Origin of the sequence: Pseudomonas sp. ANT_H4 (assembly GCF_008369295.1) — a bacterium.
Classification (GTDB): Bacteria; Pseudomonadota; Gammaproteobacteria; order Pseudomonadales; family Pseudomonadaceae; genus Aquipseudomonas.
Genome location: NZ_VOBG01000005.1, coordinates 1 through 57671, shown reverse-complemented (window position 1 = coordinate 57671; position 57671 = coordinate 1). Strand labels below are relative to the sequence as shown.

General features: G+C 61.6%; 26 protein-coding genes, 2 rRNA genes and 4 pseudogenes (1 of these 32 running past the window's edge). 20 read left to right on the top strand and 12 right to left on the bottom strand.

Annotation, left to right across the window (positions count from 1 at the left end):
• Positions 1 to 80, top strand: partial view of a TonB-dependent receptor gene (locus FQ182_RS08180; protein WP_256666311.1) — the final stretch only. 2347 nt of this gene lie to the left of the window's left edge; the window shows 80 of its 2427 coding nt (coding positions 2348-2427); the start codon falls outside the window, past its left edge; the stop codon is at positions 78 to 80.
• A 102-nt stretch (positions 81 to 182) separates the two neighbouring features.
• Here the strand turns inward: FQ182_RS08180 and FQ182_RS08175 are convergent, their stop codons facing one another.
• The 3 genes from FQ182_RS08175 to FQ182_RS08165 are packed head-to-tail and all read right to left on the bottom strand — an operon-like array spanning position 183 to position 33036.
• A complete protein-coding gene (locus FQ182_RS08175; protein WP_149413670.1) occupies positions 183 to 1148 on the bottom strand; it encodes an alpha/beta hydrolase in 966 nt (321 codons plus the stop codon).
• Between the two features lie 59 nt (positions 1149 to 1207).
• The gene (locus tag FQ182_RS08170; protein WP_149413671.1) at positions 1208 to 21988 is read right to left on the bottom strand and encodes a non-ribosomal peptide synthase/polyketide synthase; all 20781 of its coding nucleotides are present in this window, start codon (positions 21986 to 21988) and stop codon (positions 1208 to 1210) included.
• Positions 21989 to 22002: 14 nt separating this feature from the next.
• Complete coding sequence (locus tag FQ182_RS08165; protein WP_149413672.1) at positions 22003 to 33036, bottom strand: non-ribosomal peptide synthase/polyketide synthase; 11034 nt, start codon at positions 33034 to 33036, stop codon at positions 22003 to 22005.
• Positions 33037 to 33254: 218 nt separating this feature from the next.
• On the opposite strand from FQ182_RS08165, the gene FQ182_RS08160 reads away from it, so the two are divergent.
• Together FQ182_RS08160 and FQ182_RS08155 are read left to right on the top strand one after the other, a co-directional pair.
• Entirely contained in the window at positions 33255 to 33506 is a 252-nt protein-coding gene (locus FQ182_RS08160) for a type II toxin-antitoxin system HicA family toxin (protein WP_149413673.1), read from the top strand.
• Entirely contained in the window at positions 33503 to 33850 is a 348-nt protein-coding gene (locus FQ182_RS08155; RefSeq protein WP_149413674.1) for a type II toxin-antitoxin system HicB family antitoxin, read from the top strand. The genes FQ182_RS08160 and FQ182_RS08155 overlap by 4 nt, the downstream gene beginning before the upstream one ends.
• A gap of 11 nt (positions 33851 to 33861) precedes the next feature.
• On the opposite strand, the gene FQ182_RS08150 is transcribed toward FQ182_RS08155, so the two are convergent.
• Positions 33862 to 35034, bottom strand: a complete 1173-nt coding sequence (locus FQ182_RS08150; protein ID WP_149413675.1) for an MFS transporter — start codon at positions 35032 to 35034, stop codon at positions 33862 to 33864.
• 182 nt (positions 35035 to 35216) lie between these two features.
• Between FQ182_RS08150 and FQ182_RS08145 the strand changes: the two genes are divergently transcribed.
• The 7 genes and pseudogenes from FQ182_RS08145 (at position 35217) to FQ182_RS08115 (ending at position 40846) form a co-directional block, all read left to right on the top strand.
• Positions 35217 to 36017 (top strand): glucose 1-dehydrogenase, encoded by an 801-nt coding sequence (locus FQ182_RS08145; protein ID WP_149413676.1) that lies wholly within the window; start codon positions 35217 to 35219, stop codon positions 36015 to 36017.
• A complete protein-coding gene (locus FQ182_RS08140) occupies positions 36010 to 37836 on the top strand; it encodes a glycoside hydrolase family 15 protein (RefSeq protein WP_149413677.1) in 1827 nt (608 codons plus the stop codon). Before FQ182_RS08145 ends, FQ182_RS08140 begins: the two co-directional genes overlap by 8 nt.
• A gap of 103 nt (positions 37837 to 37939) precedes the next feature.
• A pseudogene (locus tag FQ182_RS08135) lies at positions 37940 to 38329 on the top strand (hypothetical protein).
• A gap of 13 nt (positions 38330 to 38342) precedes the next feature.
• A complete protein-coding gene (locus tag FQ182_RS08130; RefSeq protein WP_149413678.1) occupies positions 38343 to 38975 on the top strand; it encodes a BRCT domain-containing protein in 633 nt (210 codons plus the stop codon).
• Positions 38975 to 39334, top strand: coding sequence for a VOC family protein (locus FQ182_RS08125; RefSeq protein WP_149413679.1), 360 nt, complete (start codon positions 38975 to 38977; stop codon positions 39332 to 39334). The genes FQ182_RS08130 and FQ182_RS08125 overlap by 1 nt, the downstream gene beginning before the upstream one ends.
• Positions 39331 to 39894, top strand: coding sequence for a GNAT family N-acetyltransferase (locus FQ182_RS08120; protein WP_149413680.1), 564 nt, complete (start codon positions 39331 to 39333; stop codon positions 39892 to 39894). The genes FQ182_RS08125 and FQ182_RS08120 overlap by 4 nt, the downstream gene beginning before the upstream one ends.
• Positions 39895 to 39931: 37 nt before the next feature.
• Entirely contained in the window at positions 39932 to 40846 is a 915-nt protein-coding gene (locus FQ182_RS08115) for an alpha/beta fold hydrolase (protein ID WP_149413681.1), read from the top strand.
• Positions 40847 to 40856: 10 nt separating this feature from the next.
• On the opposite strand, the gene FQ182_RS08110 is transcribed toward FQ182_RS08115, so the two are convergent.
• Positions 40857 to 41840, bottom strand: coding sequence for a GlxA family transcriptional regulator (locus tag FQ182_RS08110; RefSeq protein WP_149413682.1), 984 nt, complete (start codon positions 41838 to 41840; stop codon positions 40857 to 40859).
• Between the two features lie 118 nt (positions 41841 to 41958).
• Here FQ182_RS08110 and inhA point away from each other — a divergent pair, with 118 nt between their 5' ends.
• From inhA to FQ182_RS08095, 3 genes and pseudogenes are all read left to right on the top strand, one after another.
• On the top strand, positions 41959 to 42639 hold the full coding sequence (gene inhA, locus FQ182_RS08105) for an isonitrile hydratase (protein ID WP_149413683.1): 681 nt from the start codon (positions 41959 to 41961) through the stop codon (positions 42637 to 42639).
• 139 nt (positions 42640 to 42778) lie between these two features.
• A pseudogene (locus FQ182_RS08100) lies at positions 42779 to 42985 on the top strand (sugar transferase); the annotation flags it as partial.
• On the top strand, positions 42985 to 44487 hold the full coding sequence (locus tag FQ182_RS08095) for a mannose-1-phosphate guanylyltransferase/mannose-6-phosphate isomerase (RefSeq protein WP_149413684.1): 1503 nt from the start codon (positions 42985 to 42987) through the stop codon (positions 44485 to 44487). The pseudogene FQ182_RS08100 and the gene FQ182_RS08095, both read left to right, overlap by 1 nt.
• Positions 44488 to 44565: 78 nt before the next feature.
• On the opposite strand, the gene FQ182_RS08090 is transcribed toward FQ182_RS08095, so the two are convergent.
• Together FQ182_RS08090 and FQ182_RS08085 are read right to left on the bottom strand one after the other, a co-directional pair.
• Positions 44566 to 45126 carry a DUF4174 domain-containing protein gene (locus tag FQ182_RS08090; RefSeq protein WP_149413685.1) on the bottom strand — a complete coding sequence of 187 codons (561 nt, stop codon included), beginning with the start codon at positions 45124 to 45126 and terminating at the stop codon, positions 44566 to 44568.
• Between the two features lie 161 nt (positions 45127 to 45287).
• A complete protein-coding gene (locus FQ182_RS08085) occupies positions 45288 to 45923 on the bottom strand; it encodes a glutathione S-transferase N-terminal domain-containing protein (RefSeq protein WP_149413686.1) in 636 nt (211 codons plus the stop codon).
• Positions 45924 to 45980: 57 nt separating this feature from the next.
• Here FQ182_RS08085 and FQ182_RS08080 point away from each other — a divergent pair, with 57 nt between their 5' ends.
• A complete protein-coding gene (locus FQ182_RS08080) occupies positions 45981 to 46211 on the top strand; it encodes an AbrB/MazE/SpoVT family DNA-binding domain-containing protein (RefSeq protein WP_149413687.1) in 231 nt (76 codons plus the stop codon).
• Here FQ182_RS08080 and FQ182_RS08075 read toward each other — a convergent pair.
• A complete protein-coding gene (locus FQ182_RS08075; protein ID WP_149413688.1) occupies positions 46208 to 48565 on the bottom strand; it encodes a DNA polymerase II in 2358 nt (785 codons plus the stop codon). The genes FQ182_RS08080 and FQ182_RS08075 overlap by 4 nt on opposite strands.
• Positions 48566 to 48794: 229 nt before the next feature.
• Here FQ182_RS08075 and FQ182_RS08070 point away from each other — a divergent pair, with 229 nt between their 5' ends.
• The 5 genes and pseudogenes from FQ182_RS08070 to FQ182_RS08050 all read left to right on the top strand — a co-directional run bounded on the left by FQ182_RS08070 (position 48795) and on the right by FQ182_RS08050 (position 54173).
• Positions 48795 to 49682 carry a LysR family transcriptional regulator gene (locus FQ182_RS08070; RefSeq protein WP_149413689.1) on the top strand — a complete coding sequence of 296 codons (888 nt, stop codon included), beginning with the start codon at positions 48795 to 48797 and terminating at the stop codon, positions 49680 to 49682.
• Positions 49683 to 49816: 134 nt separating this feature from the next.
• A pseudogene (locus FQ182_RS08065) lies at positions 49817 to 50922 on the top strand (tartrate dehydrogenase).
• Positions 50898 to 52373, top strand: a pseudogene (locus FQ182_RS08060) (aldehyde dehydrogenase family protein). Before FQ182_RS08065 ends, FQ182_RS08060 begins: the two co-directional pseudogenes overlap by 25 nt.
• Positions 52374 to 52405: 32 nt before the next feature.
• Complete coding sequence (locus FQ182_RS08055) at positions 52406 to 53164, top strand: SDR family oxidoreductase (RefSeq protein WP_149413690.1); 759 nt, start codon at positions 52406 to 52408, stop codon at positions 53162 to 53164.
• A gap of 28 nt (positions 53165 to 53192) precedes the next feature.
• Complete coding sequence (locus FQ182_RS08050; RefSeq protein WP_149413691.1) at positions 53193 to 54173, top strand: cyclase family protein; 981 nt, start codon at positions 53193 to 53195, stop codon at positions 54171 to 54173.
• A 1-nt stretch (position 54174) separates the two neighbouring features.
• Here FQ182_RS08050 and FQ182_RS08045 read toward each other — a convergent pair whose 3' ends face one another.
• Complete coding sequence (locus tag FQ182_RS08045) at positions 54175 to 54309, bottom strand: hypothetical protein (protein WP_371923862.1); 135 nt, start codon at positions 54307 to 54309, stop codon at positions 54175 to 54177.
• A 337-nt stretch (positions 54310 to 54646) separates the two neighbouring features.
• Between FQ182_RS08045 and FQ182_RS08040 the strand changes: the two genes are divergently transcribed.
• Positions 54647 to 55057: a GFA family protein gene (locus tag FQ182_RS08040; protein WP_149413692.1), complete on the top strand. Its 411-nt coding sequence runs from the start codon at positions 54647 to 54649 to the stop codon at positions 55055 to 55057.
• A 28-nt stretch (positions 55058 to 55085) separates the two neighbouring features.
• Here the strand turns inward: FQ182_RS08040 and mrdA are convergent, their stop codons facing one another.
• The 3 genes from mrdA to FQ182_RS08025 all read right to left on the bottom strand — a co-directional run.
• Entirely contained in the window at positions 55086 to 56978 is a 1893-nt protein-coding gene (mrdA, locus tag FQ182_RS08035; RefSeq protein ID WP_149413693.1) for a penicillin-binding protein 2, read from the bottom strand.
• 321 nt (positions 56979 to 57299) lie between these two features.
• Positions 57300 to 57415 (bottom strand): 5S ribosomal RNA (gene rrf / locus FQ182_RS08030).
• 152 nt (positions 57416 to 57567) lie between these two features.
• Positions 57568 to 57671: ribosomal RNA gene (locus tag FQ182_RS08025) — 23S ribosomal RNA — on the bottom strand; the annotation flags it as partial.

Sequence of the window (57671 nt, the reverse complement as noted above, 5' to 3'; positions counted from 1 at the left end):
AAGAGTATTCCACTACCACCACCGGTGGCGTGTGGGGCGCTCCGCGCAACTTCATGACATCGTTCAAGTACACCTACTGATCCATCCTCGGGCCTCGTTCCTTGTGGAACGAGCGCCCATGAAAAAAGCGCATCAGCCCGGCTGATGCGCTTTTTTCGTTTGTGCTAAACGGCCGCCAAAAATCAACCCAAACCAAACACCTGGCGCAAAGCACCTCCAATCTCCTGCTGCGCTTCTTCAGCCTCATCAATAATCGCGCCCATGCGCAAAAAGTCATGGGTCATGCCGGGGTAAACCGTTACGTTCACCGTCGTCCCCGCCTCACGCAAATGCACCACATACGCCAAACACTCGTCATGCAAGGGATCGCATTCGCCAAGGATCATCAAGGTCGGCGCCAGCCCCTCGGGCACCGCGCCCAACAGCGGCGAAAAACGAGGGTCCTGACGGTCAGCCAGCTCCCGCTGATACAACCCGTAGAACCATTCCAACGTGTCCTTCTCCAGCAAATACCCGGAGGCATACCGCTTCAGGGAAGCAGTGCTGCGGCTGGCATCCGTCACCGGATAGATCAGCACCTGCAAACGCGGCTGAACCGGCGCACTATTACGGGCCAGTTGCGCCGCCAACACTGCCACCAGACTGCCGCCCACGCTGTCGCCAGCCAGCGCCAATCGCTGCGTATCGATACCCAGCCCGGTGCCCTCTTCCACCAGCCAGTGCCAGGCATCTTCGGCGTCCTCGGCCGACGTGGGAAAACGCCACTGCGGCGCCAGTCGATACGCCACCGACAACACCGCGCAGCCGGCACTTTCGGCCAAGGCCCGGCACAACGAATCATGGGAGTTGAGGCTGCCCACCACATAGCCGCCGCCATGCAAGTACAACAACGCCGGGGCCGGCGCGGCAAGATCAAGGCGGCTGGCGCTGTACAGACGGGCCGGCAGTGGCTGGCCGTCGCGGCTCAGGATATCGAGGCTGTCCACCTGCTCCAGGTCGGCGGCGCCGGCGTCCATCATTTGCGACGACAGGTCAAATTGTTCGCGGGCCTGCTGCGGCGACAGTTGATGCATGGCCAGGTTTTTCCCCGTGGCCCGGCCGCTGCCCACCAGTTCAAGAAAAGCAGCAATATCAGGATTCAATGACATACAAGGCACTCTGTAGTACCGGGCAGACCTGAGGTCTCGCCCGGTGTGTATTCAGGGTTTCAAAGGACCGCAACCGGTTCCGCCAGGACGTCCACCAGCCACGCCAACAATTGTTCGGAGCGCGGCACTTCAAAGTGACCACAATCGAGCAGATAACCGGCGGTGGGCTGCTCAAGCTGCCCGGCCAAGCGTATCGCCTCTTCGCCGCGACCTGCCGTCCACCAACACTGGGGACGAACCTTGAGCGGCTCGCACGCCGCCAGTTGCAGCGAGCGCTGCTTGAGGTGTCGTGCCACGGTAAACACCTGGGCCAACTCGTCGGCGCCGAAGCCTGGCCGGGTCGCATCGCTACCCTCCCGCGCCAGGGCGTCGGCCAACAGCTGGCGCAGGTTTTGCGCAGTCTCAGCGCCAGACAGCTTCAGGTGTCGGGAAAGGTCGAAGCGAGTCACTTCGATGAACTCGCGCAGATCCGCCTGCCAGTCATCCACCGGCACCGATGGCTCGCCAGGCACATACGCATCCAGCAAACCCAGCAGTTCCACTGTCTGGCCCTGGCGTTGCAACTCTGCGCTCATCAGCGACGCCAGCGTACCGCCCAGTGACCAGCCGATCAGGTGGTAAGGCCCCTCGGCTTGCTGCTGACGCAGATAAGCGACGTAGTCGCGAGCCATGCTGTGCAGCGACGCGTCCTGCCAGAGCGGATCAAGCAGCATCCGCGACTGAATGGCGATCACCTGTCGCTGGCCGGACAGTGCCCGTGCCAGCGGCTCGTAATCGAACACCGTGCCAAAGCCCGCATGCACACAGAACAGCGGCGAGCGCCCGGCCACCGCAGGGCTGAGGACCAGCAGCGGTGAACGTTGCACAGCGGCCGAAGCATCGGCGGTCAACTCGCCAATGGTCGGTTTCTGCATCAGGTCCCGCAGCTTGAGGCTGAACCCCTGGTTTTTCAGCACACGGGAGCGGGCCACCAGTTGCAGGCTGAGAATCGAGTCGCCGCCCAGTTCGAAGAAGTTGTCATCCAAGCCGACACGCTCCACCTTGAGCAAGGTCTGCCACAGTTGCGCCAGGGCCTTTTGCACCTCGGTCACCGGCGCGACGTAGCCGCCGGTGGCGAGATTGGCGGACGGCTCCGGCAAGGCCTTGCGATCCAGCTTGCCGTTCGGTGTCAGTGGCAACTGCTCCAGGCGGATCAAGTGGGTCGGCACCATGTAGTCGGGAAGCGTCTGCTGCAACTGCTCCCGCAGGCGCTGGACGAGGCCTTGATCGACCGCGCTGTCGGCGGCAATCACATAACCCAGCAATTGTTTGCCACTACCGGCATCACGGGCAATGACCACCGCTTCGCGCACCTCGGCGCTGTCTTTGAGGCATGCCTCGACTTCGCCCAGTTCGATACGGAAACCACGGATCTTTACTTGCTGGTCAATACGCCCCAGGTAATCGGTCGTACCGTCTGCCCGCTGGCGAACCAGGTCGCCGGAACGGTACAGGCGTGCGCCGTCGAGGCTGTAAGGATCGGGAACAAAGCGCTCGGCGGTCATCGCCGGCCGGTTCAGATACCCTCGGGCCAGCCCCTCGCCGCCCAGATACAACTCACCGGCAAGACCGCTCGGCAACAGGTTGAGATCCATGTCCAGCACATGGGCGCTGCGATTGCCGATACGGCTGCCAATCGGCGCATAGGCGGCGCCGCAAACGTCCTGTGGCCCGGCTTTCCAGATCAACGGTGTCACCACCGTCTCTGTCGGGCCATAGCCATTGATGATGAACCGCGGGCGCAAGGCGCGCTGGGCCAGGTCGAAACTGGCCTGGGGCACCGCATCGCCACCGAAGCAGTAGATGCGCACTGGCGGCGGGTTGCCATCGCGCTCGGCCTGTTCGGCCAGCTGTTGCAGGTACACCGGCGGGAACGCCGCCACCGTCACGCCATGCTCATGCATGGCCGCGTAGGTCTGCTCCGGGGTCCACAGGCTGTCATCGCGAATCAACAGCCGGCCACCATGGGTCAAGGTGGTCAGCCAGCGCTCGTGAGCACCGTCGAAGGCGAACGACATAAAGTGCAACTCACAGTCATTCGGGCTCATCTCATAGCGCTCGCCGATGGCCTGGCAGTGCATGGCCAGCGGACCGTGACTGACCGCCACGCCCTTGGGCTGCCCGGTGGAACCGGAGGTGTAGATCACGTACGCGAGATTTTCCCCGTGCACCGTCACCGCAGGCGCAGTGTCCGGTAAACCATCGAGCGTCAGTTGGTCGAGTTCCAGTACATGAACGTTGGCCGGAATCGGCAACTGCCCACGTAACAAGCTGTCGGTCAACAGCAGCGCAATACCCGAGTCCTGCATCATGTAGGCCAGGCGTTCGCGTGGATAACTGGCATCCAGCGGCACATACGCGCCACCGGCCTTGAGCACCGCCAACAGCGCGACGATCATGGTTTCGCTGCGCGGCAAGGCCACGCCGACCCGCACATCCGGGCCCACGCCCTCGGCGATCAGGGCCCGGGCCAAACGGTTTGCGCGGGTATGCAGCGCGGCAAATGACAGGCGCCGCTCGGCAAACAGCACCGCCGGAGCATCGCCCTGGGCCGCCGCCAACTGGCTGATCTGTTCATGCACCCAGCCCGACTCACGCACCGCTGCCGCAGCCTGCACCGCTGACGGTGTGGCAGGCAGACCGATGGCGCCCAGGCGTTGCCCGGCGTCGCTGGCCAGGCGCTGGATCAGTCCTTCCATATTGGCGCGAATGCCTTCCACCACGGCATCACTGAAGTGTTCCTGCAGGTACATGTATTCGATCACCAGACCGTCTTCGAGGGTGACCATCAAGTCCATCGGGAAGTCCGTCAACCCGGCACTGGCGCTGTCGCCGAACGCCAGGCTGTCGTCCTGCCATTGGCGCAGGGCCTGGTCGATCGGCTGGTTCTCGAAGACGATAATACTGTCGAACAACGCCTGCCCGGCCTTGCCGGCCCAACGCTGGATATCGGCCAGCGGGGTGTATTCGCGCTCGCGCATGTCCAGGTTGTAGGCCTGCAACTGGCGCAGCCAATCACCAACGCAGTGGTGCGGGGTGATTTCCTGGATCACGGGCAAGGTATTGATGAACAGCCCCAAAATTCGCTCGGAACCCGGCAGGCTGGCCGCCCGTCCCGATACCGTGGCACCGAATGCCACGCTGCGCTGACCACTGTAACGGCTCAACAGCAACAACCAGGCCGCCTGCACCAGGGTGTTCAACGTCACTTTCTGGCTTTGGGCAAAGCCCTTGAAGCCTTCGGTGGTGGCGCTGTCGAAACGGCTGTAAAGCGCCTTATGGCCCTTGCCCTGACGAACCGCCGCAACCGTATCGGCCAGGTAGGTCGGCTGATCCAGCACCGCCAACTGTTGGCGCCAGAACTGCTCGCCCGCCTGGGCATCCTGGCGTTGCAGCCAGCTGATGTAGTTTTCGTACGGCAATGCCGGCGCCAATGCCTGCCCGGAATACTCGGCCAGCACTTCACCGATCAACTGGGAGATGCTCCAGCCATCGATGAGGATGTGATGATAGGTCCAGATCAACTGATGGCGCTGGTCGTCCAGGCGCACCAGGATAATCCGTTGCAGCGGTGGCTGATTGAGGTCAAAACCCTGGACTCGTTCACTCGCCGCCAATGCCTGCACACGTCGTTCAGGTTCAACTTCGTCGCGCCAGTCGAGCTCGCGCAGCGGCACCTCCAGATGATCCATGACAAATTGCAGCGGCTGCTCAAGGTCTTGCCAGACGAAGCCGGTGCGCAGGATTGGATGGCGGGCGAACGCCACTTCCCAGGCCCGCTTGAAGCGCTCCACCTGCAAGCCCTTGACCGGCAGGCTTAGTTGGTTGACGTACAGCTCGGCATCCGGAGCATTGAGGCCCAGGAACAGCATGCCCTGCTGCATCGGCGACAGCGGGTAAAGGCTTTGCACCTGTGCCATCGGGATCGGCAACGCCTGCACCTGCTCGGGGCTGAGGCTGTGCAGTACCTGATCCGCTACATGCTCGGGCTCAGGCTCGGCGCCGTCCAGGTTCACCACTCGCAGGGCCAAAGCTCGAATATTCGGGTGCTGGAACAAATCCTTCGGGCTCAAGCCCAGACCCGCTTCCCGGGCGCGGCTGACCACCTGAATCGACACAATCGAATCACCGCCCAGTGCGAAGAAGTTATCGGTGACCCCCACCTGCTCCCGGCCCAGCACCCCTTGCCAGATAGCCACCAGCGCCTGCTCGGCGGCGGTACTCGGTGCTACATAGGCCTCCTGGACCTGATCCGGTGCCGGCAAGGCCTTGCGATCCAGCTTGCCATTGGCCGACAGCGGCAGATGCTCCAGCGCTACCCATTGGCTCGGCACCATGTAATCCGGCAGGCAGGCGTGCAGATGCTCGGTGAGGATGTGACGCCAATCAGCGTCAACCGAAGGTTCCAGTACCACATAACCCACCAGTTGCTTGCCGTCGCGGGCCAGCACCACGGCCTCGCGCACCGCCTCGTGTTCCAGCAGCCGCGCTTCGATTTCACCCAGTTCGATACGCAGGCCGCGGATCTTCACTTGATGGTCGATACGCCCGGCGTATTCGATCACGCCATCGGCGCGGTAGCGGGCCAGGTCGCCGGTGCGATACAGCCGTTCACCGGCCACGAATGGGCAGGCGATAAAACGTTCGGCGGTCAGGCTTGGGCGACGGTGGTAACCCCGCGCCAGGCCGATGCCGCCCAGGTAAAGCTCACCCACTACGCCGACTGGCAGCGGTTCAAGGCTGCTGTCGAGGATGTAGGTGGCCAGGTTGGCAATCGGCTGACCAATCGGCACGCTGTCGCGGCCTTCGTCGGTGCAAGTCCAGTAGGTCACGTCGATAGCCGCTTCGGTCGGGCCGTACAGGTTGTACAGGCCGGCATTCGGCAGCTTGGCAAACACTTGTTGCTGGATATCCACCGCCAGCGCTTCACCACTGCAGACGATGCGTTTGAGGCTGGTGCAACTGTGGACGGATTCGTCCTGCAAGAACGCCTGCAACATCGACGGTACAAAGTGCAAGGTGCTGATCTGCTCGCGGTTGATCAACGCCACCAGCTTGGCGGGGTCGCGGTGATCACCCGGTGCGGCAACCACCAGCCGAGCACCGGTCATCAGCGGCCAGAAAAACTCCCACACCGAGACGTCGAAGCTGAACGGGGTTTTCTGCACCACGGTGTCGCTGGCGGCCAGGCCATAGGCCTGTTGCATCCAGCACAGACGATTGGTCAGGGCGACGTGGCGGTTGCCGGCGCCTTTGGGTTTACCGGTGGAACCGGAGGTGTAGATCACATAGGCGAGGTTTTCGCCGGTCACGCCCACCGATGGGTTGGTGGTGCTGTAGCCCGCCAGCCAGTCGCCCGGTTGATCCAGGGCCACGGTGTGCATTGCGTCAGTCAAGGGCAGGCGTTGCAGCAACGCGGTTTGCGTCAGCAGCAGGTTCACGCCGCTGTCTTCAAACATGTAGCTCAGGCGATCCTGAGGGTAATCCGGGTCCAGCGGCACATAGGCACCGCCAGCCTTGAGGATTGCCACCAGCGCCAGCACCATTTCGGTAGAGCGCTCGGCCGCCACGCCCACCAACACATCCCGGCCAACGCCCTGTTCAATCAGGTAGTGAGCGAGCTGGTTGGCGCGGTCGTTGAGCTGGCGATAGCTCAAGCGTTCTTCACCAAACGCCAACGCCGGGGCATCTGGGGTTTTCTCGACCTGGGTTTCGATCAGTTGTTGCACCGTTTGCTGCAACGGGTATTCGGTGGTGGTGGTGGTGTTCCAGCCCTCGATCAACCGTTGGCGCTCAGCCACCGGCAACAGGTCGATATCACCCAGCAACGTATCAGCCTCCAGACAACCCAGCAGGTGGATCATCCCCGTCGCAATCTGCTCGATAGCGCCTTCGCTGAAACTGCCCAGATCAAAACTAAAATGCAGCGACAAGCGTTCGCCCATATTCACCAACACCGTCAACGGGTAGTTGGTCTGTTCATGGTTGGCCACCGTGCCAAAGCGCAGGCCACCGGTTGCGCCCTGCTCCAAAGCCTCGGACACCGGGTAGTTCTCGAACACCAGAATGTTATCGAACAGCGCTTCACCGCCCTGCCCGGCCCAGCGCTGAATGTCGAACAGCGGCGTGTGCTCCTGCTCACGCAGGGCGAAATTCTGTGCCTGCAATTGCTCCAGCCATTCACCCAAACGCTGCTCGGGCCGTGGGCTGGCGACCACAGGCAAGGTGTTGATAAACAGGCCGATCTGCTGCTCGACACCCGGCAATTCTGCCGGACGCCCAGACACCGTGGCACCAAAGGCCACCGCGTCCTGACCGGTATAGCGTTGCAACAGCAGCAGCCAGGCCCCTTGCACCAATGTGTTGAGGGTGACTTTCTGCTGGCGGGCAAACTCGCCCAGCTGTTGGGTAAAGCTGCGGTCCAGTACACGGACCTGCTCGGCATGACCACTGCCCAGGCTTTCGACACCATGACTGACACTGTGGGCCAGCCGCGTCGGCTCATTGAGTTGCGCCAATTGCTGCTTCCAGAACGCCTCACTCACCGCTCGATCCTGGCGTTGCAGCCAGGCGATGTAGTCGTGGTAGCGTCCGGCAAATGGCGCCACCGCCTCTCCGGTATAGCGCTGCAACACCTCGCCGAACAACTGCGCGTTGCTCCAGCCGTCGAGCAGGATGTGATGGTTGCTGTAGATCAGGTGATAGCGGTCTTCGCCTGTGCGCACCAGCGTCAGGCGCAACAGCCCCGGCTGCTGCAAATCGAAAGGCTGTTCGCGCTCGCCCAGGGCCAGGGCATCCAGGGCCTGGTCAAGATCGGTACGGGACTGCCAGTCGAGCACGCTCAACGGCACGCTCACGTGTTTGTGTACCACCTGCACCGGCCGCTCGAACGAGCCCTGCCAGAGGAAGCCGCTGCGCAGGATGTCATGCTCGTCCAGCGCCGCCTGCCAGGCCGCGCGGAAGGTCTCAACCTGCAAGCCGTCGACATCGACCCGCAACTGGTTGATGTAGGCGCCGCTCGCCTGCTCGTACAGGCTGTGGAACAGCATGCCGTGTTGCATCGGCGACAGTGGGTAAATGTCGGCAACCGCGCTGGCTGGCAACGGCAGGCTGTCCAACTGCTCCTGGCTCAAGCCAGCCAGGGGGAAGTCGGACGGCGTGACCGCACCGTGCACGCCATCGCAGCAATGGGCGATCAGTGCGCTCAGTTCCTGGGCATAGTCGTCCGCCAGAGCCTGGATGGTTTGGCTGTCGAACATCTTCTGGCTGAAGGTCCAGCTCAGGCTCAATTCGCCGCCATAGACCTGGCTGTTGAGGGTCAGCCAATTGGCCAGGTTGGCGGCGGCGCTTTGCTCGGCGCCGGCCGACTCACTGGCAGGCACGAACAAGGCAGCGTCATCAAACTGGCTGTCGAACTGCCCCAGGTAGTTGAAGGTAATACGTGGCATCGCCAGGGCACTCAAGGCGGCCTTGCTCGCCTCATCCCCCAGGTAACGCAGCGCACCAAAACCAATACCTTTGTGTGGGATTGCCCGCAGTTGCTCCTTGATCGCCTTGATTGATGCGCCAAGGTCATCCTGAGTGTGCAAACGCACCGGGAACAGGCTGGTGAACCAACCCACGGTACGGGTCAGGTCGAGGTCTTCGAACAGATCCTCACGGCCATGACCTTCCAGGGCAATGCTGCTGGCCGACTGGCCGGTCCAGCGGCTGATCACCCGCGCCAGCGCGGTCAACAGCAGATCGTTGACCTGGGTGCGGTAGGCCGCAGGGGCCTGTTGCAACAGCTGGCGCGTGAGGGTGGCATCCAGTTGCGTCTGGATCGTCACGGCGTGGCGATTTTCCAGGCTCGCGTCGCTATGGTCGCAAGGCAACTCGCTGCCCGCTTGCAACTGGGCCTGCCAGAACGGCAACTCTTGTTGCACCACCTCGCTACGGGCATACGCCTGCAAGTGCTCTGCCCAGTGTTTGATAGCACTGCTCTTGGCCGGCAAGCGCACAGGCTGGCCCGTTTGCGCTTGCTGATAGGCCACTTGCAGGTCTTCCAACAGGATGCGCCAGGAAACGCCATCCACCACCAGGTGGTGGATGATCAACAGTAGACGCTGGCTGCCATCGGCCAAAGTCGCCAGCAGTGCGCGCAGCAACTGGCCGTCTTGCAGGTTCAAGCTGCGCTGGGCTTCAAGGCCATACACGGCAAGGTCCTCTGCATGCTCAAGGCTGACTTGCCACACGCGTTGCGCTTGCGCTTGCACTTCACCGAAGCGAGCCGTCCAGCCCGACGCCTGCTCGGTAAAGCGCAGGCGCAAGGCGTCATGGTGGGCACAGACCGCGTTCAAGGCCTGCTCCAGCGCCGAGCCATCAAGGGCCTGACGCGGCGTGAGCAGGACCGACTGGTTCCAGTGATGCTGTTCGGGAATCGCTTGCTCGAAGAACGTCTGTTGCATCGCCAGCAACAGGGTTTCACCGGTGACCGGCGACTGATCGATAACCAGCGCACTGACACCGGTTTTCGCCACCGTGGCCAGGCCCTGCACGGTCGGGTGCTGGAACAGGTCCTTGGGCGTGAAACGGATACCCGCCTGACGGGCACGGCTGACCACCTGGATGGAGACAATGGAGTCACCGCCCAAGGCGAAGAAGTTGTCGGTGACACCGACCTGCGCAAGACCCAGAACCGTTTGCCAGATGGCAACCAGTGTGGCCTCGACATCATTGACCGGCGCCACATAGGACTGGGCCTGAACAGCCTCCGGCAGCGGCAGTAGATTGCGCGCCAGCTTGCCGTTGGGGCTCAGGGGCATCTGCTCCAGCAACAGGATCGACGCCGGCACCATGTATTCCGGCAACTCTTGCAGCAGGTAGGTCTTGAGCAGTGCCAGGTAATCGGTCTGGCACAAGTCAGCATCGACAGGCACCACGTAACCCACCAGACGCTTGCCGGCAGGACCGTCCTGCGCCAGCACCACGGCTTCGCGCACCGCCTCGTGTTCCAGCAGCCGCGCTTCGATTTCCCCCAGCTCGATACGCAAGCCACGGATCTTCACTTGATGGTCGATACGCCCGCCGTATTCGATCACGCCATCGGCGCGATAACGGGCCAGGTCGCCGGTGCGGTACAGGCGCTCGCCGGCCACAAACGGGCTGGCGATAAAACGTTCGGCGGTCAGGCTTGGGCGACGGTGGTAACCCCGCGCCAGGCCGATGCCGCCCAGGTACAACTCACCCACGACACCGACTGGCAGCGGTTCAAGGCTGCTGTCGAGGATGTAGGTGGCCAGGTTGGCAATCGGCTGACCAATCGGCACGCTATCGCGGCCTTCGTCGGTGCAAGTCCAGTAGGTCACGTCGATAGCCGCTTCGGTCGGGCCGTACAGGTTGTACAGGCCGGCATTCGGCAGCTTGGCAAACACTTGTTGCTGGATATCCACCGCCAGCGCTTCACCACTGCAGACGATGCGTTTGAGGCTGGTGCAACTGTGGACGGATTCGTCCTGCAAGAACGCCTGCAACATCGACGGCACAAAGTGCAAGGTGCTGATCTGCTCGCGATTGATCAACTCCACCAGCTTGGCGGGGTCACGGTGATCACCCGGTGCGGCAACCACCAGTCGAGCACCGGTCATCAGCGGCCAGAAGAATTCCCACACCGAAACGTCGAAGCTGAACGGGGTTTTCTGCACCACGCTGTCGCTGGCATCCAGGCCATAGGCCTGTTGCATCCAGCACAGGCGGTTGGTCAGGGCGACCTGGCGGTTGCCGGCACCTTTGGGTTTGCCAGTGGAACCCGAGGTGTAGATCACGTAGGCGAGGTTTTCGCCGGTCACGCTCACCGACGGATTGACGGTGCTGTAACCCGCCAGCCAGTCGCCCGGTTGGTCCAGGGCCACGGTGTGCATCGCGTCAGTCAAGGGCAGGCGTTGCAGCAACGCGGTTTGCGTCAGCAGCAGGTTTACGCCGCTGTCTTCAAACATGTAGCTCAGGCGATCCTGCGGGTAATCCGGGTCCAGCGGCACATAGGCACCGCCAGCCTTGAGGATTGCCACCAGCGCCAGCACCATTTCGGTAGAGCGCTCGGCCGCCACGCCCACCAGCACGTCCGGGCCAACACCCTGTTCGATCAGGTAATGCGCCAACTGGTTGGCACGCTCGTTGAGCTGGCGATAGCTCAAGCACTCTTCGCCAAAGGCCAAAGCCTGCACATCCGGGGTTTTCTCGACCTGGGTTTCGATCAGCTGTTGCACCGTTTGCTGCAACGGGTATTCGGTGGCGGTGTTGTTCCAACTCGTAACCACAGCTTGGCGCTGGGCCACCGGCAACAGGTCGATTTCGCCCAACGCCCGCTCGGCGGACTCGGCCAGGCGCGCCAGCAACGTCTCCAGGCAAGCCGCCAGCTCAACGATGGCCGCACCGTTGAATTTCGCCTCGATATAGCTGAACTGGAATGCCAACTGCTCGCCCACATTGACCATCAAGGTCAGCGGGTAGTTGGTGCGTTCATGGCTGTGAACGGCACCGAAGTTCAGTTCATCGGGCTCGCCTTGTTGCAGCGCTTCGGACACCGGGTAGTTTTCAAACACCAGAATGTTATCGAACAGGGCTGCACCACCCTGCCCGGCCCAGCGCTGGATATCGAACAGCGGCGTGTGTTCATGCTCGCGCAACGCCAGGTTCTGCGCCTGCACCACTTGCAGCCATTGGGCGACGCTTTGTTCAGGCATCGGGCTGGCGATCACCGGCAAGGTATTGATGAACAGGCCGATCTGTTGCTCCACGCCTTTGAGCTGTGCTGGGCGCCCGGACACTGTCGCACCGAAGGCCACGGCCGACTGGCCAATATGACGCTGCAACAGCAGCAGCCAGGCGGCCTGGACCAAGGTGTTGAGGGTCACCTTATTGGCCCGGGCAAAATCGCCCAGGTGCTGGGTCTGTTGACGATCCAGAGTCAAGAAATGATCGGCATAACCACTGGCCGAAACCGTGGCGTGCTTGTCATGGGCCAGCGCTTCGGCCAGCCGGGTCGGCTCACTGAGCGGTGCCAGTTGCTCGCGCCAGAACTGCTGGCTGACACCACTGTCCTGGGCCTGCAACCAACCGATGTAGTCACGATAGCGCCCAGGCTGGTTTGCCGGGGCTTGGCCGCTGTAACGTTGCAGGACCTCGCCCAGCAATTGCGAGCTGCTCCAGCCGTCCATCAACAGGTGATGGCTGGTGAAAATCAGGTGATGACGGGTGTCGCCGATCCGTACCAATTGCAGGTTGAGCAACGGTGCCTGGGCCAGTTCAAAGCCTTGCTGACGCTGCTGGTCGGCCAATTGGTCGAGGGCGGCGGGCAGGTCCTTGCGGTCTTGCCAGTCATGCAAGGCATAGGGCAACTCGACGTGCTTGAACACCACTTGCACCGGCTGCGCCAGTTCGCCTTGCCAGACAAACCCTGAACGCAGACTGTCATGGGCATCCAGCGCCGCCTGCCAGGCTTGGCGCAAGCGCTGGGGATCAAGGCCGCCGACATCCAGACGCATCTGGTTGATGTAGTCGGCACTGTCCTGTTCGTACAGTGTATGGAACAACATGCCTTGCTGCATCGGCGACAGCGGGTAGACGTCTTCGATGTTCGCCACGGCCATCGGCAGTGCATCCAGCTGTGCCTGGCTCAACCGCGCCAGCGGGAAGTCCGATGGGGTCACACCCAGGGCCTGGGTACAATGCTCGATCAACGCAGCGAGCTCCTGCTGCAAGTCATCGGCCAGGCGCTGAATGCTCGCGGTGTCAAACATCTGCGCGCTAAAGCGCCAATCCAGGCTCAACTCGCCGGCATATACCTGACCGTTGAGGGTCAGCCAGTTGCCCAGCGGGGCATCAAGGCTATGCTCGGCGCCGGCATTTTCCGCCGACGGCACAAACAATGCGCCATCCACTTCATCGAAGCTGCCGTCGAACTGGCCCAGGTAGTTGAAGGTGATGCGCGGGGTCGGCAAGCCGCGCAATACCTGCTGCGCATCCTCGTTGCCCAGGTAACGCAGGGCACCAAAGCCGATACCCTTCTGCGGAATGCTGCGCAGCTGTTCCTTGATCGCCTTGACCGAGTCGCCAAGGCCGGCGGCCGGCGCCAGGTTGACCGGGAACAGGCTGGTGAACCAGCCGACGGTACGCGTCAGGTCGATCTCGTCGAACAGCTCCTCGCGGCCATGGCCCTCCATCTGAATCAGCGTGGAGGCCTGCCCCGTCCAGCGGCAGATCACCCGCGCCAGGGCAGTCAGCAGCAGGTCGTTGACCTGAGTGCGATAGGCCGCCGGGGCCACCTGTAGCAATTGCCGGGTTTGGTTGCTGTCCAGTCGGGTGTGTACCGTCAGGACATGGCGGCTCTGCAACCCACCCTTGGGGTGATCACACGGCAAGTGTGCGACGGCGCCCGCCAGATGGGCCTGCCAGAAGCGCAACTCGTCCTGCAATGCCGGGCTGCGAGCGTGGTCATGCAAACGCTCGGCCCAGGTCTTGAAGGCACTGGTCTTGGCCGGCAATTGCAAGGGTTGGCCAGCGTCCAGTTGCCGATAAGCACTTTGCAGGTCTTCCAGGAGAATGCGCCAGGACACGCCATCCACCACCAGGTGATGGATCGCCACCAACAAGCGCTGGGAGCCGTCTCCCAGGGTCGCCAGCACCGCACGGATCACCACGCCGCTTGCCAGGTCCAGGGAGCGCTGGGCTTGTTCACTGAGGGTTTCCAGGGCCTGGGCATCAGCCACCGGGACCTGCCACAGCAGCGCCGTGGCGTGCAGTTGCGCAGGCGTCAGGTAACGGGCAGTCGCGTCTTCGCTAAAGGCCATGCGCAGGGCGTCGTGGTGCGACACCAGTGCCTGCAAGGCTTGCTCCAGTCGTCCGGCATCCAGTGCCGTGACAGGCTTGAGCAGAACCGATTGGTTCCAGTGGGAGCGCTCGGGGATCGCCAGTTCGAAGAACACCTGTTGCACCGGCAACAGCGGCGTTTCACCGCTCACTGGCCCCTGATCAATCTGCACCCGCTGGCTGTCGGTACGGGCCACGAGCGCCAGGCTTTGTACGGTTTGGTGTTGGAACAGGTCCTTGGGCGTGAAGTGAATCCCGGCCACGCGGGCACGGCTAACCACCTGGATGGAGATGATCGAGTCGCCGCCCAGTTCGAAAAAGTTGTCGTTCAGGCCCACTTGATCCAGGCGCAGGACTTCCTGCCAGATCACCGCGATCCGTTGCTCCAGCTCGCTTTGCGGCGCCTGATAGTCGACTTGCGAGGCACCTGCCTCGGGCTTGGGCAAGGCCTTGCGGTCGAGCTTGCCATTGGGTGTCAATGGCAAGGCGCTCAGCAGCAACAGATGGGCTGGCACCATGTAGCCCGGCAACACCCGTTTAAGCTGTGCCTTGATAGCGGCCGGCTGGCGATCGTCTTGCAACAGCGCCAAATCGCTCGGCACCACATAGGCCACCAGCTGTTGCCCGCTCAAGCCCGGCTGGGCCACGACCACCGCTTCACGCACGGCCGGGTTATCTTGCAGGCGCGCTTCGATTTCCCCGAGCTCCACGCGAAAACCACGGATCTTCACCTGATGGTCGATACGCCCGATGTAATCGGTGGTGCCGTCTGCACGCTGGCGCACCAGGTCGCCGGAACGATAGAAACGCCCGCCTGGCGCGCCAAATGGGTCCGGCACAAAGCGTTCGGCGGTCATCGCCGGTCGGTTCAGGTAGCCTCGCGCCAGGCCTTCGCCGCCCAGGTACAGCTCGCCGCAAAGGCCCTGGGACAAGGGGTTGAGTTGATCGTCCAGCACGTAGGTGCTGCGATCGCCGATGCGGCTGCCAATCGGCGCATAGGCGGCGCCGCATTGCAGTTCTGGGCCGGCTTTCCAGATCAGCGGGGTGACCACCGTCTCGGTCGGACCATAGCCGTTGATGATGTGTTGTGGGCGCAGCGCGCGCTTGGCCAACTCGAAACTGGCCTGGGGCACCGCATCGCCGCCAAAGCAGTAAATGCGTACCGGCGGCGGATTACCGTCGCGCTCGGCGTGTTCGGCCAGTTGTTGCAGGTACACCGGCGGGAACGCCGCCACGGTGACACCGTATTGGTGCATGGCAGCGTAGGTCTGCTCGGGGGTCCACAGACTGTCGTCACGCAGCAGCAGGCTGCCGCCGTGGGTCAACGAGGTGAGCCAGCGTTCATGGGCGCCATCGAAGGCAAAGGACATGAAGTGCAGTTCGCAATCCGCCGGGGTCATGGCATAGCGTTCACCAATGGCCTGGCAGTGCATGGACAAAGGCCCATGGGCCACGCTGACGCCCTTGGGCTGACCGGTGGAGCCGGAGGTGTAGATCACGTAGGCCAGGTTGTCCGGATGCAGGTCTACCACCGGCGCCGTGGCGGGCCAGTGATTGAAGTCCATCAGGTCCAGTTCCAGGGCTTGCAAGCCAGCGACGTTCGGCAACTGGCCAATGAGGCTGGAGGCGGTCAGCAGCAGCGCCACGCCCGAATCCTGCATCAGGTACGCCAAGCGCTCCTGAGGATAAGTGGCATCCAGCGGCACATAGGCACCGCCGGCCTTGAGCACGGCGAGCAACGCCACCATCAGGTTTTCGCTGCGGGGCATGGCCACCGCCACCCGCACTTCCGGCCCCACGCCTTCAGCCATCAGCGCATGGGCCAGGCGATTGGCGCGGCTATCCAATTGCCCATAGCTGAGGGTTTGGCCGTCGACGATCAGCGCGACGCTGTCCGGCGCCTGCGCGGCAATGCGCTGGTGCACAAAAGGTTGCAGGGTGTAGGGCTGCGGCGTGTTGCTCGCCCGCAAGTGGTCCCACTCGCTGGCCGTCAGCAGATCCAGAGCCCCGGTGGGCCGTTGCGCTGACTGGCGAAATTGTTCGAGCAGGTGCAGCAGTTGTGCGTTGATCCGCGCAATCACTGGCGCCGAAAAGCTCTGCAGGGCGTAGCCGTAGTGCAGGGTCAGGGTCTCGTCGAGGTTGATACCCAGGGTCAGCGGGTAGCTGGTTTGTTCCAGGGTCAGCACTTCACCGAAGCGAGGGCCACTGGTTTGCGCTTGCTGCAACGCGTCCGACAAGGGGTAGTTTTCAAATACTAGGATGCTGTCGAACAGGGCTTCACCGCCCTGCCCGGCCCAACGCTGGATATCGAACAACGGCGTGTGTTCCTGCTCACGCAGGCTCAGGTTCAGCGCCTGCACCGCTTGCAGCCATTGGCCCACGGTCTGCTGGGCCTCGCTGCCGGCGATCACTGGCAGGGTGTTGATGAACAGGCCGATTTGCTGCTCGATCCCTTGCAGCGCCGAAGGTCGACCGGACACCGTCGCCCCGAACGCCACCGTGGACTGGCCGGTGTAGCGCTGCAACAGCAGCAGCCAGGCACTTTGCACCAGGGTGTTGAGGGTGACTTTCTGTTCGCGGGCAAAGGTATTGAGACGCTGGGTGGCGGCTGCATCCAGCACATGGACCAACTCGCCATGCCCTTTGGCCCCGGCATCTCCACTGGCCAGGCTCTGGGCCAGGCGAGTCGGTGCGTCGAGGGCGGCCAGTTGCTCGGTCCAGAAGCTTTCGCTGGCCGCGCTGTCGCGACCCTTGAGCCAGGCAATGTAGTCGCGGTAACGCCCTGCCGACTGGGCCACTTCCTGGCCGGCATAGCGTTGCAGCACTTCGCCGAACAGCTGCGCGTTGCTCCAGCCATCCAGCAAGATGTGGTGGTTGGTAAAGATCAGGTGGTGGCGAGCGTCGCCGGTCTGGATCAGGCACAGACGCAGCAGCGGCGCGCGATCGAGCACAAACGCACGCTTGTGTTGCTCTTCTGCGGCGCCGTCGAGGGCCAGGGCCAGGTCATCGCGACCGCGCCAGTCGAAGGCAACAAAAGGCAGCTCGACCTGTCGTGCAATCACTTGCACCGGTTGTTCAAATACCCCCTGCCAGAGAAAGGCGCTGCGCAGGCTTTCATGGGCCGCCAGTGTGTCCTGCCAGGCGGCCTGGAAGCGCTCGCTGTCGAGCCCGTCGACATCGACCCGCAACTGGTTGATGTAGTCGACACCTTCCTGCTCGTACAGGCTGTGAAACAACATGCCCTGCTGCATTGGCGACAACGGATAGATGTCCTCGACGTCTCGCAGCGCAAAGGGCAGCACCTCCAGTTGCGCCTGGGACAGGCCGGCCAACGGGAAGTCCGAGGGGGTCACGCCGCGATGGGCCGGATCGCTGCAATGGCTGATCAGGGCCGTCAGCTCCTGTGCGTAAGCGTCGGCCAACTGTTGCACCGTGACGTCCTTGAACATCTCGCGGCTGTAGACCCACTCCAGGCTCAGCTCGCCACCATAGACCTGGCCGTTAACGGTCAGCCAGTTGCCCAAGGGCGCATCGATACTTTGCTCGGCGCCCGACGACTCGCTGGCCGGGACAAACAAGGAGGCTTCGTCGAACTGCCCGTCGAACTGACCCAGGTAGTTGAAGGTAATACGTGGTATCGGCAGCTGCGCCACGGCGGCGCGCTCATCGGACCCGCCCAGGTAACGCAGCAAGCCATAGCCGAGGCCTTTTTCCGGTACGCCGCGCAGTTGTTCCTTGATGGTTTTCAGCGACTGTTCGAGGTCGGCCGCTGGCGTCAGGCGCACCGGGAACAGGCTGGTGAACCAGCCTACGGTACGGCTCAGGTCGATTTGCTCGAAAAGGTCTTCGCGGCCATGGCCTTCCAGCTGGATAACGCTGGAGGCGCCGCCGGCCCAACGGCAAATCACTCGCGCCAGAGCAGTCAGCAACAAGTCGTTGACCTGGGTGCGATAGGCCTCGGGAGCGTCCTGCAGCAACTGCCGAGTCAGGATTGGGTCCAGGCGCGTCTGCACCGTGGCCGCATGGCGATTTTGCAGGCCGCCCTGAGGATTGTCGCAAGGCAAATCGATGAGATCGTTGCCCAGGGTCTGCTGCCAGTAGCCCAACTGCGCTTGTACGGCATCGCTGCCGGCGTACTGTTCCAGGCGCTCGGCCCAGGCTTTGAAGGCGCTGCTCTTGGGCGCCAGCTTGACGCGACTGGCCGATCCAAGCTGTTGATAGGCGCTCTGCAAGTCCTCCAACAGAATCCGCCAGGACACGCCATCGACCACCAGGTGGTGAATAGCCAGCAGCAAACGCTGACTGCCATCGGCCATCTGCACCAGCAGTGCCCGCAACAACGGGCCCTGTTGCAGGCTCAATGAACGCTGGGCCTCGTCGCAACGGGCGTGCAATTGCCCTTCATCGGCGGCTTCGGCTTGCCACAGCAACGGCTGGGTCTGTTCGACCCGAGCATGGCTGGCCTGGCCATCCGGGGTAAAGTTCAAGCGCAGGGCATCATGATGGACCACCAGCGCCTGCAAGGCCTGTTCAAGTCGCAGCGGGTCGATGGCCTGGGAAGATTTGAGCAACAGCGACTGGTTCCACTGCTGACGCTCGGGGATTTCGGTTTCAAAGAACTGCTGCTGGAACGGCAACAGTGGCGTGGCGCCGGTGACCGGTGCCTGATTGATGTGCAAGGTGCTGCCCAGTTGGGCGACACGGGCCAGGCTCTGCACGGTCTGGTACTGGAACAGGTCCTTGGGCGTCAGAATAATCCCCGCCTGGCGGGCGCGGCTGACCACCTGAATGGAGACGATGGAATCGCCGCCCAGGGCAAAGAAATTGTCGGTAATGCCCACCTGCTCGCGCTTGAGCACGTCCTGCCAGATCGTAGCGATGCGCTGCTCCAGTTCGGTGCCCGGTGCGACGTAGGCGGCCTGTTGCAGGCTCGCGTCCGGGGCAGGCAGTGCCTTGCGATCGAGCTTGCCATTGGGGCTCAGGGGCATCTGTTCGAGCAGCAGCAGATGCGCCGGCACCATGTACTCGGGCATGACCAGCCCCAGGTGCAGTTGCAGGCTGGTGCGCAGCGCTTGCTGGTCGTCATCGCTGGCGTGCAGCAGATCGGCCTGGGTTGGCACCACATAACCCACCAGACGCTTGCCGTCATGGGCCAGCACCACGGCTTCGCGCACGGCCTCGTGTTCCAGCAGCCGCGCTTCGATTTCCCCCAGCTCGATACGCAAGCCACGGATCTTCACTTGATGGTCGATACGCCCGGCGTATTCGATCACGCCATCGGCGCGATAACGGGCCAGGTCGCCGCTGCGGTACAGGCGCTCGCCGGCCACAAACGGGCTGGCGATAAAACGTTCGGCGGTCAGGCTTGGGCGACGGTGGTAACCCCGCGCCAGGCCGATGCCGCCCAGGTAAAGCTCACCCACCACGCCGACTGGCAGCGGCTCAAGGCTGCTGTCGAGGATGTAGGTGGTCAGGTTGGCAATGGGTTGGCCGATGGGCACGCTGTCACGGCCTTCGTCGATGCAGGTCCAGTAGGTCACGTCGATGGCCGCTTCAGTCGGGCCGTACAGGTTGTACAGGCCGGCATTCGGCAGCTTGGCGAAGACTTGCTGCTGGATATCCACCGCCAGCGCTTCACCACTGCAGACGATACGCTTGAGGCTGGTGCAACTGCGGACGGATTCGTCCTGCAAGAACGCCTGCAACATCGACGGCACAAAGTGCAAGGTGCTGATCTGCTCGCGCTTGATCAACTCAACCAGCTTGGTGGGGTCGCGGTGATCACCCGGTGCGGCAACCACCAGTCGAGCACCGGTCATCAGCGGCCAGAAAAGCTCCCACACCGAGACGTCGAAGCTGAACGGGGTTTTCTGCACCACGGTGTCGCTGGCATCCAGGCCATAGGCCTGTTGCATCCAGCACAGGCGGTTGGTCAGGGCGACGTGGCGGTTGCCGGCACCTTTGGGTTTGCCAGTGGAGCCCGAGGTGTAGATCACGTAGGCGAGGTTTTCGCCGGTCACGCTCACTGATGGATTGGCGGTGCTGTAGCCCGCCAGCCAGTCACCCGGTTGGTCCAGGGCCACGGTGTGCATCGCGTCAGTCAGGGGCAGGCGTTGCAGCAACGCGCTCTGGGTCAGCAGCAGGTTCACGCCGCTGTCTTCAAACATGTAGCTCAGGCGATCCTGCGGGTAATCCGGGTCCAGCGGCACGTAAGCGCCGCCAGCCTTGAGAATCGCCACCAGCGCCAGCACCATTTCGGTGGAGCGCTCGGCCGCCACGCCCACCAGCACATCCGGGCCAACGCCCTGTTCGATCAGGTAGTGAGCGAGCTGGTTGGCGCGCTCGTTGAGCTGGCGATAGCTCAAGCGCTCTTCGCCAAAGGCCAAGGCCTGCGCATTCGGGGTTTTCTCGACCTGGGTTTCGATCAGCTGTTGCACCGTTTGCTGCAACGGGTATTCGGTGGCGGTGGTGTTCCAGCCCTCCACGAGAACCTTGCGCTCACTGGCCGCCAGCATCGGTAGCGCATCAACTCGCTGCTGCGGCGCGGCCAGCATGGCGTCGAGCAGTGCCAGCCAATGAGCGGCCATGCGCTCGACGGTGGAGGCATCAAATAAGTCCGTGGCATAAATAAACGCCGCCGACAGCGCGCCGTTGTGCTCGACAGTATTGAGGGAGAGGTCAAACTGCGCCGTGGGGCTCTCCCACTCCAGCCCTTCAATCCGCAACCCTGGCAATTGCACCGAGGCGGCCTGAGGGTCCTGCGCCTTATGGTTGAACATCACCTGGAACAACGGGTTGCGACTCAAGCTGCGTTCCGGCTGGAGAACGTCCACCAGTTGCTCAAAGGGCAAATCCTGATGAGCCTGGGCATCCAGGGCGCTCTTGCGCACCTGTTGCAGCAAATGCCTGACAGTGGCGTGGCTATCCACTTCGGCGCGCAGCACCTGGGTATTGACCAGAAAGCCGATCAAGCGCTCGGTTTCACTGCGACTGCGATTGGCAATCGGCACGCCGACGCGAATATCGGACTGCCCGCTGTAGCGATGCAACAACAGCTGGAACGACGCCAGCAATACCATGAAACCGGTGACGTTCTCTTGCTGAGTCAAGCGCTTGAGTGCTTCCAGCCGTCGACCACCCAGCTCGACTCGCACACTGGCGCCGGCAAAGCTTTGCACTGCCGGGCGGGCGTGGTCGGTGGGCAACTCCAGCACCGGCTGCTCGCCGGCGAGTTGCGTCTGCCAATAGCCAAGTTGCCGCTCACGCTCACCCGCTTCCATCCAGTGCCGCTGCCACAACGCGTAATCGGCGTACTGCACCGGCAAGGGCGGCAAGCTGCCTTGGCGGCCCTGGCTGAAATCAGCGTAAAGCTGCACCAGTTCATCAGCCATGACTTGCAGGGAAGCGCCATCACAAATGCTGTGATGCAGGGTCAGCACCAACACATGCTGGTGCGGCGCCAGGCGCAACAGGCGCGCGCGCATCAAGGGGCCGCGGGCCAGGTCAAAGGAGGCCCCGGTCTCCGCTTCAACCAGTGCCCGCAGGCCTGGCTCGCCGCTGGCAAGCCATTGGGCCTCATGGGCCTCAGCCAACAGTGGCCGGGCCACCGGGTCGCCGATGTGTTGCAGGACTTGATCGCGGTCCTGGATAAAGGTCGTGCGCAGGCTTTCGTGGCAAGCCACCAGCGTCGCCAGGCTGTTGTGCAGGGCATCGAGATCCAGTGCGCCGATCAGGCGTAAAGCCTTGGACAGGTTGTAGGCAGCACTGTCGGGGTCCAATTGCCAGAGGAACCATTGGCGCTGCTGGGCGTAGGACAGCAGTAAAGGCTCGTCGGCATCGCGTTTGAAAATAGGCGCGACACCAAACAAATTAATGCCCTTTTGCTTGAGCAGGATGGCCAGCGCCTTCCTTTCTTTCGCAGAAAGCGCTGCTACCGACTCGATTAACTTTTGCACGCCATAGCCCTCAATTAAGAAATCAGTTTCTCAAGATCATTGGCTGATAGACGTTTGAGGGCCTCCAGAGATTTAGTCAGTTCGTCCTGTAACGGTTGCAAATCGCTTTGCAAGCCTTGCAACTGATCACAGAAGTCACGCAGGTTTTCGGTGGCAAACAGCACCTTTAGCGGTACCTCCAGGTTCAATTGCTCGCGAATGCGCATCGTCACCTGGGTGGCCAGCAACGAATGGCCGCCGAGGGCAAAGAAGTTATCATTGAGGCCCACCTGGGCGACCTCCAGTACCTCTTGCCAGATGCCGGCAACGCTCTGCGCCAGTTCGCTGTCCGGCGCCACATAGTCCGTTTGCGACAGGCTGGCGTCAGGCTCGGGTAACGCCTTGCGGTCGAGTTTTCCATTGCCTGTCAACGGCATCTGCTCCAGCAATACCAAATGCGCAGGCACCATGTACTCCGCAAGGTGTGCCTTGAGGCTCCTGCGCAGCTCACCACGCCAGACCGCCTGATCCTCCACTTGCACCGAGGGCACAAGGTAGCCGACCAAGTGCGTACCGCCCACGCCCTCCCGAGCCAGGACTACCGCCTCGCGTACCGATGGCTGATCCAGCAAGCAGGCTTCGATTTCTCCCAGTTCGATACGGAAACCGCGAATCTTTACCTGCTGGTCGATCCGGCCCACATACTCGACCACCCCATCGGCGCGATACCGTGCCAGGTCGCCAGTGCGGTACAAGCGCCCACCTTCGCTGGAGAACAGGTCCGGAATAAAACGCGCGCCGGTCAGATCAGCCCGGTTCAAATAGCCCCGCGCCAATCCTGCCCGCCCCACATAGAGCTCACCGATACAGCCCCTGGCCACCGGGTTGAGCTGCGCATCGAGCACGTACCAGGACAGGTCCGCAATCGCCACGCCGATCGGGCTGGACGCACCATTGTCCAAATCCGCCAACGACAGCGGCCGGTAAGTGACGTGCACCGTGGTTTCGGTGATGCCATACATGTTGATCAGTTGCGGGGCGCAATCGCCGAATCGCGCGAACCAGGGCCGCAGGCTACTCACTTCCAGCGGCTCGCCGCCAAATACGATGTAGCGCAGCAAGAGATCGCGCGAAGACTCTTGCGCGCAGGCCACACCCATCAGTTGCTTGAACGCCGATGGTGTCTGGTTCAACACCGTCACGCGCTCCTGGTAAAGCAGATCGAGGAAGGCGTGCGGCGAACGACTGACCTCTTGCGTCACGATCACCAGGCGGCCACCGTACAGCAGGGCGCCAAAGATCTCCCATACCGAGAAGTCAAATGCGTACGAGTGGAACAGCGTCCAACAGTCATCGGGACCGAAGTTGAACCAGTCCTGGGTAGCCTGGAACAACCGCAGGACGTTTCGGTGCGGTAACAACGTGCCCTTGGGCCTACCGGTGGAGCCGGAGGTGTAGATCACATAGGCCAGGTTATCCGGCGCGACCACCACCTGCGGGTTGTGGTCGAAAACTCCGTGGTCGTCCTCGATCAACAGGCTGCGCACGCCTTGCGGGATCGGCAGGCTGGCAAGTAGTTGGCCTTGAGTCAGCAACAAGGTCAGGCCACTGTCCTGGATCATGTACTGCAATCGATCATCCGGGTAGGCCGGGTCCAGTGGCACATAGGCGCCGCCGGCCTTGAGGATCGCCAGCAAGCCGACGAGCATCTGGAACGAGCGCTCCACCGCGATGCCCACCAGCACTTCAGGCCCAACGCCCTCGGCGATCAAGACATGGGCCAGGCAGTTGGCCTGGCGATTGAGTTCGCCGTAACTGAGGTGCTGGTCGCCCAACACCAGCGCCACGGCATCAGGTGCCCTGGCCGCTTGCAGTTCGATCAAGCGATGGATCGACTCGCCTTGCGGATAGTGGCCCGATACTCCATTCCACTGCTCCAGGGTCAATTGACGCTCATCGTCAGTCAACATTGGCAGCTCGGCAATGCGCGTTCCAGGCTGCACGACGATGCCCTGCAACAGGGTCTGCCAATGCTGCGCCAGGCGTTCAATGGTGCTGCGTTCAAACACGTCACTGGCATAGGTCAGCGAGGCGATCAAACCGGCTTCGCTTTCGGTGGTGTCCAGGACCAGGTCGAACTGCGCGGTTCCACTGTCCCAGGCCAGCCCCTCGATATGCAAATCGTCCAGTTGAGCGGGGCGAGCCGCGCGACTCTGATGGTTAAATAGCACCTGGAACAATGGGCTGTGGCTCAGGCTGCGCTGGGGTTGCAGGGCATCCACCAGTTGTTCGAACGGCAGGTCCTGGTAGGTCTGGGCGTCGAGCACCGACTGGCGAACCTGGCGTAGCAGGTCGCTAAACGAGTCCTGCCCGTCGACCTCGGCGCGCAGCACCTGGGTGTTGACGAAGAAACCCACCAGACCCTCGGTTTCCATGCGGTTACGGTTAGCCACCGGCACGCCGACACGGATGTCCGCCTGACCGCTGTAGCGGTGCAACAACATCTGGAACGACGCCAACAACAGCATGAACAGCGTGACCTGTTCACGTTGCGCCAGGGCCTGCAAACCGTCGGCAAGCTGCGACGGCAAGGCGAAGTCCAGGCGCGCACCGCGAAAGCTCTGCTCGGCTGGGCGCGGAAAATCGAACGGCAATTCCAGCACCGGCTGCTCACCGCCCAGTTTCTCGCGCCAGTACGCCAGTTGCCGGTCACGTTCGCCCTCGGCCATCCGCTGCTTTTGCCAGGCCGCATAATCGGCGTATTGCAGGGGCAGCGGGCTCAACCGGGCCTCGCGACCTTCACAGCCAGCGGCGTAAAGCTGTACCAGTTCGTCGACGATGATCTGCATCGACCAGCCATCAGAAATGATGTGGTGCTGGGTGATCACCAGCACGTGATGATCGGCCTGGATCTCCAGCAACTTGACGCGCATCAGCGGCCCGTTGAACAGGTCGAATGGGCGCTGGATTTCCTCTTCCACCCGCTGTTGGATCGCCCCGGCAGCCACGCGTTGCTGCTCGACAGCCTGCATGCGATGCGGCTGAATCACCTGCCAGGTTCGCTCGCCCTCCTCCACGAAGACGGTGCGCAGGGATTCATGTCGCTGCACCAGGGCCTGGAACGCTTGCTCCAATGCATGCACATTCAGCTCGCCGCGCAAATGCAGCGCAGTTGGTACGTGGTAAGCGGCGCTGTCGGGGTCCAGTTGCCAGAGAAACCACTGGCGCTCCTGGGCCGACGACAACGCCAGCAGCCGACCGCGCTCCAGAGCCACCATCGGCAGGCTTTCCCGGGTTTGCAGGCCCTCGCAGGCCTCGGCAAATGCCTTCAAGGTGGGCTGTTCGAACAGGGTGCGCAGCGCCACTTCAAGTTGCAGGTCATGACGAACCCGGGAAATCACCTGGGTGGCCAGCAGGGAGTGGCCGCCGCGCTCAAAGAAGTGATCGTCGAGGCCGACGCTGTCGACCTGCAACACCGCCTGCCAGATCGCCGCCAGTTGCGCCTGAAGAGGGTTTTGCGGGGCGACGTAGGCAACCTCGGACCGGTTCAGATCAGGCGCGGGCAATGCCCGGCGGTCGAGCTTGCCGTTGTTGTTCAAGGGCAGCGCGCCGAGCAGTAGCACATGGCCCGGCACCATGTAATCAGGCAACGACTGGCGCAAGGTGGCAATCAGTTGCTGGCGAAAGTAAGCCTCGTCGACTGACGGGTCGCTGGCGACGACATACGCCACCAGCTGCGCGCCACTCGGGCTGTGGTGGGCAATGACGGCGGCCTCGCGCACTTGTTCCAGGGCCTGCAGGCAGGCTTCGATTTCGCCCATCTCGATGCGCAAACCGCGAATCTTCACCTGATGGTCGATGCGCCCGGCGTATTCCAGGGCGTCATCGCCGTTGTAGCGAGCCAGGTCGCCACTGCGGTAAAGGCGTGCGCCCGGCAATGGCGAGAACGGGTCCGGCAGGAAGCGCTCGGCCGTCAGTGCGGGACGGTCAAAATAGCACTGGGCCAGACCGACCTCGGCGCCGATGAACAGCTCGCCGACGCCACCGGTTGGCAACAACTGGCCGGCACTGTCGAGGACATACAGCGACCGGCCGTCGATGGCCCGCCCAATGGGAATACCAAACGCATCGCTGGCATCGTCCAGACGGCATTGATGCACGCTGGACACCACCGTGGCCTCGGTCGGGCCATAGGTATTGAGCAGGCGCACCGCGCCCAGGCCGGCTTCATGCCAGACCCGCAAGCCTTCCACGGACATGGCTTCGCCACCCACGTGAACCTGACGCAGGTTGCCCAGGGAACCGCCGCCGAGTGCGCACTCCTTGGCCAGCAGATACCAGTAAGCGGCCGGCAAATCGGCCAGGGTCACGCCCTGGGCAACGATTTCCCGCGCCAGTTGCCCGGCGTCCAGCAGCTCATCGCCGCGCATGATCAGCGCAGCGCCGGCGCACAACGGCGGGTAGCATTGCTCGACAAAGCCATCGAAGCTGAACGTGGCAAACTGCAGCACTCGGTCCTCGGGGCTCAGCACGCTGTAATCCTCAGCGCTCTGGCAGAACTGGCCGAGGGCCGCATGATCAATCGCCACGCCCTTGGGCAGGCCGGTGGAGCCGGAGGTGTAGATCACGTAGGCCAGGTCGGCAGCGACCGCGTGATTGGACGGATTGCTGGCGGGGTAGCTCGCCAGTTCGTCGCCTGTGGGGCTGAAATCCAGGCGCATCAGTTGCTCGGGTAACGGCAGGTCTTCCAGCAGGCCGGTCTCACACAGCAGCAAGTCAAGGCGGCTGTCGGCGAGCATGTAGGCCAGACGCTCGGTGGGGTATTTCGGGTCCAGCGGGACATAGGCGGCGCCACTCTTGAGTACGGCCAGCAAGCTGACAATCAAGTGCGGGCCACGACGGCATGCCAAGCCGACCCGCTGGCCGGGGCCGACGCCGTGCTCCAGCAGGCGATGGGCCAGGCGATTGGCCCGCTCATTGAGTTGGCCATAGCTCAGGGCTTGATCGCCTGCCTGCACAGCCAGGGCCGCGGGTGTGGCCAGGGCCTGGGCAGCGATGCGCTGATGAACCAGCGCGTGACTGAGCGGGGTCGATACTGGCGATTGGCTGAGCGCCAGCACAGCACGACGACCGGGCGCATCCAGCAGTTCCAGGGTGCCCAGGCAAGCCTGGGCATTGGCAACCAACTGCGCCAACAGGTGTTGCAGGTTGACGCTCAACTGACGCACGCCAGCCTCGCTGAAGCACGCCGAGTCGTAGCTGAACGCCAGGCGCAGGCTGGCACCCAGCTCGATGCCCAGGGTCAACGGGTAGTGGGTGCGTTCGTGACTGTGCAGTTCACCAAAGGCCAAGCCGGCGGGCGCGCCTTGCTTGAGCGCCTCGGCCACCGGGAAGTTTTCGAACACCAGCAGGCTGTCGAACAGGGCCGAGCCTTGCTGCCCGGCCCAGGCCTGAATGTCATACAGAGGCACGTGTTCATGGTCACGCAGGCTCAGGTTCAACGCTTGCAGTTCGCTCAACCAAGGCCCGACCCGCTCGGCCGGCCCAGGGCTGCTGATGATGGGCAAGGTGTTGATGAACAAGCCCAACTGCTGCTCGATGCCCGGTAACGGTGCCGAACGCCCGGCCACTGTAGCGCCAAAAGCCACGCAGTCCTGGCCGGTATAGCGTTGCAGCAACAGGCTCCAGGCCCCTTGAAACAGGGTGTTGAGGGTGATTTTTTGCTGACGGGAGAAGTCGATCAAGGCCTGGCTCAAGGCACTGTCGACACTCACCTGATGCTCCGCCATGCCCGTAGCGCCGACGGGAGGCCGCAGCGCATCGGCCAGCAAGGTGGGCGCTTGCAGCGGCGCCAGGGTGGCTTTCCAGAACGCCTCGCCGGCCTGTGATGCTTGCTGTTGCAGCCAGCTCAGGTAATCGCGGAACTGCCCAAGGGGCGCCGGCAATAGATGGCCGGCGTAATGGCTGATGACTTCACCGAGCAGTTGGGCGTTGCTCCAGCCGTCCATCAGGATGTGATGGCTGGTGTAGATCAAATGCCAGGTTTCATCGCCACCGCGCACCAGCATCAGGCGCAACAGCGGCGCGCTGCTCAGTTCAAAGCCCAGTTCGCGTTCGGCGCTGGCCAGGGCATCCCGGTCGGCGTAGATATCGTCGATCACCTGCAACTGCAGGTCCACCTGGCGATGGATCACCTGATGCGCGCTGCCCAGGCCCAGCCAATGGAAGCTGCTACGCAGGATGTCATGGCGGTCGATCGCCGCTTGCCAGGCGCGACCGAAGGCCAGCACATCTAACCCTCGAATATCCAGGCGTAGTTGATTGATGTAAGCCTGCGCCTGAGGCTCATACAAGGTGTGGAACAACATGCCCTGCTGCATCGGCGACAACGGGTAGATATCGTCGAAGGCCTGGCCTTCCACCGGCAGTCGATCCAGTTGTTGTTGGGTCAGGGTCGCCAGGGGGAAATCCGACGCCGTGACCTGGCCCGGCGTCGCGGCGCAGCAGTGCTCGATCAGCGCCTTGAGTTCCCGAGTGTAGGCATCGGCCAACTGCTGGATGGTAGAGGCGCTGAACATCTCGTGGCTAAAACCCCATTGCAACGCCAACTCGCCGCCATACACCTGGCCTTCCACCGTCAGCCAGTTGGCCAGCGGCGCTTGGGGGTCCTGGGCCTGACCGCTGCCCTGGGTAGCCGGAACAAAGAGTGCCGACTCATCGAACTGTCGGTCGAACTGCCCCAGGTAGTTGAAGGTGATACGCGGCGCCGGCAGTGCCGAAAGCGCTTCGCGGGCCGCAGGTTCGCCGAGGTAGCGCAACAGTCCGTGGCCCAGGCCTTTGCCGGGCACGGCGCGCAACTGCTCCTTGATCGATTTGATCGAGGTCGCCAGTTCAGCCGCCGGTTGCAGGCGCACCGGGAACACGCTGGTGAACCAGCCGACGGTGCGGGTCAGGTCCAGGCTATCGAACAGGTCTTCGCGGCCATGGCCTTCAAGCTGGATCAAGGCGGCGTCCTGGCCGCTCCAGCGGCAGACGGCGCGGGCCAATGCAGTCAGCAGCAAGTCGTTGACCTGGGTGCGATAGGCCGCCGGGGCGGTTTGCAGCAGTTGACGGGTCAGCTCGGCGTCGAGGCGGGTTTCGATCTTTTGCCCCAGGCGGTTGTTCAGGCCGCCCTGTGGATTATCACAAGGCAGGTCGGTGGCGCTGGACTGCGCCAGCCAGTACGGCAGTTGGTCGTTGAGGGTCTGCGCGTGGGCATGTAGATGCTGCGCCCAGTGCTGGTAGGCACTGGTCTTGGCCGGCAGTACCGACGGCTGTGCGGCTGCGTGCTGCTGATAAGCCTGCTGCAAATCCTCCAATACGATGCGCCAGGACACGCCGTCCACCACCAGGTGATGGACCACCAGCAGCAAACGCTGGCTGCCATCGGCCAGGTTAATCAGCGCGGCGCGCAACAGCGGCCCCTGTCGCAGGTCGAGGCTGCGTTGCGCCTCGTCACACAGCGCGGCCAATTCATCGACGCTGTCGGCGTGGCATTGCCATAGCCCGGACTCGCTGACCGCTGTGGCGTAGGTTTGGCACCAGCCCTCTGCCTCACCGGCAAAGCGCAGGCGCAAGGCATCATGGTGGTTGATCAGTTGGATCAACGCCGCTTCCAGCGCCGGGACCACCAGCGGTTCACGAGGCGTCAGCAGCAACGACTGGTTCCAGTGATGACGGGCCGGGATAGCCTGCTGGAAAAAAACCTGCTGCACGGGCGTCAGGATTACTTCGCCGCTGACCGAGCCTTGATCGATTGCGTTGTGCTGATCAAAGGTCGCTACCCGCGCCAGGCTGCGCACGCTCTGGTACTGAAACAGGTCCCGTGGGCTCAGGCGAATCCCGGCCTGGCGGGCGCGGCTGACCATCTGGATGGAGATTATCGAGTCGCCCCCCAGTTCGAAGAAGTTGTCTTCCAGGCCGACCTGCTCAACGCCCAGCACATCGCACCAGATCGCCGCCAGGGCTTTTTCAAGATCGCTGCCGGGCGCAACAAAAGCCTGCTGCGGCGCCGCGTCCGGCAACGGTAGCGCCTTGCGGTCGAGCTTGCCGTTGGCGGTGACCGGCAGTTTCGCCAGCGGCATCAGATAGGTCGGCACCATGTATTCCGGCAGGCTGCCCAACAGCCAGGCCTTGAGCTCCTGCTGCCACGGCGTGGTCGGCTCGGCGGCATCCAGCACCAGATAAGCCACCAGCTGTTTGCCGCCCTGCACCAACACCACCGTTTCACGCACCAGAGGGTGCTGCATCAGGCGGGTCTCGATTTCCCCCAGCTCAATGCGCAGACCCCGCAGCTTGACTTGATGATCCAGGCGCCCGAGGTATTCAATCACCCCGTCGGCACGCTGACGCACCCGGTCGCCAGTGCGATACAGGCGCGCACCGGCAGTGAAAGGGCACGGCACGAAGCGCTCGGAGGTCAGCCCCGGACGGCGGTGATAACTGCGGGCCAGCCCGGTGCCTCCCAGGTACAACTCACCCGCAACACCGGCCGGGACCGGGTTCAGTTGCGCGTCCAGCACGTAGGTGCCGAGGTTGGCGATGGGCCGACCGATGGGCACGCTGTCGGCGCCTTCGTCGATGCACGTCCAGTGCGTGACGTCGATGGCCGCTTCCGTCGGCCCATACAGGTTGTACAGCGCCGCGCTCGGCAGTTTGGCGAAGACTTGCAATTGCGCATCCAGCGCCAGAGCTTCACCGCTGCACACGATGCGCTTGAGGCTTGCACAAGCCTGGACACCAGGCTCGTGAATAAACGCCTGGAGCATCGACGGTACAAAGTGCAAGGTGCTGATGTGCTGCTCACGAATGGTTTCGATCAAGCGGGCCGGCTCGCGGTGTTCGCCAGGGGCGGCCACCACCAGGCGCGCGCCGGTCATCAACGGCCAGAAGAACTCCCAGACCGACACGTCAAAACTGAAGGGCGTTTTCTGCAACACCGCGTCGCTGCCGTCCAGGCCGTAGGCGTCCTGCATCCAGCACAACCGGTTGACCAGCGCGCGATGGCTGTTGCCGGCACCCTTGGGTTTGCCGGTTGAGCCCGAGGTATAGATCACATAGGCCAGGTTCAAGCCATGCACCGTCATCGCGACGGGCTCGGTGCTGTAACCCTCAAACCAGTCGGGCTGCGGGTCCAGCATGATGACCTTGACCTCGTTCGCAGGCAGCCTATGCAGCAGGCTGGTCTGGCTGAGCAAGAGGGCAATGCCACTGTCTTCGATCATGTAGGCCAGGCGGTCCAGCGGGTACTCCGGGTCCAGCGGGACGTACGCGCCGCCGGCCTTGAGGATCGCCAGCAGGCCGACCACCATTTCCACGGAGCGCTCGACACAAATGCCCACCAGCACATCCGGACCAACCCCTTGCTGGCGCAAGGCATGGGCCAACTGGTTGGCGCGAGCGTCGAGTTGGGCGTAGCTCAATACCGTCGCGCCGAACACCAGGGCCGGAGCTTGCGGGGTTCGTTGCACCTGATCTTCGATCAACTGATGAATGCCGCGCTCGGTCGGGTACTGCTCATCGGTCTGGTTCCAGCCATGGACCAGCACTAGCCGCTCATCGGCGGCCAGCATTGGCAACTCCCCGATACGCTGGTTGCCATCGACGGCCATGGCCTGCAACAGACTGATCCAGTGCCGGGCCATGCGCTCGATGGAGGCGGAATCGAACAGGTCATTGGCGAAGGTCAGCGCGGCGTGCAGGGTGCCGGACTTTTCATAAGTGTCCAGGGTCAGGTCGAACTGGGTGGTGCGGCCTTGCCATTGCACCAGGGACAGTTCCAGCCCGGAAGCGGTGCTCACCGAAGCGATGTCTGCCACCACTGGCTGGTGGTTGTACATGACTTGGAACAACGGCGTGTGGCTCAAGCTACGCTCGACTTTCAACGCTTCCACCAGGCGCTCGAACGGCAACTCCTGATGGGCTTGGGCGCCCAAGGCGTGCTCCTTGATACCTTGTAACAACTCGCCGACGCGGGTTTGTCCGGTCAGCTCGGTGCGCAGTACCTGCGTGTTGACGAAGAAGCCGATCAGCCCTTCGACCTCAGTGCGGTTGCGGTTGGCAATCGGCACGCCAATACGCAGGTCGCCCTGGCCGGTGTAGCGATGCAGCAGCACATTAAAGGCGCCGAGCAGCAGCATGAACAGCGTGACGTTATGTTGCTGCGCGCAACTGCGCAGTTGCGCGGCCAGCGCCGGATCAATCGCAAAATCATGACGCGTGCCCCGGTAGCTGGGCATGGCCGGACGCGGATGGTCGATGGGCAGTTCCAGCATCGGATGCTCATTGCCCAGACGCGCTTGCCAGTATTCTAGTTGACGAGCCTGTTCGCCCGCCTCCAGCCAGCGGCGCTGCCACAGGGCATAGTCGCTGTACTGGATCGGCAAGGCCGGCAGTTGGGGCGTTTCATTACGTTCATGGGCGTCGTAGCAGCGGATGAACTCGTCGATCAATACATTCATCGACCAGCCATCGGAAACGATGTGGTGCAGGGTCAGCAGAAGCACGTGTTCCTGCTCGGCCAGCTTGAGCAATTGCACCCGAAGCAGCGGCCCATTAGCCAAATCGAAGGGCAATAGTGATTGCCGGGTAGCGGCATCCGTCACCGCGTGTTCACGCGCGGCGGGCGCCAGGGCGCTGAAGTCCACCTGTTCGATGGCCAACGACGGCTGCACTGCGACCTGCAACAAGCGCTCATCGGCCTGGCGCTGGAACACCGTGCGCAAGGTTTCATGACGTTCCACCAGGCTGGCGAACGCTTGCTCCATGGCGGGCAGGCTCAACGCGCCCTTGAGCCGCACAGCCCCCGGCAGGTTATAGGCACCGCTGGCGGGATCCAATTGCCAGAGAAACCACATCCGCTGCTGCGCGTAGGACAGCGCCTGTCGGTCCTCGGCCTCCACGCCTGCCGGAATCGGAAACCGGGAAAAATCCACCCCTTCCTTGTGCAACGCCTGGAGGAACATCTGGCGTTTTTCCAGGGGTAACCCGATAAACCGGCGAGCAAGTTTCAAGGAGTCTTCAGCGTTCATTTCTTGGGATCCGGGGCAATAGGCAGGAAGCACAAAGGCACGTCGTCCCTATAAAACGAATCCGGGAGGGAAAAATTAGCGGCGGGATTTAGTCAGGCGGGAGGCTGCGGGAGGTGTCATCAAGGGTTACATCAAACATCGGAAAGCCTGGCGAAGTCGCCCTATCATTGACGGACCTCATACTTTGCAACTACATTTAGTTGCACGCAGGGAACGCCGTGTCAAAAAATGAAAAGCTGCTCGCCAAATTGCTCAATGAGCAAATGACGTTTACCTGGCCTGAACTCGTTACGCTGTTGCGTCGACTGGGCTACACACAAATCGAAGGGGCTGGTAGCCGGGTCAAGTTCGACAAGGGCGACCCAAGTGCAATGATTACCCTGCACACACCTCACCCCGGTAACGAGTTGAAACATTACATCCGGCGCCAGATCATCGAACAATTGAAATCAGGAGACCTGATTCAGTGAACAACCAGTTGAAACACAAAGGCTATATTGGCTCCATCGAAGCCAGCGTCGAGGACAATTGCCTGTTCGGCAAGCTTCTGTTCATCAAGGCTCTGATCAGCTACGAGGGCCAGACCGTGGCCCAGTTGGAAACAGCCTTTTGCGAGGCTGTGGACGATTACCTCGACACTTGCCAGAAGCTCGGACAAACACCAGAAAAGCCCTGCAAGGGCTCGTTCAACGTTCGAGTCGGCCATGACCTCCATTTAGCCGCCGCCTTGGCGGCTACCCGTCAAAAAGTGACGCTCAACGACCTGACGCGACAAGCTTTGAGCGAGTTCCTGCAACAACATGCGATGGGGTAACCCATCACCCATCATCCCAGCCGCCGATACCCCAACACCGCTGAAACCAACACCACGCCTGCGGCAACCAGCGCCACCCAGAACCCGCTGGGGGCGCCAAAGTGGTCGATCATCCAGCCGGAACTGGCGGCACCGATGGCCACGCCGATGCTCAGGCCGGTGATCAGCCAGGTCATGCCCTCGGTCAAGCGGCTGGGCGGGACAATTTGCTCCACCAGGGCCATGGACACGATCAGGGTTGGGGCAAAGAACAGCCCGGAGAAAAATACCGCCACCGACAGGCCAGGAATGTTCACCACCAGAAGCAACGGCAGCGTGGCTAGCGCCGTGGCCACGCCGCAGTACAGAAACTGCCTTGGCAACGGCGCTGCCAGTTTCAGGGTGCCAAAGGCCAGCCCCGACAGGCACGAGCCGATGGCGTAGACCGACAACACAATACTCGCGGCAGCAGGTTGGCCCTGATGCTGGGCGAGCGCGACGCTGACCACATCCACCACGCCGACAATGGTGCCCATGGCCATCAGCAGGATCATCAGGATCAGCACCGACGGCGACGCAATCAACCAACCCCCGTGATGGCCGTGGTGCTCATGCACCGGTGGCTCGGTCTGGCGTTGCAGGACAAAGGCGCTGACCCCAACGGCCATCAACAACAACGCCATCAACGGCCCTGCTTCGGGAAACAGCACCACGCTCAGCCCCACCGACAGCGGCGGGCCGAGAATGAAGCACACCTCGTCCAGCACCGACTCCAGGGCAAAGGCGGTTTTCAGTTTTGACTGGCCTCGATACAACTCGGTCCAGCGCGCCCGCACCATGGCCGACATGCTGGGCATGCAACCGGCCAGGGCGGCGAACAGGAACAAGGTCCAATTCGGCGCCTGCAAGCGGGTGCACAGCAACACCATCAACAGCGCGCCACCGCCCAGGATTGCCGCCGCCGGCAACACCCGGCCCTGGCCATGGCGGTCCACCAGCCGTGACACCTGGGGTGCGCAAAAGGCCGTGGCCAAGGCAAAGGTCGCCGCCACCGCGCCGGCCAATCCGTAACCGCCGTGAACTTGCGACAGCATGGTGATCAGCCCGATGCCCGTCATGGAAATCGGCATGCGAGCGAGCATGCCCGCCAATACAAAAGCCCTGGAACCTGGCGCCTTGAACAACTCGGCGTAAGGGTTTGCCATGGTGCGTAACCTCTACCTGAATGCCCTGAAATTTGCATCGCGTGTTATCAGGGGCAAAATACATTTGAAACCCCAGGTTTGATAGAGATACACCGCCATCGTCGCATTCCAGCCAATCGGTGAACTTGTGCCAGGCGCCGCCAGTCAGCTAACTGAACGCTCTGGAAAAGGTTGGGTGCTGAATGCGTATCTCGTTGGATCAACAAGTGGCCCTGGTCACCGGCGCCAGTTCCGGGATCGGTGCCGGGGCTGCCAAGGCTCTGGCCGAGGCCGGTGCTGCAGTGGTGCTGAACTACAACGCCCAGGCGGCGCCGGCCCAAGCCTTGGCGGCGCAGATCAATGCCAGCGGTGGCCGGGCGATTGCCCTCGGCGCCGATGTCTCGAAAGAGGCCGATGTCGAGCGACTGTTTGCGCAAACCCTCGACGCCTTCGGCCACCTGGACATTCTGGTGGCCAACTCCGGTATGCAGAAAGACGCCGCAGCCGTGGACATGACCCTCGACGACTGGAACGCCGTCATCGGCGTCAACCTCACCGGCCAGTTCCTCTGTGCCCGCGCAGCCTTGCGTATTTTCAATCGCCAGGGCATCCGCGAAGGTGTCTCCCGGGCCGCCGGAAAAATCATCCACATGAGTTCGGTCCACCAACTCATTCCCTGGGCCGGGCACGTCAACTACGCGGCGTCCAAGGGCGGTGTCGAGATGCTGATGCGCACCCTCGCCCAGGAAGTCAGCCCTCAGCGCATTCGCATCAACGGCATCGCGCCGGGGGCGATTCGCACAGCAATCAACCGCGCCGCCACCGAGGGCGATGCCGAGCAACAACTGCTCAAGTTGATTCCTTACGGTCGGGTCGGCGATGTCGAAGACGTGGCCAACGCGGTGGTGTGGCTGGCCAGCGATGCCTCCGATTATGTGGTGGGCAGCACTTTGTTTATTGATGGCGGCATGAGCCTTTATCCGGAGTTCAGAGGCAATGGTTGATCTGAAGAACGAAGCACAAAGCGCCATTGATGCCCACGGCATCATCGGAGATATGCGCACTGCCGCCCTGGTCAACGACAAGGGCAGCATCGACTTTTTCTGCTGGCCGGAGTTCGACAGCCCGTCGATCTTCTGTTCGTTGCTGGACTCCCCCGCTGCCGGGATCTTCCAACTGACACCGGACTTGCCCGACGCCCGCCGCGAGCAAATTTACCTGCCGGATACCAACGTCCTGCAAACCCGCTGGCTCAGCGATGAGGCGGTGGTGGAAATCACCGACCTGTTGACCATCAGCGAAGAAGTCGACGACCTGCCATTGCTGGTTCGCCGGGTGCGGGTGGTCAGCGGCAAGGCGACGATTCACCTGCGCTGCGCAGTACGCCATGACTACGCCCGTGCGCCAACCCGCGCCACCGCCGACAATGACGACGTGTGCTTTGAGGCGCCTGGTCAACCCGGCCTGCGCCTGGCCAGCAGCCACGCCCTGCAGATCGACGGCGACGCAGCCGTCGCCAGCTTCACCCTGGAACAGGAACAAGGCGCCGAATTTGTCCTCGGCGGCATCGACGATCCCAGGATTGAAAGCACCAGCACCGACCTGTGCCTGGAGCGCACCTTGAAGTTCTGGCGCGGCTGGATCGCCCAGTCCAACTATCGCGGACGCTGGCGGGAAATGGTCAACCGCTCGGCTTTGGCCTTGAAGCTTCTGACCTCGCGTAAACACGGCGCCATCGTCGCCGCCGCCACCTTCGGCCTGCCGGAAACCCCCGGCGGCGAGCGCAACTGGGACTACCGCTACACCTGGATCCGCGATGCGTCGTTCACCGTCTACGCCTTTATGCGCCTGGGCTTTGTCGAGGAAGCCAACAGCTACATGCGCTGGTTGAAGGGCCGGGTCAGCGACTGCTGCGGCGCGCCCATGAAGATCAACATCCTGTATGGCATCGACGGTCGCCAGGAACTGCCCGAAACCGCGCTGAGCCACCTGCGCGGCCATGGCGGCGCGCAACCGGTACGTATCGGTAATGAGGCCTACGACCAGGTACAGCTGGATATTTTCGGCGAACTGATGGACGCGGTGTACCTGGTCAACAAATACGGCGAAGCCATCTCCCATGAAGGCTGGAAACACACCCTGGAAGTGGTGGGTCAGGTCTGTGAAACCTGGAACCACAAAGACGTCGGCATCTGGGAGATGCGCGGCGAACAGCATCACTTTCTGCATTCGCGGCTGATGTGCTGGGTGGCCCTGGACCGCGCCATTCGCCTGGCCTCCAAACGTTCGCTGCCGGCGCCGTTCGCCCTTTGGGACCAGACCCGCCAGGCGATTCATGAAGATATCTGGAGCAATTTCTGGAACGAAGAACGCGGGCATTTCGTGCAGCATATCGGCAGCACCCAACTCGACGGTTCGATGCTGCTGATGCCGCTGGTGCGCTTCGTTGCCGCTACCGATCCGCGCTGGTTGTCGACCCTGGACGCGATCCAGAAAAGCCTGGTGCGCGATGGCATGGTCTACCGCTATCGCAACGACGATAGCCAGATCGACGGCCTGCAAGGCACCGAAGGCGCGTTTGCCGCCTGTTCATTCTGGTACGTCGAATGTTTGGCCCGTGCAGGCCAAGTGGAAAAGGCGCACCTGGAGTTTGAGCAGTTGCTGCGCTACGCCAATCCGCTGGGTTTGTATGCCGAGGAGTTCGACAGCCAGGCACGACATCTGGGCAATACGCCACAAGCGTTGAGCCATTTGGCGTTGATCAGCGCGGCTACGTTTCTGGATCGCAAGCTGAGTGGCGTGAAAACCGTCTGGCAGCCTTGAGGGGGACAAGCCCACCCGCCACAGGTTATTTTGCAATTATCAAAAGCTATGTATATATCGGTGCGACCGTTTTACTGCACCGCCAGATATTCAAGGAAAGAATATGACCCAGCACATACGACGAAGCATAAGCGCCACTCCACGGCCAATCTTGAGCTGAAGTGAGATGTGGGAAGGCAGCGACAAAGGGCTGATCAAATGCTGGGAGGTCGGCCAAGAGTTTGCAGCAAAACAACCTGAGCTTGCACAAGCTTGCCTCGCTGGTGAGCTTCCCCCGCTAGGCTGGAAAGGTGGGGTGAGCCGTAGCCTTAAAAAACTCGAAAAGTTCGGTTCCCTCAACTACCTAGCACAGTGGCAAGGACTTCGCAGTGAGAGCCTTGACATCGATCCTACCTTGGAAACCGCGCTGACCTGTTCGCGCACCCAGATGATCGTCACCTTCACGCCGGACAAGGCTAAATATTTCAATCAGTCCCCCGAAACAGAAAACTAGAGAGCAAGAACGCATGGTCGACCTGTATCAGGAATTCGAAAATAGCCGTTTCTTCCACAAGGCACGTATTGATCGGCGCTCTGCCGATGCGCTGCTCGGCATCACCTCTGGATTGGCAGCCGATGGAAAAATCAATCAACTGGAAGCCGAGTTTCTCAAGACCTGGATCGAAACTCACCTGATCCACCTGGAAGACCCTGTTGTCAATATTCTCTATCAGCGCCTCACCAGCATGCTGAGCGACGGGGTTCTGGATGAGGAAGAGTCCGCAGAACTGTTGGAAATGCTGCGCCAGTTTGGGGGCGTTACCGTAGGCGTTCCCCTACGTGCAACTTCAGCCACAAGCCTTCCACTGAACGACCCTGTTCCTACATTGAATTGGCTGGATCAGGTCTTCCTATTCACCGGCATTATGGCTTATGGGCCTCGCAAGGAATGTGAATCACTGGTCATCGAACGAGGCGGATTGATTGGCAACTCGGTCAGCAAAAAAGTCCATTTCCTGGTGATTGGCAGCGTCGGCAACGAGCAATGGCTTCACAGTTCTTATGGCACAAAGATCAAAAAAGCCGTCGAGTTGAGAAACAGCGGTGCCCCTATAGCCATCATCAGCGAAACCCACTGGCAAAAGGTGTTGTTCGACTGATGCCGATCCTCTCCATCCTCATCCACACCCCCAACTGGCGCGTCGCTACCGAGTGGTACGCCGCTGCGTTTCCAGCGGCCACGCGCGTTTATCACGAGCCGGACGATTTCGGTCACCTGGATATGGACGGTGTGGCTATCGAGATTGTGAATGCCGATAACAAGGTCGCCAGCGGCGCAGCCGGGTCGGTGGTGTACTGGCGAGTGGTGGATATTCAGCAGGAAGTACAGCGGCTGGTTGCCCTGGGAGCCACGCTGTATCGCGGACCGATGACGATTGAGGACGGGCACTGGATATGCCAGGTGCGTGATCCGTGGGGCAATTGCATCGGATTGCGCCAGCCTGGAGGTGCGACATGAGTGCTTTCCCGACCCTGTACACCGAACGCTTGCTGCTAAGGGAGTTGGTCGCCAGCGATGCCCCGGCTCTGTTTTCGATTTATCGCGATGCCGAGGCCATGCAGTGGTTTGGCGTTGATCCCATGACGGACCTGCTTCAGGCCCAGGCCTTGATCGAGACCTTTGCTCAGTGGCGCACCCAGGCCAATCCTGGTACACGCTGGGGGCTGGAATGCGACGGCCAATTACTGGGCACCTGTGGTTTTTTCAAGTGGAATCGGGGCTGGAGCAGTTGTTCGCTGGCTTGTGAGCTGGCACCCAAGGCTCGGGGCCGAGGGTTGATGGGTGAAGCGCTGCGGGCCATGCTCGATTGGGGTTTTGCCAAAATGAAATTACATCGCGTCGAAGCCCTGGTGCACCCGCAGAACCTCGCGTCGCTGGCATTGCTTGGACGTCTGGGGTTCGGCAAGGAAGGTACGTTGCGCGAGGCGGGGTTCTGGGCCGGCCAGCGTCAGGACCTGCACATATTGGCGTTACTGGCCCATGATTATCCGACAGCATCCAAGGTAATTTCCGGCTAAATTCCCTCAGTCTTCTGTCCCTTCGAACGGAGCACCGATGAACCACATCGCACCGCTGCATTACGTTCGCACCCCGATGCTCGACATAGCCTATGAAGCCCATGGCCCGGCCGACGGCGAAGTGGCAATTCTGCTCCACGGTTTTCCCTACGACCCGCGCGGCTACGACGAGATCGCCCCGGCCCTCGCAGCACGGGGCTTGCGGGTGCTGGTGCCCTACCTGCGCGGCTATGGCCCAACTCGGTTTATCAACGCGCACATAATGCGCTCCGGCCAGCAGGCGGCCCTGGCCAAGGATTTGCTGGATTTCATGGATGCCCTGTCCATCGAAAAAGCCGCCCTGACGGGTTATGACTGGGGCGGGCGCGCCGCCTGCATCGTCGCGGCGCTGTGGCCCAAGCGGGTGCGCTGCCTGGTGACGGGCGATGGCTACAACATTCAGGACATTGCGGCGTCGATCAAACCCCGTTCAGCGATCACTGAACATCGCCTGTGGTATCAGTTTTACTTCCATACGCAACGGGGCGTCGATGGCCTGACCGCCAAACGTCGCGAGCTGTGTGAACTGCTGTGGTCGCTGTGGTCGCCGTCCTGGGCGCACGGGCCGAACCTGTACAGCCAGACGGCGCCGTCGTTTGATAACCCGGACTTTGTCGAGGTGGTGATCCACTCCTATCGCCACCGCTTCATGTATGCCCCAGGCGACCCTACGCTGGAAGGGATAGAACAGGCGCTGGTGCAGCCGCCGGCGATTTCGGTGCCGAGTATTTCATTGTGCGGGGCCGACGACGGTGTGGGGCCCGCGCCTGTGCTGGATGATGACCAGGGACGTTTCAGCGGGTTTTATCGACGGAGGATGCTGCCGGGGCTGGGCCACAATATTCCCCAGGAAGCACCGCAGGCGACGCTTGAGGCGCTGATTGAGTTGCTTGATCGAACGGGGAATGACTGAGCCTGCGCTATCACTGGCTGACGGAAAACCGCTCACGATAGGCCTGGGGCGTCACCGACAAGGCCCGCAAAAAACTGCGACGCAGGGTTTCTTCGCTGCCAAAACCGCATTGCACGGCGATTCGCTTGATCGACGTGGCGCTGTCGGCCAGTTGCCGGCGGGCGGTTTCCACCCGCATCAACTCCACAGCCCGCGCCGGGGTCTGGCCGGTTTCGGCGCGATAATGACGCACAAAACTGCGCTCGCTCATACCCGCCTGAGCAGCCAGGGTCGGGATGCTCAAGTCCAGGCTCAGGTGTTCGGCCATCCAGGCGTGCAACTCGCTGAAAAGGCTGCTGCCCTTTTGCAGGGACACTTGTTGTAAGGACAGTGTCACGCTGAACTGAGATTGCCCTCCCGGGCGCTTGAGAAACACCACCAGGTGCCGCGCCACTTCCAGGGCCACGGCACGCCCCAAGTCTTCCTCCACCAAAGCCAGGCACAAATCGATGCCGGCGGTAACTCCCGCGGAGGTCCACACCGAACCTTGCTGGATAAAAATCGGGTTGGCCTCGACCTGCAGTTTTGGGTACTTGAGGGCCAATTCTGCACAGCGGGTCCAGTGGGTCGCCACCCGGCAGCCGTCCAGCAGGCCACTGGCGGCCAACAGGAAAGCGCCGGTGCACACCGAGGTCATCCGTCGCGATTGCCCGGCCTTTTGCCGAACCCAGTCCACCAACACCGGGTCCTCGGCGGCACCATACACGCCCCAGCCACCAGCAATCACCAGCGTGTCACACGGCGCATCGGCCGCCGGCAGTGGCTCGGCTACCAGGGCCAGGCCGGCGGAGGTCATCACCGGTTCGGCCTGCGAGGCAATCACCGTCACCGCATAAGGCAACGGCAAACCCTGCTGGCGGGCCAGGTCGTTGGCCGAGGCAAACACTTGCAGCGGCCCGGTGACGTCGAGCACTTGCACATTGGGGAACGCGAGCACATGGACAATTTTCGGCATGATTGGCGTGATTCGTTGGGTTAATGGCGTATGCGCCAAAGACTAGGTAACTAGAGTGAAGCCGTCCATTCATTTATCACGCCGCCTATAACACTTCCCCTATATCAGGAGTTTCGCCATGACCTTGCAGATCGGCTTTGTGTTGTTCCCCGGCATCCAGCAACTGGACCTCACCGGGCCTTATGACGTGCTGGCATCGTTGCCAGATGTGAAGCTGCACCTGATCTGGAAAGACCTGGCGCCGGTCACTTCCAGCACCGGGCTGGTATTTACGCCGACCATGACCTATGACGAATGCCCTGTGCTGGATGTGATTTGCGTGCCGGGGGGTGCCGGTGTCGGACCGTTGATGGAAGACCCGCAGACGCTGGACTTCCTAAAGGTGCAATCGCGAACCGCGCGCTATGTGACGTCGGTTTGCACCGGGTCGCTGGTACTCGGGGCGGCGGGATTGCTGCGGGGGCGGCGAGCGACTACGCACTGGGCTTACCACGACATGCTGACCACCTTGGGCGCGATTGCGGTGCAAGAGCGTGTGGTGCGTGACGGCAATCTGTTCACGGGCGGTGGGATCACGGCCGGAATTGATTTTGCGCTGACGCTGGCGGCGGAGCTGTATAGCGAGGCGGCCGCGCAGTTGGTGCAATTGCAGTTGGAATATGCGCCTGCGCCACCGTTCAATTCGGGCCGGCCGGACACAGCGCCCAAGCATGTGCTGGAAGAGGCCAACAAGCGCACGATTGAATCGCGCAAGACTCGCGGTGAGATCGTGGCGCGGGCGGCGGCGCGGCTGGGTTGAAGGTACGGGGCAAAAATGTGCAGGCTTGCCAACTCCCACACTCGACTTGTGTACATCCGCGCAGTCCTCATCTCGACGATTGCTCAATCCATCAGCCAGCGACTAAAATGCGAAATACTATCAATTAAGACTGCTGCGCCAGGTCGGCTCACGTCACAGGGTCAAGCCAGGCATTACCGGCTGGGCGCAGATCAACAGCTACCATGGCGAAACCGACACCCTGTTCAAGATCCAGAAGCGGGTTGAATACGACCTGGGATACATCGCCAAGTGGTCAGTGTGGCTAGGCCTGTACATCGTTTTCATGACGATCCCGGCCGTTCTTTCCACCAAGGAAGTCTATTGATGAACACCCTCAACGGATTGATTCCGTGCATCATTTCCGGCGGCTCGGGCACGCGATTGTGGCCTGTTTCCCGGCAGAACATGCCCAAGCCGTTCATGCGTATGCGTGACGACCAAAGCCTGTTGCAGAAGACCTTCCTGCGGGCCAGTCATCTGCCAGGCGTGGAAAGCATCCTGACGGTGACCAACCGCGACCTGTTGTTCTGCACCCTCGACGACTATCGCGCCGTCAACAAGGCGCACCTGGCCCTCGACCTGCTGCTCGAACCGTTCGGTCGCAACACTGCCGCCGCCATCGCCGTGGCCGCCCTGCATGTGCAGGAGCATTTCGGTGGCGAAGCGCAGTTGCTGGTGATGCCTGCCGACCATCTGATCCTTGATGAACGTGCCTTCGCCGAGGCCGTGAGTCAGGCCCGCAACCTGGCCGAGGCCGGCTATCTGGTGACCTTTGGCATCCAGCCCGACCGCCCGGAAACCGGCTTCGGCTATATAGAACAGGGCGCGGCCCTGGGTGACGGTTTCCGGGTCAAACGCTTCGTCGAAAAGCCTGACCTGGCTACTGCCCAGGGTTATCTGGACGGCGGCAAGCACCTGTGGAATGCCGGGATGTTCTGCTTCAAGGCCACCACCCTGCTTGAAGAACTGGCCACCCACGCCCCGGCGGTGCTGGATGCGGCCCAGTTGGCGCTGGAACACAGCCAGACCCTGCGCAACAACAGTTGCCGCCAGCGCGAATTGAGCCCGGAAGGCTTCGGCACCGCGCCGGACATCTCCATCGACGTGGCGCTGATGGAAAAATCCGCCCAGGTTGCCGTGGTGCCCTGCGACATCGGCTGGAGCGATATCGGTTCCTGGGAAGCCCTGCGCCAGCTCACACCGAGCGATGAAAACGGCAACCAGATCAATGGAGAGGCGATCCTGCACGACGTGCATAACTGCTACATCGACTCGCCCAAGCGTGTACTCGGCGCGGTCGGCGTGCGCGACCTGATCATCGTCGACACCCCGGACGCGATCCTGATTGCCGACGCCAACCGCAGCCAGGACGTGCGCTACATCGTCGCCGAACTCAAGCGCCGGAACCATCCGGCGTTCAGCCTGCACCGCACCGTAACCCGGCCGTGGGGCACCTACACGGTGCTGGAGGAAAGTACCCGGTTCAAGATCAAGCGCATCGTGGTCAAGCCCAAGGCTTCGTTGTCCCTGCAAATGCACCATCACCGCAGCGAGCACTGGGTAGTGGTCAGCGGCGCGGCGATGATCACCAATGGTGACAGGGAAATCATCCTCAACATGAACGAGTCCACCTACATCCCCGCCGGGCACAAACACCGCCTGACCAACCCCGGCATCATCGACCTGGTGATGATCGAGGTGCAGAGCGGCGAGTACCTTGGGGAAGACGACATCGTGCGCTACGACGATATTTACGGTCGCGCGCCGGTGGATTTGCCAAAGGAGCCGAAGCCCTGGCACCACAGCAAAAAGCCGTTGCTCAGGTGAGGCATTCTGGAGATCTCGTAGAAGGCATCCTGAAAGCGCCACCCGATCCAGCGTCACGCTGGTCGGATAGCGAACAGCTTAGTCATCCAACGGCTTAGGGGCTGCCGGTTTGGTTGTCTTGCCGGGTTTGGCACCAGCCTTGCCAGCGGCCGGGGCGGCGGGTTGCGGTTCAGCAGGCGCGGCCGCTTCTTTTTCAGCCACGGGCATCTTGTCGACGGCAGCGAAGAATTCCGCAAGATCGAGGGTATCCGGTGGAACAGTCTTTTCGACTTTCTTCTCGCCGTCCTTGCCTACCAGGATCACTTTAGTACCGGCGCCGGCACCGAGTTTGAGCGCACGAATCAGCGCGTTGGTATCCTGGGCACCCAAGTCCTTGCCGTCGCGCTGGCCAGCGGTGCCAATATTGGTGTAGTTCACGGTGTAGAGCACCATGCTGCGCTCGGTGAAGAGCTGCTTGTTGGCAGGATCTTCAAGGTCTTTCTTGAGTTTGACCTGTGTCGGGTCGATGGAGCTGGGCGCAATAACGATCAGCGGGCGGAACTTGCCTAGATCCTGTTCCAGCGGACCTCGGTTATCCGCAGCCAACAGCGGCCCCGTAAAAGCCATCAAGGTAGCCAGGGTCAGCGACCGGATGAGCATGCGCACCTCCTTCTAATTCCATGCAGGTTCTTGAGTTTCATGTCTGCGACAGTCAAATTCAAGGATGATTCCTACAAGCCTTCCAGAAAGCGTAGGTCAGGACGCCCGCGACGCAAGGGGTTACGTAGCTTCAGGGCTCATTGTTTCTTCTGATTACGCAGCTATGATTGCGCCGCCCAATCAGGCCAGTGCCGGGCAAACACCGGGGCCACCAACGGCTCGGTATCTATCTGCGCCAAGGTCCAGGCAAACTCAGGCCGTGACTGTTGCAATGCATCACGCCCACCCGCCCAGCGCGACACCACCGCGGCCATGACGCCCAAGGCGTTCGGAACCGATTGCGACGCAAACAGCTGCCCGGAAAATTGATCGGCAAACACTTCCCAGGCCAGATGCAGGCGCTGTCGCGTACCTGCGACCAACTGCGCCTGCATTGTTTGGTCGGCGCTCGCCAACCAGCGTTCTGGATAGTCGATGATGCCAATCGCCGAATAACAGTTGGCGGCGATATACACCAGGCCGCGAATGACTTGTGCGCGGTCGCCTGGCAGCAGGTTTGATGCAGGAAATACCAGGCCCAGGTGAATCAAAATCGCCGCACTTTCCGTCAATACGCTGCCATCGGGCAGTTGCAAGGTGGGGATCTGTTTAAGCGGGTTGACCCGCGCCAGGGCCTCGCTGCCCGGTGTGTCTTCCCAGGAACAGGCATCGACCTGACACCACGGCACACCGCAGCGCTGCAGGGCGATTTCGATGATGCACGAGCCGGTGCCTTGGGTTCCGTAGAGTGTGTACACGGACTGAGCCTCGTGAGGTGGTAGGCTAGAGTATCAATCGCTTAACGGAAGTCCATCATGCACAGCAAACGGGTCACTATCGAAGACTGGGACGGCGACGGCGCCATTCGCCTGCCGGATGAAGCCTTGCAGGAACTGGGGCTGGATGTGGGCGATACGCTGTATATCGTCGAAACCTACGTGGGCACGCAAAAGGGTTTTGTGTTGTCCACCACGCCGAAGATCGCGGACCGGATGGATGAGTTGGTGGAAGAGCTGACCCACATAGCCTCCAGGCAAGCCGTTTAGAACAAACCCATTTGACCGCCGACCAACGTGCCGAAGTCATCATTCACAAACGGCAGAATCGCATCGGCGACAGGCTGCAATTGCCGGGTTACATAGTGGTCGTAGTCGATTGGCGCCTGGCGTATTTCCAGGGGCTCGGGGCCGTTGACGGTGATCACGTAGCTGATCCAGCCACCATTCTGGTACTGACGCGGACGGCCCTGGCGGTCGTTGTATTCGTCTGCCAGGCGCGCGGCGCGCACATGGGGCGGGACGTTGCGTTCATAGTCGCCTAGCTGCCGGCGCAGGCGTTTGCGGTAGATCAGCAGCTCATCAAGCTCACCACTGAGGGTGCGACGCACATAGTCGCGCACATAATCCTGGTGGGGCTGGCGATGGAATATCCGCTGGTAAAGCTCCTGCTGGAATTGCCGCGCCAGGGGCGACCAGTCGCTGCGCACGGTTTCCAGGCCTTTGTAGACCATTTCTTCGCTGCCATCGGCCCGCGTCACCAGGCCGGCGTAGCGCTTCTTACTGCCCTCCTCCGCACCGCGAATAGTCGGCATCAGGAAACGGCTGAAGTGGGTTTCGTACTGCAACTCCAGGGCGCTTTGCAGACCGAACTCGCTCTGCAGGCGCTCGCGCCACCACTGGTTGACGCGTTGCACCAGGTCCAGGCCAATACGTGCGGCGTCCTCCTGGGAGTGGGCACTACCCAGCCAGACAAAAGTGGAGTCGGTGTCACCGTAGATCACTTCATAGCCCTGGGCCTCAACCAGCTCACGGGTCTGACGCATGATCTGGTGGCCGCGCAGGGTGATGGACGACGCCAGCCGCGTGTCGAAGAACCGGCAGCCGCTGGAACCGAGCACGCCGTAGAAGGCGTTCATGATGATTTTCAGAGCCTGGGACAGCGGCGCGTTGTGTTCGCGCTTGGCCACTTCGCGGCCTTCCGATACACGGGCGACGATGGCTGGCAGGCAGTGACGGGTACGGGAAAAACGCGCACCGCGAAAGCCTTCCACCGATTCGCTGTCTTCGGGATAACGCAGACCTTCCACCAGCCCCACCGGGTCGATGAGGAAGGTGCGGATAATTGACGGATAGAGGCTTTTGTAATCGAGCACCAGCACCGACTCGTAAAGGCCGGGGCGCGAATCCATGACAAAGCCGCCGGGGCTGGGCTGGGGTGGTTTGTCGCCGAGGTTCGGCGCGACAAAGCCCTGGCGATGCATCAGCGGCATGTACAAGTGAGTAAAGGCCGCCACCGAGCCGCCGTTGCGGTCAGCCGGCAGACCGGTGACGCTGGCACGTTCCAGGAGAAATTTAAGCAACTCGGTCTTCTCAAAAATCCGCGTCACCAGTTCGCAGTCCTTAAGGTTGTAGCGCGCCAGGGCGGGCTTGTCTTCGGCGAACATGCGGTTGATTTCGTCCATGCGCTGGTACGGCGTGGAAATCGATTTACCTTCGCCCAGCAAGGTCTGCGCGATGTTTTCCAGGCTGAAGGATTCAAAGCTCCAGGTCGCCGAGCGCAGGGCTTCGATACCGTCGATGATCAACCGCCCGGCTGCGGCGGCGAAATAGTGATTGCGACTGCCGTGTTCGCGCCAGCCCATGGCATCGCCGCCACGGCCCAGCAACAGCGGCACGTTCAGGCGTTGGGCATGTTCGTGAAGGACCCGCAGGTCGAACTGCACCAGATTCCAGCCGATAATGGCATCGGGGTCGTGTTGCGCCAGCCATTGGTTCAGGCGTTCAAGCAACTGGGCGCGGCTGTCGCAATAGTCGAGTTTGAAGTCCACCGCGTCGGTTTTGTTGGGCGGGCCGAGCATGTACACCTGGCGTTCACCGCAGCCTTCCAGGGCGATGGAGTACAGGTCGCCCTGGGCGGTGGTTTCGATGTCCAGAGAGACCAGCTTCAGTGGCGGGCGGTAGTCCGGCGCGGGCTTCATCTGCGCGTCCAGCAGTGTGCCGCTACTGTCAGGCGTACCGCCAAACCACACTGGCGCTGTGATAAAGCGCTCCATCATGTAGCGCTCGGGTGGGCGCACGTCGCCTTCGTAAACATCGACGCCAGCCTTGCGTAGGCGCTTTTCCAGGTCCATCAGTTGGCGATGCTGGCGAGTGTAGAGGCCCAGCACGGGGCGATGATGGAAGTCGCACAGCTCAAGGGGACGCAATTGGACATTGCGCTCCCCCCGCAGCAGCATTTCGGCGGGCTTGCGATGGGCGGCCGGGATAAACATCACCGAAGGCTGCACAGGTAAGCGGATATGCCGGGGGCCCTGGTCGGTGGCCAGCCAGAAACTGACCTCCGTGCCCGCCGGGGTATCGCGCCAATGCCGGGTCAGGACAAAACCCTGCTGTAGATCCACCGTGCCGCACCTCAAGAATCGCTTTCAGGACGTAATTCTACTCGGCATCCCACAAAACACGGCACGTTAACGGAAATTACCTACGGGCACGCACACCTTTATCCAAATGCCAGTCATGTGGACTGACAAACAAGGTAGAACTAGCGTGGGAGCTGCTTTACCTCCCGGTGGTTGGACAGCCACTCGCCAACTGCGTAGTTTTCCAACACCCCCCCACAAGGACCCCGGCATGGCCCCCGACCTCACTTCCATCGAACTGTTTCTCAAGACGGTCAAGCTGGGCAGCCTGTCCCGGGCGGCCGAGCAGTCGCATATATCCCTTTCCGCCGCCAGCCGGCGCCTGTCGTTGCTGGAGCAGCACTTCAAGGTTGCCCTGCTGAGCCGCACGTCCACCGGTGTATTGCCGACGGCAGCCGGGGACGTGTTGGCCCAGCATGCGCAGTCGATCCTGCGGTCGGTGGATGTAATGCACGCCGACCTCGCCGATTACGCCAAGGGCGCCACCGGCCGGGTCTGCCTGTATGCCAACAGTTCGGCGATGAGTCAGGAACTGCCGCGCCAACTGACCCACTGGAACGCGCTGCATCCCGGCATCCGCGTAGATATCCGCGAAGAGCGCAGCCGGGAGATTATCCAGGCCGTGCGCGAAGGCGTGGCTGATGTCGGCATCGTCACCACCCGGCCCAGCGGTGAAGAGTTGCGCTTTGAACCCTACTGCCAGGATCGCCTGTGCCTGATCGTGCCCAGCGACCACCCGCTCAAAATGCGTCATGCACGCTTTGAGGATTTGCTCGGCTATGACTTTGTCGGCCTGGAAGACAACGCCGCCATCACGCCGCTGATCACCGAGGCTGCCGCTGCAATCGGTATGCCCCTGAGGTTGCGGGTGCAGGTGCGCAGCTTCGAAGCGGTGTGCCGCCTGATCGCCGCAGGCCAAGGTGTTGGCGTGCTGCCGCAGGGTGCGGTGCAGATCTTCCGCAAGGAGATGGCCTTGCGCTTTATCGAAATCGACGACAGCTGGGCCGACCGACAGATGTACCTCTGCATGCGCAAGGAACAGCCTTCGCTGACTAGCCTGGCGTTGTTCGACTACTTCAGCGCCTGCAACCGCGCATAACCATCGGCCTTCGAATTTCGCGAAGGCCGATTCCACAATAAGCAATTCCCCAACTGCCACACCTGTGCCAAAAATGCCCCGCCAGAGTTGCCCTTACTTTTGAACAATAAGAAAAACAAAACAGGAGACACGGCGTGTCCAATTCCACGACCAGCCCCATCCACCGCATCGCCGTGATTCCCGGCGACGGCATCGGCCGCGAGGTGGTGCCCGAAGGCCTGCGGGTGCTGGAAGCCGTCAGCCAGCGCTTTGGCATTGGCTTTCACTTCGATCACTTTGCCTGGTGCAGCGAGCACTATCTGGCCCACGGCACCATGATGCCGGACGACTGGGCCGAGCAGATCGGCAGCCATGACGCGATTTTCTTCGGCGCCGTCGGCGCGCCGGACATCATTGCCGACCACACCGCCGTGTGGGAATCGCTGCTGAAGATCCGTCGCCAGTTCGACCAATACGTGAATATTCGCCCAGTGCGCCTGATGCCTGGCGTGCCCTGCCCCCTGGCCGGTCGAGTGCCGGGAGATATCGACTTTATCGTGGTGCGGGAAAACACCGAGGGCGAATACTCCAGCGTCGGTGGGCGGATGTGGGAAGGCACCTCGCGGGAGATCGCCGTGCAGGAGTCGATATTCTCCCGCGAAGGCGTAGACCGGGTGGTGGACTACGCCTTCAAGCTGGCACAGCAGCGACCAAGAAAAACCTGGTGGCAGCGACCAAGTCCAACGGCATTTCCATCACCATGCCGTTCTGGGACGAGCGGGTGAACCTGATCGCCCAGCGCTACCCGGACGTCAAGACCGCCAAGTTTCACATCGATATCCTCTGCGCCCACTTCGTCCAGCACCCTGATTGGTTTGACGTGGTGGTGGCGTCCAATCTGTTTGGCGACATCCTTTCCGACCTGGGCCCGGCCTGTACCGGCACCATCGGCATTGCGCCGTCGGCCAACCTCAACCCGGAGCGACGCTTTCCTTCATTGTTTGAGCCCGTACATGGTTCGGCGCCGGACATTGCCGGGCTTGGCATCGCGAATCCGATCGGCCAGATCTGGTCGGCGGCGCTGATGATCGAGCACTTGGGAGACGGCAATCCGCGCTATCAGGAAGCCTCTGCGGCTATCGTCAGCGCCATCGAAACGGTCCTCGCCGAAGGCCCTCACACCCGAGAAATGGGCGGCAGCGCCAACACCCTTGAAGTAGGTCGGGCCATCGCAGCATGCGTCGCCGGGAACAGGAGTTGAGCATGAAAAACGCACATTACATCGACAATCAATGGCAGGCCTCCACCTCGCTGGAAGACATTGCGGTGATCGATCCGAGTACCGGTGAAACCTACTCCAGTATTGCCCGTGGCAGCGCTGCCGATATTGATTCGGCCATCAGCGCCGCGCGCCTGGCACTGGGCGAAACCTTCGACGGCCCGTGGGGGGCATTGTCTGCTGTAGAGCGCAGCCGCTTGCTGGCCAAGCTCGGTATGGCGGTACTGGAACATCACGAAGAATTGGCGTAGATCGAAGCGCGGGACACCGGCAAGGCGCTGAAAGTCGCCCGCGCCGACGCCACCGCCCTGGCCCGTTATTTTGAGTATTACGCCGGCGCCGCCGACAAGCTGCACGGCGAAACCCTGCCCTACCAGGCTGGTTACACGGTGCTGACGGTGCGCGAACCCCACGGCGTGACCGGGCACATCATCCCGTGGAATTACCCGATGCAGATTTTTGGCCGCAGCGTCGGCGCGTCGTTGGCGGCGGGCAATGCCTGCGTGGTCAAGCCGGCGGAAGACGCCAGCCTGTCGCTGCTGCGCCTGGCGCAAATTGCCGCCGAGGTGGGCTTCCCGGCAGGTGCGATCAACGTGGTCACCGGCTACGGCTATGAAGCGGGCGCAGCGTTGTGCGCTCATCCGGGCATCGATCACATCTCCTTCACCGGTTCCACCGTTACTGGCACCGCGGTGTCGAAAGCTGCCGCCGAACGCCATTGCCCAGTGACCCTGGAACTGGGCGGCAAGTCGCCGCAAATCGTCTTTGCCGATGCAGACCTGGACGAGGCGCTGCCGGTACTGGTCAATGCCATCGTGCAGAACTGCGGGCAGACCTGTTCGGCGGGTAGCCGCCTTTTGGTGGATCGCAGTATTTATGAAGCGTTGTTGGCAAGACTCAGCCAGCGCTTCTCTGAACTACGCGCCGGTCCATCGACGCTGGACCTGGATATGGGCCCGCTGATCAATCAAAAACAGCAACGTCTGGTGCGTGAGTTTATTCGCGAAGCCGAACAGGCAGGGATCACGGTTGCGGCGCGCGGCACCGTGGTGGCCGAAGCCGGCAGCGGTGGCTATTTCCAGGAAGCAGTGCTGTTTCGCGACGTGCCAGAAGGCAGCCGCCTGGCGCAGCAGGAAGTCTTTGGACCAGTACTAGCGGTAATGCCCTTTGACGATGAGGCCGAGGCCATTCGCCTGGCCAACGGCACCGAATTCGGGCTGGTGGCGGGCGTTTGGACCCGCGACGGCGCACGGCAAATGCGCCTGGCCCGCAAGCTGCGTTGCGGCCAGGTATTTATCAATAACTACGGTGCGGGCGGCGGCGTCGAATTGCCGTTCGGCGGCGTCAAGGCCAGCGGTTATGGCCGGGAAAAAGGCTTCGAGGCACTGCTGGGCTTTACCACCTTGAAGACCATTGCAATCAAACACGGCTGATTCATCACAACAACAAGAAAGGAGAACACTCCATGCGTCTAGCAAACAAAGTCGCCATCGTTACCGGGGCAGGTTCCGGCTTTGGCGAAGGCATCGCCAAGACCTTCGCCCAACAGGGTGCACGGGTTATCGTCGCCGATATGAATGCCATCGGCGGTCAGCGGGTGGTCAATGAAATCGCTGAAAACGGTGGCCATGCACACTTTATCGAGGTCAACGTGGCCAATGATGAAAGCATGGGCGCCCTGCTCCGTGACACCCTGGAGCAATTTGGCGGGCTGGATATCGTCATCAATAACGCCGGCACCACTCACCGCAACCGGCCGATGCTGGAAGTCGATGAAGCGGAGTTCGACCGGGTATTTTCGGTCAACGTCAAAAGCATCTTCCTCAGCGCCAAGCATTTTGTGCCGCATTTTCGCGGCCAGGGCGGCGGCGTATTCGTCAATATCGCCTCGACGGCAGCGATTCGTCCGCGTCCGGGATTGGTCTGGTATAACGGCAGCAAGGGCGCGGTGGTGGTCATGAGCAAGACCATGGCGGCGGAACTGGGGCCGGACAATATTCGCGTCAACTGCGTGAATCCAGTGGTGGGCGCCACGGCGCTGCTCAGTGAGTTCATGGGCGTGCCGGACACTCCAGAGAACCGTCAGAGGTTCATGGCGAGCATTCCGCTGGGGCGCTTTTCCACCCCACAGGATGTGGCCAATGCCTGCTTGTATCTCGCCTCGGACGAAGCGGCGTTCATCACCGGCACCTGCCTTGAAGTCGATGGTGGGCGCTGCGTGTAACTCAACGACTGAAGGGATCAGAATCGATATGTGCGACCTGCATAACAAGAGCAATAACAACGAACCGAACACTAAGCAATTATTGGAAGGCCTGCCAAAGAACTGGGGTAAATGGGGGCCGGACGACGAAGTCGGCGCCCTCAATTACCTGACCGAAGCCGAAGTACTGCGCGGCGTTGCAGCCGTGCGTCAGGGCAAGACCTTTACCCTGCAAGTGCAGATCGGCCATCCGGGCGGCGACCCAATGTGGCCAGCGCGCAATCCGTCCATGCGCTTCAACACCCTAGATCACAGCCATTACCACTTTGGAAAACAGCCGCACATGACCGGCGGCGCAGCGTATTCCGATGACGTGATCTTCATGCAGCTGCAAGGCTCGACCCAGTACGACGCCCTCGGCCACGCCTGGTACGACAATCAATTGTGGAACGGCTACGACGCCCAGAGCACTGTCGGCGGCATGGCCAAGGCCAGTGTGCTGGCCATCGCCGAGCGCGGCGTGGTCGGGCGTGCGGTACTGATCGACATGGCCCGCCATCGCGGCAAGAAGTGCTTGGGCCGTGGCGAAACCTTCAACCACCTGGACTTGCTCGACGCCGCCAAGGCCCAGGGCGTGACCATCGAAAAGCGCGACATCCTGATCATCCGCACCGGCTCCATGGGTGCGTTTTATGAGCTGGGCAAGACTGAGTTCTTCAAGGATTTGATGGAACCGGGGCTGACCTACAGCCGGGAACTGGTGGAGTGGTTCCACGAGATGGAAATCCCCAATCTGGTGACCGACACCATCGCCAACGAGGTGATCACCGATCCGGTGTCCGGGGTACAGATTCCGCTGCATTGCGCGTTGATGCGCAACCTGGGGATCGCCTTTACCGAGATCGTGCTGTTGGAGGATCTGGCCGCCGATTGTGCCAACGACGGCCAGTGGAAGTTCCTCTACACCGCCGCGCCTTTGAAGATTGTTGGTGGCAGCGGCGCGCCGGTGAACCCGGTAGTGATCAAATAGCTCACCCGTCGTAGGACACGGCCTGGGCCTGGGTAGTACCGAAGCATTGCCGGGCATGATCGACCGTGAGTGTGGCGAAGTCCTTGAAATCCGCATCGTTGTCCAGGCGTTTATCGCACAAGGTGTCGTACCAGATTTGCCCGGCCTACTCCCAGGCTGAACCATGGTCGATAAGACGGTGGAAAATGCAGGGTGCTGGAAGGCGCCGAAGGTCGCCAAGTGTAGGTGCAACTGAAGATCACGACAGCTCACAAAGGCTGAATAGACCAATGCACAACCTACGGGTTGCGCGGCGGCTCGCCGTAGGAGCACGAGTTGAAGGTGCCCAGGCCATCGTAGTGCTTCTGGTCGAATAGGTTGTTGTGTTCAGTCCTACCTACAATTGCTTGTCGACTTCGCAGCGGGAGCGGCCCCATGTGCCTTCCCGCGCTCAAGGTAGAATAATCGCCTCTCCCCCCAAACGCCGGCACTTTATGAATAGTCCGCTGAAACCTCTCCATGGCAGCTGTTTGTGCAAAGCCGTGCAATACCAACTGGACAGGCTCGACATGCCTGTCAGCCACTGTCACTGCCAGAGCTGTCGCAAGGCGCATGCGGCGGCATTCGTCGCAACTGCGGGGGTCATGCGTGAGCATTTTCGCTGGGTTCAAGGCCAATCGCTGTTATCGTCGTTCGAATCTTCACCGGGAAAGTTCAGGCATTTCTGCTCGCGCTGCGGCTCTCATCTGATGGCCGAACGAGCGCATCAACCTCATGTGATTGTGCGCGTGGCGACTTTGGATGATGACCCGGGAGACAGGCCTGAATGTCACATCTGGACGTCCCATGATGTACCGTGGCTGGCCTATGAAGGGATAGCTCGGTGGGAGGAATGGAGGGCATGAGTATCCTCACGCCTTCCTGAGCCGGGCTTCAGACGTGGGGATCACCCGGCGCCTTGCTTGGCGTGGCGTATTGCGGCTTCAAGTGGCCGTCCTGATCCAGCAGCCATGCATCCATGATTTGCCGCACTACGGGACCCGCCACACGACCGCCCGCCTCACCGTTTTCGATCATCACCGAAATCACGATTTTCGGGTGCTCCGCCGGGGCGAAACCGACGAACAAGGCGTTGTCTCGGTTGCGCTCCAGGGTCTTCAAGCGGTTGTAGCGCTCGCCCTGCTTGATCGCCACCACCTGAGCGGTGCCACTTTTGCCGGCAATCCGGTATTGCGCGCCGGCTGCGGAAGCCCGGGCGATACCACGAGGGTCGTGCATCACCAACTGCATGCCGTGGTTGACCTGCTCCCAATCCCGCGGATTTCTGAGGACAACGTTGGGCATCGGATTTTCATCTACTGGCGGCACCCCGTTGATGGTCTTGGCCAGATGCGGGCGGTTCCACACGCCTTTGTTGGCGATCAGCGCGGTGGCCTGGGCCAGTTGCAATGGCGTGACCTGCATATAGCCCTGGCCGATGCCAAGGATCACTGTTTCCCCCGGAAACCACGGCTGGCGGCGGGTGGCGCGCTTCCAGGCCTGGGAAGGCATCAAACCGGCGGACTCTTCGAACATGTCCAGGGAAACTTTCTGGCCCAAGCCGAACTCGGCCATGTAGTCGTGCAAGCGATCAATGCCGAGCTTGTGGGCCAAGTCATAAAAGTAAGTGTCGTTGGAGCGCATGATTGCAGCGTCCATATCCACCCAGCCGTCGCCGCTATGGTTCCAGTTGCGGTATTTGTGGTCGAAATTCGGGAGCTGGTAGTAGCCAGGGTCGAACACTCGGGTCTGGGCGGTGACTACACCGCTGTCGAGACCGGCGATGGCCACTTCCGGCTTGATGGTCGAACCTGGCGCGTAGAGTCCGCGCAACACTCGGTTGAACAGTGGCCGGTCTAGGGAGTCATGCAGCGCGGCGTATTCCTTGAAGCTAATGCCGGTGACGAACAGGTTCGGGTCAAAACTCGGCTTGCTGACCATCGCCAGGACTTCGCCGGTTTGCGGATCAAGGGCCACCACCGATCCTCGGCGATCGCCCAAGGCTTCTTCGGCAGCTTCCTGGAGTTTGACGTCCAGGCTGAGGACGATGTTTTCCCCCGGGATGGGGTCGGTGTGCTTGAGCACCCGAAGGACACGGCCTTGAGCGTTAGTTTCGACCTCTTCATAGCCGACGTGGCCGTGCAACTGCGACTCGTAGAAGCGTTCAATACCGGTTTTGCCGATGGATTGCGTGCCACGGTATTCAACCGAGTCCAGCGACTTGGATTCTTTTTCGTTGATGCGCCCGACGTAGCCAATGGAGTGGGCAAAGTGCGCCCCCAATGGATAGTGACGAACGAACTGCGGCTCCACGTCCACACCGGGAAGGCGGAACTCGTTGACGGCGAGCACGGCGATCTGTTCTTCGGTCAGCTCGTAAAAGAGCGTCACGGGCACGAAGGGGTGACGCGCCTGCTTCAGCGCCTTATCGAATACCGTGCGGTCTTCGGCTGGCAGGTGCAGGAGGCTGACGATGGAGTCCAGTTCGCCCTTGAGATCAGCGGCGCGCTCGCGAGTGATGGTCAGGTTGTAGCTGGGTCGATTGTCAGCTAGGACTACGCCATTGCGGTCATAGATCAGCCCGCGGGTCGGGGTAATCGGTAGGACATGGACCCTGTTGTTTTCCGAAATAGTGGAGTGATAGTCAAACTCCACCACCTGCAGGAAATACATCCGCCCTACCAGGGCGCAGGTAATGCCGACCACGAACAGCGCACAGGCCAATAGCCGCTTGTTGACCAGGCGGTTTTCTTTTTCGTGATCTTTGATGGGTATCGGTTCAGGCATTTCTACAGCATCTCGTTGAATAAGATAGGCACCGCCTCCTACGTCTGAAAAATACGTCCCTGTGAAAATCTGCTGCACCATACCAAAAATGCCGAAACACTTTGCATCGTTTTCCCCAACGGCAATCCTCCGAGTCTGATTCGTGCTTGTGTATCAATATTACTGTTCCTATTCATGCATTTTTCTTCGTTCTGGGCGTGTGGATACTCGACAGAGGGATGGACTTTAGTATTGAAGGCGACTGGCAGGCGCTCGCTCATACTTTTCCATCGCCCAAAACAAAACCCCATCTGCTTTCGCAAATGGGGTTTCGGAATTTAATCTTGACGATGACCTACTCTCACATGGGGAAACCCCACACTACCATCGGCGATGCATCGTTTCACTACTGAGTTCGGGATGGGATCAGGTGGTTCCAATGCTCTATGGTCGTCAAGAAATTCGGTAGCCAGCTCGTGTGCCTTTCGGTTCACGCTCCAGCGAATGGGTATGTAATAGATTTGTGTGTTGCTTGTAAATTTTCGACGTATAGCGTCTTCACACACCGCAATCTGGCCTCTTTCGAATTCACAAATTGCTTGGGTGTTATATGGTCAAGCCTCACGGGCAATTAGTATTGGTTAGCTCAACGCCTCACAGCGCTTACACACCCAACCTATCAACGTCGTAGTCTTCGACGGCCCTTCAGGGAAC

Bases quoted from the DNA above. Each gene is read 5' to 3' on its own strand.
- FQ182_RS08175 (WP_149413670.1), bottom strand. From the start codon at position 1,148: ATGTCATTGAATCCTGATATTGCTGCTTTTCTTGAACTGGTGGGCAGC.
- FQ182_RS08165 (WP_149413672.1), bottom strand. From the start codon at position 33,036: ATGAACGCTGAAGACTCCTTGAAACTTGCTCGCCGGTTTATCGGGTTA.
- FQ182_RS08150 (WP_149413675.1), bottom strand. From the start codon at position 35,034: ATGGCAAACCCTTACGCCGAGTTGTTCAAGGCGCCAGGTTCCAGGGCT.
- FQ182_RS08145 (WP_149413676.1), top strand. From the start codon at position 35,217: ATGCGTATCTCGTTGGATCAACAAGTGGCCCTGGTCACCGGCGCCAGT.
- FQ182_RS08140 (WP_149413677.1), top strand. From the start codon at position 36,010: ATGGTTGATCTGAAGAACGAAGCACAAAGCGCCATTGATGCCCACGGC.
- FQ182_RS08130 (WP_149413678.1), top strand. From the start codon at position 38,343: ATGGTCGACCTGTATCAGGAATTCGAAAATAGCCGTTTCTTCCACAAG.
- FQ182_RS08125 (WP_149413679.1), top strand. From the start codon at position 38,975: ATGCCGATCCTCTCCATCCTCATCCACACCCCCAACTGGCGCGTCGCT.
- FQ182_RS08120 (WP_149413680.1), top strand. From the start codon at position 39,331: ATGAGTGCTTTCCCGACCCTGTACACCGAACGCTTGCTGCTAAGGGAG.
- FQ182_RS08115 (WP_149413681.1), top strand. From the start codon at position 39,932: ATGAACCACATCGCACCGCTGCATTACGTTCGCACCCCGATGCTCGAC.
- FQ182_RS08110 (WP_149413682.1), bottom strand. From the start codon at position 41,840: ATGCCGAAAATTGTCCATGTGCTCGCGTTCCCCAATGTGCAAGTGCTC.
- inhA (WP_149413683.1), top strand. From the start codon at position 41,959: ATGACCTTGCAGATCGGCTTTGTGTTGTTCCCCGGCATCCAGCAACTG.
- FQ182_RS08095 (WP_149413684.1), top strand. From the start codon at position 42,985: ATGAACACCCTCAACGGATTGATTCCGTGCATCATTTCCGGCGGCTCG.
- FQ182_RS08090 (WP_149413685.1), bottom strand. From the start codon at position 45,126: ATGCTCATCCGGTCGCTGACCCTGGCTACCTTGATGGCTTTTACGGGG.
- FQ182_RS08080 (WP_149413687.1), top strand. From the start codon at position 45,981: ATGCACAGCAAACGGGTCACTATCGAAGACTGGGACGGCGACGGCGCC.
- FQ182_RS08070 (WP_149413689.1), top strand. From the start codon at position 48,795: ATGGCCCCCGACCTCACTTCCATCGAACTGTTTCTCAAGACGGTCAAG.
- FQ182_RS08055 (WP_149413690.1), top strand. From the start codon at position 52,406: ATGCGTCTAGCAAACAAAGTCGCCATCGTTACCGGGGCAGGTTCCGGC.
- FQ182_RS08050 (WP_149413691.1), top strand. From the start codon at position 53,193: ATGTGCGACCTGCATAACAAGAGCAATAACAACGAACCGAACACTAAG.
- FQ182_RS08040 (WP_149413692.1), top strand. From the start codon at position 54,647: ATGAATAGTCCGCTGAAACCTCTCCATGGCAGCTGTTTGTGCAAAGCC.
- mrdA (WP_149413693.1), bottom strand. From the start codon at position 56,978: ATGCCTGAACCGATACCCATCAAAGATCACGAAAAAGAAAACCGCCTG.